Raw genomic sequence first — 57,671 nt, 5'->3', positions numbered from 1 at the left:
AAAAAAGCTAAATCTGTCTTCTATATATTGTAGTTTATTCTCGAAAAATGATGCAGGGTCATCTTCAGAATCTAAAAATGCGGTGTATTCAGCTCTACCTTCTTCCGTATTTTCAAAACGATCATCTGCTAAGTCATCTACGTTAGCTTGCCAGAAATACCAAAAGTTCATGGCCTTCCACATGAAATCCTGTACTTCTACATTTGCAGAGCCATCTGGGTCTACCGTATTGGGTAATGAAAGATCATCATCTTTTGAGCATGAAAATGCTAGTACGGCAGCAAACACTATTATTATCTTCTTCATACTAAGTGTAACTAAAATGTTTTGATTTTATTTCTTTTCAGATACAGGTATTTTAGCAACAGGAACACTGTTGTTCAATAATAGTGTTGTATTTCTCGGGTTATATAGTTTTGAACTAGAAACAACATTGGCTGGTAAAATCACATCAAAATTTCTTCTAGCTCCATTACCGTTGATTTCCTGTATGGCTCTTGCCAATAGAGGTTCATTTGCATCACCCAAAACTCCTAAGTTGGTAACATCTTCTGAAAGTTCAATATCAGGAATTAATCCATCCACATAGTCAGAAAAGCCAGCACTATTTTCAACCCTACTTATTATTGGCTGAAGTCCCCACTGTACATTAGGATTAATATTGTCAACTCTTTCAGGGTCATAGACATTACCACCTTCTGGATCATCAACAAATAGTACAGAGCCTTGATTTTTACCAACGGTAGTACCACCTATATGTACTACATCAATATAAGGTTCCAAACCAACCATCACTAATTCACTAGCAGATGCAGAAGCTTCTGTAGCTATGATATACACTTTATTTAAATTTAATGTATTCAGTGCCGCACCTGAATTACCATCTGCAGTACCGGTGGTGCTAACAAAATAATTATCCGTTAAACTACTATCAAATTCTGCTTGTAATTTGGCATTATAGATTGTTTTAAATAAAAGGTCGTTGGTGTTGGTGCCTTTGATTAAACTGGCTAAAACAGCGGCAGTAGATCCTCTACCACCTGGGTTATAACGTAAATCCAATACCAGTTCATTTACACCTTGTGCTATGAAATCCGCAAAAACTGAATTAAGGTTATCTTCAGATCCAGATACGAATTGGTTGTACATTAAGTATCCAATTTTTTTGTCTCCAGATGTAATAACGGTATTTACATGGATAGGATTTTCAATTAATCCTTCAGTTTTGGTTAGGGTTACTTTTTTATCACTAGGGCTTATGCCACCATCAACAATATCAGCCATGTTAAGTGTGTAGGTATCATTATTCCCAAAAAGTAATTCTATATAATTATCAAGGTTTAATGTTTGACCATCAACCCCAATAAATAAATCGCCTCTTTTAATGTCTTTGCCCGAAGCATCAGAATCCTTTACAATGTACTCTACAAAACCAAATACGTCTTCGGTACCAGAGATAAGACCTAAACCAAATTGTAGACCATTACTTTTAGAAATACCTGCAGAACTGTTTACCAATTCGGTATAATCATCGCTATAAAAGGTAAATCTATCTTCGGAAAACAACAATTTGTTTTCTAATAAAGCAACCGGATCATCATTTTCTGCTAGATATTCTTCGTAAGCAGTCTGTGTATCAAATCGATCATCTGCTAAATCTGGTACATCTCCTTGCCAGAAATAATAAAGGTTCAGTGTTTGCCAAAAAAAGTTTTGGACTTCAATGTCAACTTCTACCGTTTCTTCTTCCTCTTCAGGATTTTCAATTTCTTCTTCTTCAACTACGGGGTCGTTATCATCATTACTACATGACATTGTAATAAGACCTAGACAAAGGAGGGACAAGAAAAATTTTTTCATAGTTATTTTTAATTTTAATTAAAGTGTACTGCTTTAGCCAATTTATAAGCCATCATAAACTATACCGAAAACAGAAGTTTAAATAAGTACGTATATAATTAGTAATAGGATGTTAAATTTACTTACAAGTCAAGGAAATAAAAATTAATTGTAACAAAAATCGTTCAGCGTCGTCTTCTTTTTGTAAACCTGTAAGAAAGGTTACAGACAGCCAAACCAAAATGAAACAAACGGAGTTTTTAAATATTGTATTACCATTTAAGGATAAGTTGTTCCGTATGGCCAAAAGGTTGTTGGTGTCTACAGAAGAGGCAGAAGATGCAACTCAAGAGATACTGATTAAGCTTTGGTCAAAAAAGAATAAAATGGAAAGTTATAATAATATAGAGGCATTTGCCATGACCATGACCAAGAACTTTTGCTTAGATCGTTTAAAATCTAAACAAGCGGGAAATTTAAAATTGGTACATAGTAATTATACCGATGCCAGTACATCTTTGCAAAGCGAATTAGAGGCAAAAGATAGTATTGATTGGGTTGAGAGAATTATGGCAGAATTACCTGAGCAGCAGAAAATGGTATTACAATTACGAGATGTTGAACAATATGAATATGAAGAGATAGAAAAATTATTGGATATGAAACCTACGGCCATACGGGTAGCTTTGTCCAGAGCAAGAAAAACCGTAAGGGAAAAATTAATGGAAAAGCATAATTATGGAATTGCATAACATAGAAAAATTAATAGAAAAGTATTTTGATGCGACCTCAACGATTGCAGAAGAAGAAATACTTAGGAAGTACTTTTCAGAGGGTAACATTGCTCCGCATTTAGAGCAGCATGCACCTTTGTTCAATTACTTCACAAAAGCAAAAGAAGAGCGCTTTACAAAGCAGGTGCCATTAAAACCTAGAAAAAATTATTTGAAATGGGCATCCGTTGCTGCAATTGCAATCTTTATGGTAGGGCTATATTTTTATGAACCTACACCACCTCCGGTTACTTTGGCAGATGAGTACACCCCAGAGGAAATAGCATCTGCAAAAGAGGCCTTGGCCTTATTGGCAATGAATTTTAATAAGGGTACAGAGCAACTGAACCATTTAAATGAATTTGAAAAGACAACGAATAAATTTTTAACGAAAAGTAATTAAAATGAAAAAGATACTAGTATTAACACTGTTGGTGTTAGCCCCGGTAATAATTAACGCTCAAGATATTTTTGAAAAATATGAGGATAATGATAAGGTAACCTTTGTTGCCATGCAGCCCAAAATGTTTCAAATGTTGGGTAAAATGAGTGTAAGTTCAGACGATCCGGAGGCAAAGGAATTTTTTGAGTTAGTAAATTCCATAACCAGTTTTAAGGTAATCACAACTGAAGATGCGGCAATTTCCAAAGACGTGGATAGTTGGGTAACCAATAGACTTAAGAGTTCTTCTTTTGAAGAGTTGATGAGAGTACGTGACGGTAGCTCTAATGTAAAGTTTTATGTAAAAGAAGGTAAGGACAGTGATCACGTTAAAGAACTATTGATGTTCGTAACAGGGTTAAAAGACATGGATATAGATGTAAATGGTAAGAAATTGGAAACAGTCCTGTTATCCTTGACCGGAGATATCAATTTAAGGTCAGTATCTAAGTTGACCGATAAAATGGATTTGCCGGGTGGTGACCAACTGGGTAAAGCAGCTAAAAACGGAAATTAAAAATTAATTAATCGTGTTATATTTTACAGGGCACGCTTAATTATAAGTCAATAATTCATCAATCACCAGATCCTGTAACGGGTGAAGGTATTTAAAATCAACAATCATGAAAAAAGTAGCAGTAGTATTTTTAATGGCAATTTTACCCGCGTTGGGTTTTTCACAATCCGTATTCGATAAATATGAAAATATGGATAACGTAGGGTCCGTAATAGTAAATAAAGGTATGATAGACCTTGTATCTAAATTTGGAAATCTTAGTGATGACAAAGAGGCTCAAGAGTTTATGGAAATAGCCAGCGGATTAAAAAATGTGAAGGTCTTTATGACTGAAGATGCAAGCGTATCTGCGGACATGTCATCTACGGTAAAGAAGTACCTGAAATCTTCTAAACTAGAAGAATTAATGCGGGTCAAGGATAAAGATGTAAATGTAAAGTTCTATATAAAAGACGGCAAAAAGAAAGACCATGTCTCAGAATTGTTAATGTTCGTTAGTGGTTTGGAAAATGTAGATGTTGGTCATAACGGTAGAAAACTTGAAACCGTACTTGTAAGTCTTACAGGAGATATAGATTTAAATAAAATAGGAACATTGACTAGTAAAATGGATCTGCCAAAGGATTTGAACAAAGCATCTGGAAAGTAAAAGTTTAATGAAAAGGTCTTCTATATATTTAGGGGACCTTTTTCCTAAAAAAAAACATAGTATGAAATATGTATATTGGATGATGGTTGTAATTTTTGGTTTAACCATGTCATCGTGTTCATCTGAACAGAGTTTACAAGAATATTATATTGCCAATGCAGAGAATCCGAATTTTATGTCTTTTGATTTGCCTTCCAGCTTATTGAATTTGGAAAAGGCAAATTTGAGTGCATCTGAAAAAGAAGCGGCTTCTTCCCTTAAGAAGTTGAATATTTTGGCATTTCAAAAAAAACCTGATAACGAAGCAGATTATCTGGTACAAAAAAAGACTATTAAATCAATACTGAAAGGTTCAGATTATAGTGAGCTGATGAAAATGAATACCCCTTTTGGTAAGGCGACTCTACAGCTAAAGGAAGATGGAGACACTATTGATGAGGTTATTATTTACGGTGATAACGATGAGAAAGGACTTGTTTTGGTTCGTGTTTTAGGAGATGACATGAATCCGACCAGTTTTGTTCAATTAATTCAGGCAATGGAGAAATCTAATTTTGAAGGTAAAGGTTTAGAACAACTTGGCGATTTAATAAAAGGTTAAGAGCAAGTTTTATTTTGTTTAAGAACAGCCCGTTACGTTTACGTAACGGGTTTTTATTTGCTGTAAAATTGAGCATCAGTTATTTTTAATGTGACCATTCAATAAAATTGGTGTCATAATATATGAGAACAATTAAATAACAACCTAAACAAACATTAAAAATGGAAAAAACACAAGTATGGATTGACAAAGGGATTGAATTAGCTATGGAATACGGTCCTAAAATTATATTAGCTCTTTTAATATATATTATTGGTTCCTGGATAATCAAGAAATTGATAGGAGTTGTAAATAAAGGAATGACCAAGCAACAGTATGATGAGTCGCTTAGAAAGTTCTTACTGAATTTGGCGAAATGGGCACTTACCGTATTTTTGATAATTACCGTTATTTCAACGTTAGGAGTAGAGACAACAAGTTTTGCAGCGGTTATTGCGGCGGCTGGTCTTGCAATTGGTCTAGCGTTACAAGGGTCACTTTCTAATTTTGCGGGCGGTGTATTGCTTATCATCTTTAAACCTTATAAAATAGGTGATTTAATTGAAGCTCAGGGTGTATTGGGTAGTGTAAAGGAAATAGAGATTTTTACCACCAAACTAATAACCCCGGAAAATAAATTGGCAATTGTACCTAATGGTGCAATGGCAAACGGAAACATTGTAAACTATACGGCAGAAGGTAAAATTAGAGTAGATACAACAGTAGGTGTAGATTATGGTTCTGATTTACAGAAAACAAAAGAAGTGTTACAGGCAATGTTAGAAGCTAATCCAAAAGTGCTTAAAGATCCGGCTCCATCTGTAAATGTATCTGAATTGGCAGATAGTTCAGTAAACTTGGCCGTACGCCCTTTCTGTAAGCCAGAAGATTACTGGGATGTTTACTTTGCCACTATTGAAGGTACTAAGAAAGCATTAGATGGTGCAGGTATAGAAATACCTTACCCACATGAAGTTCAAATTAATAAATAATATAGTCTAGTTAGTTAATAAAAAGCCCGTTGAACTTGCTCAACGGGCTTTTTTAATTTTATTCGATAGTCTCATATAAAATACTTTGAGCCTTATCTTAATTCATTTAATCTTTTGCAATTTGTAGATTATTTTTTCCAAAATCCAAGGTTCTGATCGGGAACGGAATGTTGATGTCGCGTTCGTCAAAATGTTTCTTAATTATTTTAATGGCTTTGTGTCTTGCTGCATGTTCCTGTTTTACATTTACACAGTCTGCCCAAAAGCGCACCATAAAATTGATGGAACTATCTCCAAATTCCGTAAAAAAGAATTCTACATCTTCACCGTCGTTTTGTTGAAAGTTGTCGCTGATAATTTTTACGGTTAGGTCTTCTACCATTTGTAAGTCGCTTTCATAGCCAACACCACAGTTTACAAATATTCTATTTCTATTGTTCATAGAATAATTGGTGAACGATCCATCTATAAATTTGGAATTTGGTATCACTACTACATTATTGTCGGGTTTTTTTAGAATAATGTTTCGTAAGCTAATTTCCGTAACAAAACCAGATACACCATCTGCCGTAATAAAGTCATTTATTTTTAGCTGTGGCATGAACGAGAGTATGAGTCCGCCAAAGGTATTGCTCAAGGTACCTTGTAGAGCTAAACCAATTGCTAAACCAACTACACCTGCACCTGCTAAAATACTTGTTAAAACCTTATCTAAGTCCAAAACCCCAAGGGCTATAAAGAAACCTATTAAAATAATGACAACAAAAACTACTTTGGCTATAATTTCTTGAATAGAAACTTGTGATATTTTTCTTAGTATGGTCTTCTTAAGTAATTTCCGTATTCCTCTTGCTAGAAAATAAAATAAGAACATTACCAAAACAGCCATGGCGAAATTTGGTAATTTTAAAATGATGGATTCTAGCCATCCATCTAATTTATCCCATAAATTACTTATGGATTCTTCAACTGAGAAATTTGTTTGCATACAATTTTAGATTTGTGTTCGTAAGAAATATATAGGATACGAATCACAATCTAAAATGCAAATCGCCCAAAACGGGCGATATGAAGTCTTTGAATTAAAGAAAAATTTTAATGCATTAAAATTGGCTTAAATGCCGGTATAATTACTGGGTGAAATTTGCTTTAATTCATTCTTAATACTGTCAGAAACCTCTAAAGTGTCTATAAAATTTGCAATGGAATCTCTATTTATTTTTTCATTGGTACGTGTTAGACCCTTTAAGGCTTCGTACGGATTAGGGTAATTTTCACGTCTTAAAATCGTTTGAATGGCCTCAGCAACTACCGCCCAATTGTTCTCTAAATCCTGTTCAAATTTTTCCTTATTCAAAAGTAATTTGTTCAAGCCTTTTAAAGTAGATTGAAAAGCGATGATTGTATGCGCAAAAGGAACGCCTACGTTTCTTAATACGGTACTATCGGTTAAATCTCTTTGAAGTCTAGATACTGGTAGTTTAGCCGATAAATGCTCAAATAGGGCATTGGCAATACCAAGATTACCTTCGGAGTTTTCAAAATCTATAGGGTTTACTTTATGTGGCATAGCAGAGGAGCCCACTTCGCCCGCTTTAATTTTCTGTTTAAAGTAATCCATGGAGACATAGGTCCAAAAATCTCTATCTAAGTCTAAAATAATAGTATTAATGCGCTTTAGGGTATCGAACAAGGCGGCCATATGGTCATAATGTTCTATCTGTGTTGTAGGGAACGAATGTTGTAATCCTAATTTCTCTTGAACGAATTTTTGACCGAATGCTTTCCAGTCAATAGAAGGATATGCCACTAAATGTGCATTGAAATTACCGGTAGCACCTCCAAATTTGGCGGCACTAGGTATATCGTTCAATAAATTAAACTGTTCTTTTAAACGGGTTACAAAAACCATTATTTCTTTCCCTAAACGAGTAGGGGATGCTGGCTGCCCATGTGTTCTTGCAAGCATTGGTATATCTGACCATTCTTTGGTCAATTCTTCCAATTTTTCTACAAGTTGAAAGTATTGAGGAACAAAAACATTGTTCATTGCTTCTTTAATGGAAAGCGGTATTGCAGTATTGTTTATGTCTTGCGAAGTCAGTCCAAAGTGAATGAATTCTTTAAATTCTGATATCCCTAAATTGTCAAAGGCTTTTTTGATAAAGTACTCAACCGCCTTTACATCATGATTTGTTGTTTTCTCTATTTCTTTTATTTCCTGCGCATCGGCAGTTGTAAAATCCGTATATATTTTTCTAAGTGTTTTAAACTTTGAAGAATCAAAGGAAGATAGTTGCGGAAGTGGAATTTCACATAGAGCGATAAAATACTCTATTTCAACTCTTACCCTATATTTTATCAACGCTTCTTCTGAAAAATATGCAGATAAAGAATTGGTTTTAGAACTATAACGACCGTCAATTGGAGAAATGGCACTTAATGCGTTGAGAGACATAAACAATGGTTAAATTATTAAGGGGCAAATATACCTATTCGAATTAAAGTTTAAAACCATAAATGCTAATAGTTATAGATGTATCGGCATCATTTTTAAGGTTTGTAACTTAATCTTTGTTAGAAGACTTTTTTTCCAGAATTTTAAGTGTTTGCCTGGCCCTTGCTTTATAAGCGGCACTTCCATCTTCGTAATTCTGTTTTAAAATGGGAATTAACTCAGGGTGAATCCAATCAATTTTAAAACCAAGCCATAAAAGAATGGTGATGGAATAAGCCTTAGGAGCAATTTTATGTTCTCCCATCAGCCAATCAAATGCAGCTTCCGTGATGGCATTTAAATGTTCATTATTTAATTTTGGATCACATATTTTATTTTTTTCTGAAAATTCGTTCAATACTAACAGTTCACAAATTTTAGCGGCAGGTCTTATTGATGATTCCAGTGAAATACTGTTAAGTATAGTAATGAAATCATTGATGTAAATTAAAATTGGTTTTATGTCTTTGTTGGCGACGTATTCTAAAATCCAGCTGGCTTTACAGGATACCGGGTTGATGTCATCTTTTATGATTGAAATCAGAATAGGAACTAATTTAGGGTCTGCTAGTATAATAGAAGCCATTTTACTCCGTTTTTCCCTTAAAGCGGTAACATAATTCAGTGCTTCACACAGCTCTATCTTATTCATAAAATTGTATCTTTATTACTTATTTCCCCCAAATATGAAATTACTAAAAAGAATTAGCTTACTTGTAGTGGTCGTATTTATAGCCATGCAATTTTTTAGTCCTACCAAAAATGTATCTCCAGGCAACCATACCAAAATTTTTATAACGGAAACGAACCCAACGCCAGAACTTCAGAATATTTTTGAGAACTCTTGTTATGACTGTCATAGTAATAACACGGAATACCCTTGGTACAATAATATAGCGCCAATTTCATATTGGATGGCAAACCATGTTAATGAAGGTAAGGAACATTTAAATTTTTCTGAATGGGAGAAATATTCCTTGGATAAAAAAGATCATTTATTAGAAGAGATAGAAGAGGAAGTAGTAGAAGGTAAAATGCCGTTATTGGAATACACTTACACTCATGGCGATGCAAAACTAACCGAAGGTCAAGTCAATGATCTTGTTGAGTGGGTAAAGCAAACAAGAATTATCTATCAATTAGGGAAGCAACCAAAGTAGGAACACCATTAACAGCGGTATCCGCAATTGTCGTAACATTGTTTTTAGTCGCCAATGCGGGTTTTGGGTCTATAAAAAATACAGGAGTGCTTGGTCTTACAAAGTCAATTAGACTGGCTGCAGGATAAACTTGCATTGAAGTTCCTATAATTATTAAATAATCTGCATTTTTGGTAATTTCAATTGCCTTATCTAAAAGTGGTACAGCTTCGCCAAACCAAACAATGTGTGGTCTAAGCTGATAACCATTTATACAAGTGTCTCCCAATAAAATATCATTCTTGCAATCTAAAATTTCATTTTCAAAATTTACACTTCTAGCCTTTAAAAGTTCGCCATGTAGGTGAAGTACATTTGAGCTACCTGCGCGCTCATGAAGGTCATCTACATTTTGAGTAACTATATTGACGTTAAAGTGAGACTCTAAATCAGCCAATGCTTTATGCGCACTATTAGGTTCAACGGTCAACAGTTGTCTTCTTCGTTGGTTATAAAATTCTAAAACCAATTCAGGGTTTCTTTGAAAGCCTTCTGGGGTAGCAACTTCCATAACATCATGACCTTCCCATAGACCATTGGAATCTCTAAAAGTTTTCAATCCGCTTTCTGCTGAAATTCCTGCACCTGTTAAAACCACTATATTTTTCATGATCATTTGAAATTAAGCTTAAAAATATACTTTTCTTATCTTGGTTGCATGATAGATATGGAGCTTTTAAACTATTTAGAAGAGTTTATTTCAGAAAACAGAAAAGAAAGGTTTACAGAAATTCTGAGGCAACGTACCAATTATATCACTGTTGCTGTTGAAGATGTATATCAAATGCACAACACAAGTGCGGTTGTTAGAAGTTGTGAGTCTTTTGGTGTACAAACCGCTCATTTGATAGAAGGCAAATATGGTAAGAGATTAGATGAGGAAATTGCCATGGGGGCACAAAAATGGGTAGATATCAAAAGATATCAGAACTCAAAAGAAGCTATTGATACATTAAAAAATAAAGGTTACAAGATTGTAGCCACTAGTCCGCATGCAGATAGCTCATTGTTACAAGATTTTAAATTAAATGGCAAAACAGCATTGTTTTTTGGAACCGAAAAAAATGGTCTTAGTGATTATGTTCTTGAGAATTCAGACGCTTCTTTAAAAATACCGATGGTTGGTTTTACTGAAAGCTTAAATATATCAGTATCGGCCGCAATTATTTTGCAACATGTAACTACGCAGCTAAAATCTTCTAATATAGATTGGCAACTGACGGAAGATGAGTTGTGGGAAAGACGATTAGATTGGACAAAAAAATCAATCAAAAGTATAGATGAAATTTTAAAAAGGTACAAGTCAGATAATAAAAAAAAAGATTAACTTGTTGGTCAACAACAATTTAAAAAAATATGTATACCGCATTAATTATTCTTGGAGTGTTAGTGGCTTTGGTTATTCTACTAGCCTTGATTGCCCCTAAAACCTATCATGTTTCTAGAAGTATAATTTTAGACCATGACCCTGTTAAAGTTTGGCCGCACTTAAAATTTTTAAAAAAACAACAAGAATGGTCACCTTGGGCCAAAAAAGACCCAAATATGGAACTGACATTTACTGGAGTAGATGGTGAAATAGGTGCAATTAGCCACTGGAACGGTAATAAAGATGTAGGCGAAGGTGAGCAAGAGATTACAAAAATAAAGGAAGGGGAAAGAATAGAGCAGGATCTACGCTTTTTTAAACCATATAAATCACAATCTGATTGCTATATGAATTTAGATGCTGTAGATGGAACTAAAAGTAAGGTTACCTGGGGCTTTTCAGGTAAAAACAAATTTCCCATGAGTATTATGATGCTCTTCATGTCCATGGATAAAATGGTAGGTAAAGATTTTGAGCAAGGACTGCAAAATTTAAAGAACAACTTAAATAGTGATATATGATTTCTTGGTTTGAAATTCCAGTGCAGCGTATGCAGAGAGCACAAAAGTTTTACGAAGACATATTTGGAATTACAATTACGGTGAACGAATTTGGCGAATTTGTAATGGGGTTGTTCCCAGATAAGCAAAGTATGGGGCAATCTAGTGGTGCTTTGGTAGAACATGAACAATATGTACCTAGTATGACACACGGTGCCATGGTTTACTTTGCATGTGATGATTTAGCCGTTGTGCTAGATAAAGTTGAAAAATCAGGCGGACAAGTATTACAGCCCAAAACCGAAATTGGTGAAGGGCATGGATTTATGGGTCTTTTAAGGGATACCGAAGGTAATAGAATAGCGTTGCACTCTAATAGCTAAATTAAGCTTACTTGAGCAGCTCCAGTAATACTACATCATTTTCATTATTTAGAATTACCTTGTTGTTTTCTACAACAACTTCTGTTTCAGAATAGCGATCGTACAATTTTGTGCCGTCGCCAAAAATACCTTTGACCGATATTTCTTTTTTGCCTTTAGGAGCATCTAAGGCGATCACAACCTTATCCACAAATTCTTCTTTAGCAAAGTATCTGCTAAAAACATAGGGAGATTTTGTAATTCTTTTATGAATACCTGCACCAATTGAGGGGTGGTCATTTCGGAACGTTCCTAATTTTTGCCAGTGCGCCAAAATTTCTTTGGTTTTGGGTAAACTATCTAACTCGTTCCAATTCATGAAAGAACGTAAGGTAGCGTCGCCTTCCGTGCCTTCTATGGTTAAGCTACGGGCTGTTTCATCTCCGTAGTATATTTGTGAAGCGCCAGGGGTAAGTAACAGCACGTTTGCAGCTCTTTTTGAGTCTTTTCTATCTTTATCAAATGGCTGACCATCATCATGAGAGGTTAAGTAGTTTAATACACTCTTTTCTTTAAACTTGGTGTGTAGTAATTTGCTGTATTTCGTAAAAATGGTTTCATAATCTTTTTCGGCATCGGTCTTTAATTCAAAATTGATAAGACTTTTGAATCCGTTTTCAAAGTAATTGACTTTTTTATCGCCTAAATCAAATTCTTGTCCGCCAGAAACGCCATAGTTGTACACTTCGCCAACCATATAAAAAGGATTGTTGTCCAATACCTTATCTTGGTTTTTCTTTTTCCATAGTTCAAAAGCGGCAGCAGCTTCTTTATATAGTTCTGCCCAAGAATTTTCATTGGCATGCTTAACCGTGTCTACCCTGAATCCATCTACTCCGTATTTGTTAACGTAGTCCGTAAGCCATTTAATAATATAAAAACGAGGGGCTCTTGGGTAGCCTGTCCGATCAAAAAACAATTCAAGTTCATCAAGTTCTTCGCTTAATCTTCCTTCTGATTTCCATTTGGCAAGTAAGGCATCAGGTAAATTTACGGCAGCATCAGATTCCGTTCGTATGTCAGTAAGGTTTGCAACCAAGGTACAAGCGGTAGTATTCTCATAGGTAGTAAATTCGCAAGTGGGCGAGGTGCGTACCCATTCTTCTGGCCATACTGGATCTTCATTGGTAACAGGACCAGTGTGATTTAAAACAACATCCAACAAAATTCTAATTCCGTTTTCGTGGGCGGTCTTTATTAAGGTCTCTAAGTCTTTATCGGTTCCAAAGTTAGGGTCTAGCGCCGTCCAGTCTTTTGCCCAATAACCATGGTAGCCATAGGTATTACCGGTACCTTCGTCCGTAGCGCCATGAATTTGTTCCACAACAGGAGTAAACCATATGGCATTGACCCCTAGGTCTGAAAAATAACCTTCATTAATTTTCTGGGTAATACCTTGTATGTCGCCACCTAGAAAACCTCTCAGTTTTCCGGTTTCCTCATCACGGTCAAAATTGATATCGTTGTTAGGGTTCCCATTATTAAACCTATCTGTCAATAGAAAATAAACGGTGGCAGCTTCCCATTGAAAATTTGGGTTCTTCTTAGGTTGGTGTACAACATCTTGGATATTGGTACTGCTTTCTAACTTTTGTTTGTTGTTAGATTGGCAAGAAATTAAGATAAGTGTGAATAGTCCTAGAAAGAATACGTTTTTCATTTTCCTGTTATTTGCATTAAAGCTATAACAAGGATTTCGTATTAAAAAATATTATTTCTTTCTGTTAAGAACTTTATACTCCTCGTAACAGCTGCTAATGGCGTCAAGTATCTGAAGGTCATTGGCTGTGGTAATAAATGATTTGGAATAATTACAATTGTTAAGGATATCCTGAATATCTACTTTTTCCAGTTGAAGAAATTCTGTAAGTGTTTCTCTATCAAATTTTGAAGCTAATAGATTACGTATGTCATCATCTTCACGCATTTGTCTAAGCTTTCGCATTTGCGCAGGTTTTTTCCCGAATAAATTCCGTAGAAGATCTGCAGGGTTTAGTATTGCCCCCAAAACTTTTGTAACGGCACTAGGGTTTTTGTTACCACCTTCATAACTTACCCCTAAACCAGATATGCTGTATTGGTAGGCATTATTGATAGGAAGGTTTTTAACGTCAATTTCTAAATACCCGGTAAGCTGATAAGGTCTAACAATGACCTCTTCCAATGCATAGGCCAGCTCTGTTAAGGCAATTTCTGTATTCTCAAATTTGAACATATCGTTCGTTACCCTAATTTTTTGAGATTTAAAACCAAGAAAAGAAAAATATAAAGTATCGTTTACAGCGGCAGTAATTGAAAATTCACCTTTGTCATTGGTTATTGTGCCAAATACTTGATTTAGATTAACAACGTGAACACTTTCAAGAAGTTCATCTGTTTGGGCATTTTTTACGACAGCACTAAGACGTTGGCTTTCATTGGTATCTTGCGAATAACCCAAAAATGAAATGACAATAAGTGCGATCGATAAAAAATATTTCATTGTACTAAAGCGTAATTTAAGTTGCAAACAAAATAAAAAAAATACGCCGAAGCGTATTTTTAATATACAATTAACTAAAAGAAATTACCTTTTCTTTTGTTGCTTCTTCGTTTTCCGGAGTTTGGAGCGCTAGATTCACTTCTGTCTCTTCTTCTTCCTTTAGACTGGGAACCACCATCTTTTCTAGCATTTCTCTTGCCTTTGAAGCCGCCACCGCCGCCGCTTCTGCGTCGGCCGCCACCGCCACCGCCTGGGTTTTTGGATACCTCTACGTTAACAAAACGTCCGTCAACTTTAAAGTCTGTAAACTTGTCTAAAATTTGTTGAGTAACTTCTGCTTCAGTGTTGAAGAAAGAAAAACTCTCCTTAACATCAACCTTAAATACATCTTCTTGACCTAGACCAACGGTATCTCTAATGAAGTCTTTTAAAGACATCCAATCGTAACCATCTCTTTCACCAACGTTCACGAAATAACGAACAGAACCACTAGTTGGTATTTCTGCTTTGCCGTTATCACGATCTCTACCACTGTCAGAAGAGTTTAAATCTTTAGATTTGTTATAGTAATTGAAGAATCTTGTGAATTCTACAGATACAATTTTCTTGATCAATTCTTCACGGTCTATACCTTCAAGAACATCGTTAATTGCGGGCAAGTAGGTGTCTACTTCGTCATTAACTTTAGTGTCCTTAATTTTATTTGCTAAGTGATATAATTGAATCTCACAGATTTCCATTCCCGTAGGAATTTTTTTGGATATGAATTTCTGGTTGATCTTATTTTCAATAGCACGGATCTTACGTTGCTCGCTACGTGTAACAATAACCATAGAGATACCGGATTTACCTGCTCTACCGGTTCTACCGCTACGGTGCGTATACGTTTCAATTTCGTCTGGTAATTGGTAATTGATAACATGTGTAATGTCATCAACATCTATACCACGGGCAGCAACGTCTGTAGCTACCAACATCTGAATTTGTTTTTTACGGAAAGAGTTCATTACCAAATCTCTTTGGTTTTGGCTTAGATCTCCGTGTAGTGCACCTGCATTGTAACCATCTTCGATTAATTTCTCAGCTACTTTTTGAGTATCACGTTTTGTTCTACAGAAAACAACCGAAAATATATCAGGATTCGTATCTGCCAATCTTTTAAGTGCAGGGTAACGATCTCTACCGCCAACAACATAATATTCATGTTGTACCGTTGAAGCACCAGAATTTTTAGCACCTACCGTAATCTCTTGAGGAGAGTGCATAAATTTTTTGGCAATGGTTGCCACTTCTCTTGGCATTGTTGCAGAGAACAACCAAGTAGATTTGTCGTTAGGTGTACCGGAAAGAATATCTTTGATATCTTCCATAAAGCCCATGTTCAACATTTCATCTGCCTCATCAAGTACACAGTAGTCAATTTTAGATATGTCAACAAGGCGTCTGCTGATCATATCTTTCATTCTACCGGGTGTAGCTACGATAATTTGAGCACCCCTTTTTATTTGTCTTGCTTGTTCTGTAATGCTAGCACCACCATAAATGGCAACTACATTAATATTGCGCTCGTATTTAGAATACGCTTGCATTTCTTTGGTGATCTGTAAGCAAAGCTCACGAGTAGGTGAAAGTATTAAACCTTGTGTGGTTCTACTGTCACTATCTATTTTTTGAATTAATGGAAAACCAAAAGCGGCTGTTTTACCGGTACCTGTTTGCGCAAGGGCAACTAGGTCGGTTTCACTTTCCAATAAAATTGGGATTGCTTTTTCTTGTACTTCTGATGGGGTTTCAAAACCCATATCAGTAATAGCATCTAATAAGGACTTTTCTAGTCCCAGTGCTTCAAACTTTGTCATAAATATGTTATACTAAATCGCAAATATGAATGTTGCATAGAGCGATTATCGTTTATAACCTATTTAGACTCAGCGCAACACATGCTATACCAGCGGCGTTAATTAAGCGGCAAAGGTACTGCTAATATTTGGTTCAGTATAATTTAATTGAAAAGTTATGTTATGGAGCCAAAGTATACCCATAAATGGAAAGAAAAGTGCCAATTATACCGAAGATGATCATAAGTACAATTAACCCTTTTTGCAGTGCGGGGCTATCATAAATGATGATACATACGGCGCCAAGTACTATACATATTTGAAAGAATAGAAGGGCATAATCAAATTTCTTGGTAGCGTAGTCATAGGTTTGGGTCAATTGTTCCCATTCTTTTACTCCGGTTATTTTACCCATTTCACCTTCAATGTCCTGTACCCAATTTTCTTTTCCTACTTGTGATGAACCTAAAAGAATCTCAGTTTTTTCAGCGTCATACTTTTCTATTTTTTTTTCGACTACAGAAATTTTTTGTTCAATTAAGTTGGTTTTGTCACCAGAAACAATGCCACTTTCAATTAGGGCATGCAAATAATCTAGCTCACTTTCTTTTAAACTTTCTTTAATGCTTTTAGATTGATACCAGCTAGAATAGCTCACTACATTGTTATGGGCGATCATCATTTCTTCCTCTAGCTCGCCGTTCACCATTTGTGATATGGCCATTAGGGCAGCAAACAAAGCAATTAGTACACCACCAATAGCTTCTGCACGTTCAGATGCAACCGATACTTCTACTGTTTCTTTATTGTTTTTACCCTGTAACATGTGTAGTGTTTAAATAATCTATCAATTTTTTAAATGCCTTTGCTCTATGGCTTATGTTGTTCTTAATGGATAAAGGCAATTCTGCAAAGGTTTTATCATATCCATTGGGTTGAAAAATGGGGTCATAGCCAAAACCGTTATGACCTCGTTTGTTTTCTGTAATTACACCTTCTATTTTGCCTTCAAATATATGGGTTTTACCATTTAGGTTTAAAGCTATTACCGTCTTGAAATGGGCGGTACGGTTTTGTTCATTTTTCAAATTATCTAGTAATTTGTTCATGTTGGCATCAGCATCATTTTGTTCGCTGGCATAGCGAGCGGAATAAACACCTGGTTCACCGTTAAGGGCCTCTACAAGTAGTCCCGTATCATCTGCAAAACAAAATAATTGGTACGTATTGGTTACAAAGTCTGCTTTGATTTTTGCATTACCTTCTAATGTATTGGCGGTTTCTAGTATGTTGGTCGTACAACCTATGGTTTCTAAATTAATGAGTTCAATATGATCGGGCACCATCTGTTGAACTTCTTTTAATTTGTTAGGGTTGTGGGTGGCAAAAACAAGCTTCATGGGAACAATTTGAAATCTAGTATGATAATTTTCAGTATCAAAAGTAGTAATTTTATAAAATGGAATTAAAAGTGCCGCCGGTAATTGTTTTTTTATGTTTTGGTTCAATAATGTATTTGTTGGATTTAGTATTGCCTATTGGCTATTTTGATTTCTTTGGTAGACTAATGTTGGCTAAGTTTTTAGTGGGTATAGGTATGGTAATTGCCCTTTTGGCACTGATACAATTTAGATTGGCAATAACCACGGTAGACCCAACAAAACCTGATAAGGCACAAAGTTTGGTAATTAGCGGAGTATTTAAATTTTCTAGAAATCCAATGTATTTGGCCTTGTTACTGATTTTATTGGCATTGGGTATATTTTTGGGCAATGCTTTTAATACGTTGGTTGCTGCTGGTTTTGTAGCCTATATGAATCGTTTTCAAATTATTCCCGAAGAACAAATTCTCTTGAACAAATTTGGGCATTCCTTCAAAGATTATTGTATCTTAACAAGGCGTTGGTTATGAGGGAGTTATTCCTGTATTTGGATTACTGAATTACCTAATAACAGCAAATATTAATTAATTAGCTTATAATTTAATATATTAGCATTTTAACTAATAATCATGATAGCTATAATTACTGGCGATATAATTAATTCTGAAAATCATCCTAGTTCTGAATGGATTGGTATGTTGAAGAATTATTTCAACCAATTTGGCGAATCGCCAATGAATTGGGAGATTTATCGCGGAGACGAATTTCAGCTAAAGGTCACTGAAAAGAATGCTTTATTCACGGCAATACGTATTAAATCTATGCTTAAAACCATAAAAGGTTTAGATGTAAGAATGGGTATAGGTATTGGCCTAGAAACATATATTGGTACAGGAGTAACGGAATCTAACGGTCCGGCATACCAAAGATCGGGAAGAAATTTTGAAACACTTAAAGAAAGTAAGGTAAACCTAAGCATAGCTACCGGTGATGCTAAAAATGATAGAACGTTAAATTTAATGTTGCGCTTGGCCTTAGACTTTATGGATGATTGGAGTGTGGTTTCCGCAGAAATTGTCACCTTAGTACTCGATAATCCGCATTCTTCACAAAAAGAGGTGGCACAAATGTTAGGTATAAAGCAATCGGCAGTAAGCCAAAGGTTAAAAAGGGCAAGGTTAGACTTGGTTTTAGAAGTCTTGGCATATTACAAAGAATTAATTACCACTGAATAAATATGTTGATTTTTATTAAATTACTACTGGCCCACTTGGTCGGAGACTTTATTTTACAGCCTACAAGATGGGTACTCCATAAACAATCCAATAAAATAACATCTAAGTTTTTGTATTTGCATGTGCTTTTACATTTTGTTTTGTATATGCTGGTGTTGTGGAATTTGTCACTTTGGAAAATAGCGGCTACGGTAGCGGTACTACATTTTATAATCGACTTGTTGAAGTTATATGCCAATGACATGTTCAAGAATAAAAGTATTCCATTTTTTATAGACCAGGCATTACATATTATAGTGCTTTACTGTTGTGCTTTTTATGCTGATCTGTATGCGCATACCTTGGCTCTTTTTGAAAATTTAGATTGGTATTTAATTACGGCAATAGTATTTGTGACATTTCCGGCTTCAATAATAATGGGAAAGATTTTAGAAGGCATGTCCAACCAAATTGAAACTGATCATAAATCTTTACCAAATGCCGGTAAGTATATTGGAATTATTGAAAGACTGTTTGTGTTGATCTTTATAGTAATTGGTAGGTGGGAAGTTATCGGCTTATTAATAGCCGCTAAATCTGTTTTTAGGTTTAATGATTTAAAGGAGCGAAACAATAGAAAGCTAACGGAATATATTTTAATAGGGACATTAGTAAGTTTTGGTCTAGCAATTTTAGCTGGCTTACTATACGTTTCTTAACTAAACACCGATGTTTAAAAAGCATTTAATAAGCTGTCTTCTTGTCATTGCGTTTATGCAAAAAACAACGGCTCAAGTAAACACATTTGAATCTTTTGATGGAGTTAAAATTGCCTATACAGATGAAGGTTATGGTGAACCGATATTGCTGCTACATGGATTTTTAAATTCTAGAAAATCATGGGACAATACTGTACTTAAACAACAATTGATCAATACGGGGTACAGGGTGATCATTCCAGATTTAAGAGGTAACGGAGATTCTGATAAACCTAAAGATGAAGGGGCATATGGGAATGGGGCAGAGATTAAGGATTTGGTGTTATTAATGAATCACCTAAAAGTTGAAAAATACAAGGCAGTAGGCTATTCAAGAGGAAGTATTGTTTTAGCGAAACTATTAACAGAGGATGATCGTATTGAAAAAGCGGTTTTAGGTGGCATGGGCATAGATTTTACAAATCCTGAATGGGATAGAAAAATTATGTTCGCTAACGCTTTCAAGGGTGAAGTGAACCAACTCACCAAAGGCGCGGTAGATTATGCAAAGTCCATAAATGCTGATTTTCGTTCACTCTATTTACAACAAAAATATCAACCTGTAACTTCTGTAAAAGAGCTAAATGAATTGGTCATTGAAATTTTGGTGATATCCGGCACGGACGATTTGGATAACGGAAGTGCAGAAGACTTAAAAAATAGCTTTGTTAAAGGTAAATTGGAGAAAGTCCCCGGTGATCATAATGGCACATATAAGACTACAGCGTTTTCAAATTTCATAATTCGGTTTTTGGAATAAATGGGGGTATATTGTTAATTTACATCATAACATATCCTTTTTGTTTTATTTACAAAATATCACATATCAGGATAAATTAAATTTTTACTTTTGCTTCTTATTTTTAGAAACTAATATTCCTATCTAACCAAAAGAAAATGATGGTAGAAGTAAGTAGAAAATATGTTTTTGATTTCGATAGTACATTAACAAGGGTAGAGGCTCTAGATGTACTTGCAGAAATGACTTTAGAGGGAAGATCAAATAAAGAGGAGGTTATTCAAGAAATTCAGAAAATCACCAATTTAGGTATAGATGGTGATATTTCGTTTACTGAGTCTTTAGAGCGTCGAATTAAGTTGTTACATGCCAAAAAGGAAGACTTAGATGGTTTGGTAGAAAACCTTAGAAATAAAATTTCTAAATCTATTGCGGCCAATAAGGAGTTTTTTGAAAAATATGCAGATGATATTTATGTAATATCTTGTGGTTTTAAAGAGTTTATAGTCCCCATTGTAAAAGAATATAATATACCTTCTGAGCGTGTTTATGCAAATACGTTTAAATTTGATGAAGAAGGTAATATCATAGGTTTTGATGAAAAAAATGTACTGTCTCAGCATAATGGTAAAATTGATTGCCTAAAACAGATGAATTTGGACGGAGAAGTTCAGGTTATTGGAGATGGTTATAGTGATTATGTAATGCGCGAAGCGGGTATAGCAGATAAGTTTTTTGCTTATACCGAAAATGTGCATAGAGAAAAAGCCGCTAACAATGCGGATTATGTTACACCAAGTTTAGATGAATTTTTATTTGTGAACAAGTTGCCAAGAAATATCTCGTACCCAAAGAATAGGATTAAGGTCCTTTTATTAGAAAATGTGCACACAGCTGCATTTGATAATTTGTCAGAAGACGGTTTCTCCGTTGAGCTGATCAAGCATAGCTTGCCAGAAGAAGAGCTGATAGAAAAGATAAAGGGCGTTCACGTTCTTGGTATCCGTTCTAAGACCCAAGTAACAAAAGCTGTTTTAGACGCAGCCGATAAGTTATTGGTGGTTGGTGCTTTTTGTATAGGTACTACGCAAATAGATCTTGAAACTGCCAAGAAAAAAGGTGTTGTTGCATTTAATGCGCCTTATAGCAATACCAGATCTGTAGTAGAATTGGCTATAGGTGAAATTATCATGTTGATGAGAAGTGTTTTTGACCGTAGCAGGGAAATACATGAAGGTCAATGGCAGAAGACGGCTGCTGGTTCTCGCGAGGTTCGTGGTAAGAACTTAGGTATTGTAGGTTACGGTAACATTGGTAAGCAATTATCTGTATTGGCCGAGGCAATGGGAATGCGCGTTTATTACTATGATGTAGATGATAAGTTGGCTCTAGGTAATGCGGTTAAGTGTAATTCATTAGAGGATTTATTAAGTGTTTCTGATGTTGTTACTTTGCATATAGACGACAATAAGGCAAACAAGAACTTCATTGGTGAGCGTGAATTGAACCAAATGAAAAAAGGAGCCATGCTAATCAACCTTTCCCGTGGGTTTGTTGTTGATATTGATGCGTTGGCAGAAAGCTTAAAATCTGGTCAAGTAGGTGGTGCGGCTATAGATGTTTATCCAGACGAGCCAAGAAGTAACGGAGACTTTAAGACCAAATTACAAGGTTTTCCCAATGTAATTCTTACTCCTCATGTAGGTGGTAGTACAGAAGAAGCCCAAAGGGATATTGCGGATTTTGTACCTAATAAGATCATGGATTACATTAATTCTGGTAATACTGTAGATGCAGTAAACTTCCCTAATATTCGTTTGCCAAAGCAAAACAAATCGCACAGATTCTTGCATATTCATAAAAATGTGCCGGGTATCATGGCGAAGATTAATAAGGTTTTGGCGCAGTACGAACTGAATATCAATAGTCAATACCTTTCTACGGATAATGAGGTAGGTTACGTAATTACCGATCTGGACAAGGAGTATAATAAAGAAGTGATCAAAGAATTAAAGAAAGTAGAGAACACTATTAAATTTAGGGTGTTGTACTAGTATTCGCTAGAGAAAGCTTCATACATTTAAAAAGTATATAAAAAAGTGCAGGTTTAACTACTTGCGCTTTTTTTGTTTGTGTTATTCAAATTTTTTACAACATTATTTACATAAAATAGTTATGGTATAGATACATGTTATTTTGTAGGAAATATCTTTAGTTATGTTTGAAAAGATTTTGTCGAAACTAAAATCTAATAAAAATTTTAATAATTATTATCTACTGGTCTTTACAGTGATAATATTAACAATATTAATACAGTCAATTATTCAATATTCTTTGTCAAGACAACGTCAAGACTCTCTTAGGATCAATGAGGCGGGTAGGCAAAGAATGTTATCGCAATCAATAATGAAACATGTTTACGAATGTAAGTATGGCACATGTGATTATAGTAAGTTGCGTTTAGCAATGAATAAATTGGCCAATGCAAATATTGCTTTGCAAATTGGGAATGAGGCTACAGGCATTCCTGAATTGAACAATGAGGAAATTCAGAAAAATTTTGATCTTCTGCAGCCGCATTTAAACTATATCATTGAAACTTTAGACGATTTCAATCAACTGCAGACTGTAGATATGGAAAAACTGTCTGCTGAAACGGATAAGTTTTTGGTTTTGATGGATACCATTGTTGGTCAATTTCAGAAAGCATCCGAAGAAGATATAAAGACGTTGATGATCATTGAATTGGAGTTGGCGGTTTTTTCTTTGATCATATTAATTATTGAAATATTTTTCTTTATCAATCCGTCCATAAAGAAAATGGCTATTCAAAATCAGAAGTTAAAAGAAATTAATTGGCACCAAACACATGCCTTTCAATCGCACATGAAGAATATCAAAAATTACAACCATGTGCTAAAAATTGAAAAGAATACGGCGCATAAAGAAGAGCTAATTTCATATTTAATGGAAGAGCTTACGGATTTAGAGGGAGTTTCAGATAATATGGTGAAATCCCTTGAAAAACAAGCTTGATTAATGGCGATTCACAATTATCTGTGATGATATGGTTCATTTTTTAGAATGGTAAATGCCCTATATACTTGCTCGGTAATGAACAGGCGAACCATTTGGTGAGAAAAGGTCATTTTTGATAGACTAATTTTACCGGATGCCTTGGCGTACACAGCATTGCTAAATCCATATGGCCCTCCAATTAAAAAGACCAACTGTTTTATACCAGAGTTCATTTTTTTCTGTAGATATTGAGAAAACTCAACAGAGCTGAATTGTTTTCCTTTTTCATCAAAAAGAACAAGAACATCGGTAGGTGCTAATTTTTTCAGAATAAGCTCACCTTCTTTTTCTTTTTGTTGGTCTTCAGACAAGTTTTTGGTTTTCTTAAGATCGGGTATAATGTCTATTTCAAAATTTACATAATGCTGTAATCGCTTTTCATATACTTCAATAAGCTCTTGTAATTGACCGCTGTCGGTCTTGCCAATGGCTAAAAGTTTTATAGTCATATGTCAAAAGTAAATCAATTTCGCAAATGGATTTGTAAATTAGCAATACAATAGATTTTAAATATATGATTTCAGAAGACCAGTTTAAAGAAGAGATAATATTAATCATAGCAAATGCCATTCGTGAAGATGTTGGTGATGGCGACCACAGTTCACTGGCCTGTATACCGGATAGTGCAACTGGCAAGGCAAAATTGCTGGTTAAAGATGAAGGTATTATTGCCGGAGTAGATTTTGCTGAACTTGTTTTTTATTTTGTAGATCCCAATTTAAAGATAGAAGTATTGATCAAAGATGGTTCTCCGGTAAAACATGGTGATATTGTGTTTTATGTAGAAGGAAGCTCGCAAAGCATTTTAAAGGCTGAGCGTCTTGTGCTTAATGCCATGCAAAGAATGAGCGCTATTGCTACCAAAACCAATATGTTCGTCAATTTATTAAAGGGTACGGGCACAAAAATTCTTGATACCAGAAAAACAACACCGGGTATACGGGCTTTAGAAAAATGGGCAGTGAAAATAGGTGGTGGTGAAAATCATAGGTTTGCTTTATATGATATGATCATGTTGAAAGATAATCATATTGATTTTGCTGGTGGCATTACAAAGGCAATAGAAAAAACCAAAAATTACTTAAAAGAAACGGGTCGCGATTTAAAAATTATTGTTGAGGCGAGAGATTTAGGGGAAATTGAAGAGATTCTACAGTCAGAAGGTGTATATCGTATTTTGATAGATAATTTTAATTATGAAGATACCCGTAAAGCGGTCCAATTGATTGGTGATACTTGTTTGACCGAGTCTTCTGGAGGTATTAATGAAAAGACCATACGTGAATATGCGGAATGTGGTGTAGATTTTATTTCGTCAGGAGCGTTAACACATTCCGTTTATAACTTAGATTTGAGCTTAAAAGCCGTGTAGATGTCTTTAGAGGTCGAAGAGAAACTTGAAAAAATACCTGTTGTAAATTGGGTGGTCAGATTTTTAAAACAAATCAGGTTACCAGGATTTGAAGGGCTTTCTATTTACGACCTTTTAGAAATGTATGTTTTGGGGGTTTTAAAAGGTACACTCTCTACAAGAGCCAGTGCAATTGCCTTCAGTTTATTTATGGCATTGTTTCCATTGATTATATTTATGGTAACATTGGTGCCGTTTTTAGTGTCGTACATTAGTATTGAGCATGGTGATTTCGATGTTCAGTTTCAATTGTTCTTAGAGTCGTTTTTACCAAGTGCAACAGGTGATTATTTTGGAGAAGTGTTTACTCAGATTAAAGATCAAAAGCGTGGAGGTCTATTGTCTTCGGCATTTTTGTTATCCATTTTTTTAATAGCAAATGGGGTGAATTCTATTTTTGGAGGGTTTGAAACTTCATATCATATAGAACTTACGCGCCATTTTTTTAGACAATATCTATATGCTTTAATGGTAGGGTTAATATTGGCTATCCTAATTATTGTAGGTTTTGTAGCTTTCATTTATTTTGAATTCTACGTGCTTGGCTACCTATCTGAGTTTGCGGCAAAGCAAGGAGGCTATATTTTAGGCGAAGAAGAGGTAATAGGGGTGCAGATCGCCAAAGTGCTTTTCTTTATCATTCTATCATATTTTACAACGGCTATTCTGTATTATTTTGGAACCAGAGAGGGTAAGCAGGCAAAATTTTTCTCTGTAGGGGCATTAATGACCACTATATTATTTTTAATTACATCATATCTCTTTGGTATTTATGTTGAAAAATTCGCTAGATACAATGAATTGTATGGGGCATTAGGAGGATTATTGATTTTAATGGTATACATCTGGTTAAATTCTAATATATTGCTACTTGGGTTTGAGTTGAATGCATCACTCAATACATTACGTAAAATCACAAAAAAAGAATGATAGACAAAACCGTACAATTAAGCATTTTCTTTACATTATTTATTTCTATGAGTATTTCTGCACAATCTGTATTTGGAACGTGGAAAACCATAGATGATCGTACGGGTAAACCAAAAGGCCTTATTGAAATCTATGAAAAAGATGGATTAATGTATGGTAAGGTGGTTGATATTCTAGAAGAGGGAAAAGAAAATAAGGTTTGTGATAAATGTGATGGGGATTTAAAGGATAAGCCTGTAAAAGGAATGGAGATTATTACTGGTGGCGAAAAAAATAATGATGGTGAATGGAAGGGAAAAAGATTGTTTGATCCAGAACAAGCAATGACCTTTCGTTTTAAAATATGGTTGAACCCAGATAATCCAGATGAATTAAAGGTCAGAGGGTATTTGGCTTTTATCTATAGAACCCAAACATGGTTACGGGTGCAAGGATAGTGATGTTGAACTTTGTTAATGTAATATTGCCAATACCTTTTGAGCGTAGTTTTACTTATGCTATTTCTGATGAAGAAGCATTGGTTTTACAGCCAGGTATGCGTGTGGCGGTTCCCTTTGGGAAGTCTAAGATTTATACCGCAATCATCTATAGCGTACACCAGAATCCACCAGAGGCATATGAAGCAAAGGAAATTCATGAAATATTAGATGATTATCCAATTGTTAGCCCTGTTCAACTAAAACATTGGGAGTGGATAGCTTCCTACTATATGTGTACGTTAGGAGAAGTAGTACGCAGTGCTTTGCCGGGAGCTTTTCTATTGGAAAGTGAGACTTTGATACTGAGGAATACCGCATATGAAATTGATGAAAATGAACTTTTAGATGATGAGTTTTTGGTTTTCGAGGCACTTCAGCATCAATCTATTTTAAAGGTTCAAGAAGTATCGGCAATCATAGAGCGTAAAAATGTATTGCCCATATTGCAAAGGTTACTAGATAAAAACTTAATCGTACTGAAAGAAGAGGTGTATGAGCAATATAAACCTAAATTAGTCAGGTACGTTAAATTAGGAGCTGAGCATACATCCGATCAAAAATTAGAAGAACTTTTAAATTTATTGACCAGGGCGCCAAAACAAAGCCAGGTAGTTTTGTCATTGTTTCAATTGCAAGGCAAAAGTCAAAAACCTATTAAGGTTTCTGAGTTAGAGAAAGCTAGCAATTCTTCAAAAGCGGTAATTAAATCATTAGTTGATAAGGGGATTTTAGAAGAGTACTTTATTAAGACCGACCGAGTAAATTATGAAGGGGAAAATGACAATTCTGAGTCTAAAGATTTAAATGAATATCAAGAAGCGGCTTTAGCTGATATCAAATCTTCTTTTGAGGCGGGTAAGGTTACGTTGTTAAAAGGTGTGACTTCCTCTGGTAAGACTGAAGTTTATGTGAAATTGATTGAAGAATGTCTGGAAAAAGGCTTGCAAGCATTGTATCTGTTACCGGAAATAGCGTTAACTACTCAACTAATTAGTAGACTCCAAGAATATTTTGGTGAGAAAATAGCCATATATCATTCAAAATATAATGTACAGGAAAGGGTAGAGGTTTGGCAAAATGTATTACAGTCTAAACCCAAAGCGCAGCTTGTAATTGGCGCAAGATCGGCAATGTATCTGCCCTTTGGTAAGTTGGGGCTTATAATAGTTGATGAGGAGCATGAGAGTTCATTTAAGCAATTTGATCCGGCACCAAGATATCATGCAAGAGATGCGGCTATTGTTTTAGGGCATTTTCATAAAGCGAATATTTTATTGGGTTCTGCAACGCCCAGTGTAGAGAGTTATTACAATACCCAAACCGGTAAATATGGTTATGCTGAAATTACCAGGCGTTATGGCAATGTGCTTATGCCAGATATGGAATTGGTTGATATAAAAGAAGCGCAAAGGAAAAGAAAAATGAAAGGACATTTTTCTGAACGTCTTTTTTTGGAGATGGAAGAAACCCTAAAGGAGGGTTCTCAAATCATACTTTTTCAAAATAGAAGGGGGTTTGCACCATTGATGGAGTGTTTAACATGTGGTCATTCTCCCCAATGTCCAAATTGTGATGTAAGTTTAACCTATCATCAATATAGGAACCAATTACGCTGTCATTATTGCGGTCATCATACGGCATTACCAGAAGCTTGCTTTGCTTGTGGTAGTCCAGAATTGGATACCAAAGGATTTGGCACCGAACAAATAGAAAAGGAAGTTAAGGAGTTATTTCCAGAGGCCAGGGTAGGGAGAATGGATTTGGATACTACTCGTGGCAAACATGGTTATGAAAAGATAATTAATGCCTTTGAGCAACAAGAGCTGGATATTTTGGTGGGTACCCAAATGCTGACCAAAGGCCTGGATTTTAGAAATGTGAATTTGGTTGGGGTAATGAATGCAGATTCATTATTGAATTTCCCCGATTATAGAGCGCATGAAAAAACCTATCAATTGTTAACTCAAGTATCGGGTAGGGCAGGGCGAACCAAGAAAAGGGGAAAGGTTTTAATACAAACCTATAATCCGTACCATCAAATATTAAAACAGGTGACAACGGGTGATTACGTGAATATGTATAAAGAACAGCTATATGAGCGAGAACAGTTTAAATACCCGCCCGTAAATAGAATTATAAAAGTAACGTTCAAGCATAAAAACTACAATGTGCTTAATGAGGCTGCAGATTGGTTTACAAGTGCATTGCGTACCAATTTTGGCGGTACGGTATTAGGACCGGAATACCCACCGGTAGCAAGAATTAGAAATCAGTACTTAAAGCATATAGTAGTAAAGGTTCAAAAGGCAAATTCTTTGGTGCAGACAAAAGCGAATATTAGAAGAATAGAGAAGTCATTTAAATCTGTTGCTATGTATAGAAGTGTTCGGGTTATTTATAATGTAGACCATATATAAAAAAAAACCGCTGATCAGCGGTCTTTTTTTGAGAGTAAAATTATACCATATATTATACGTTACTAAGCGCTTCGGCAAGTTCTGTTTTCTTATTTCTACTTAACGGAATTGATCTACCGCTAACTTCAACATTTTTACTGTTGAATTTTTCAACCTTTTCTAGGTTAATGATATATGATTTGTGAATTCTTAAAAACTTATCTTCTGGCAATTGCTTTTCAAAAGACTTCATTGTTGATAAGATTACAATATTAGCTTCGTCTGTTACCAACTTAATATAGTCACCAAGAGCTTCGATCCACTTAATATCATTTAAAATGACCTTTCTCTTCTTGAGGTTACTTTTTACAAAAATATGCTCTTCGTCTTCATTGACTCTATGCATTTGTTCGTAATTGGCAACGGCTCTTTTTACAGAAGCATCAAAACGTGCCATGGTAATCGGTTTATGTAAATAATCCGTTACATCATAATCAAATGCTTTAAGGGCATAATCAGGTTTACCGGTAATTAAAATTACCTGAGGACTGTTTTCTAGTGACTCGAGTAGGTCGAATCCTGTAATAATTGGCATTTCAACATCAAGGAATATAAGATCTATCTCATGGTTCTTGATTCCATTTTTAGCTTCGATAGCATTACTATATTCAGCTACCATAGTTAAATTTGGATGATTGTTTACCAACTTGGCAACGGCCATCCTTTGCATAGATGAGTCGTCAACGATGATACTTCTTAACTTCATAAGGGTTGATTTGTGGGGTTAAATCATCGACAAAGAACCGAAAAAACATGCTGAACTGCAACAAAAGATGTGAACAATGCGCTGTTGATCGTGTAATTGGTAATGATGATATATTTAAGATTTGGTTTAATTTTTAAATGTTAATACCATTCAATAACGAAGAATATTTGCATTTCTTATATTTATTTTAAAAAAATATCTATTTTTGCACTCCTTAAAAACAAATATAATATGAACCATTACGAAACTGTTTTCATTTTGAATCCCGTTCTATCTGATGTTCAGATAGAGGAAACAGTTAAGAAATTTGAAGATTTCTTAATTAACAATGGCGCCAAAATGGTAGCTAAAGAGAATTGGGGGCTAAAGAAATTAGCTTATCCTATTCAAAACAAAAAGAGTGGCTTTTACCACTTGTTTGAATTCACTAGCGATGGTGAGGTAGTATCACCTTACGAGCAGGAATTTAGAAGAGATGAACGTGTTATGCGTTTCTTGACCGTTAAATTGGACAAGCACGCAATTGCATGGGCAGAAAAAAGAAGAACAAGAAACAAAACCGCTAAAGCTTAAGTATTATGGCAACATTACAACAACAGGCAAAAGGAAAGAAAGATGGAGAGATCAGGTATCTAACTCCATTGAACATTGAGACCAACACTAAGAAAAAGTATTGTCGTTTTAAAAAATCTGGTATTAAATACGTAGATTATAAAGATGCTGATTTTTTATTGAAGTTGGTAAACGAGCAAGGTAAATTGTTACCTAGAAGACTTACAGGAACTTCATTGAAGTATCAAAGAAAAGTGGCACAAGCCGTAAAAAGAGCTCGTCATTTGGCTTTAATGCCATATGTTGCTGATTTATTAAAATAATAAGACAAAGAATCATGGAGCTTATATTAAAAGAAGACGTACAAAATTTAGGTTTTAAAGACGACGTAGTAAATGTTAAGAACGGTTACGGAAGAAATTTCCTTATACCACAAGGCTTGGCTACTATGGCTACGGTTTCAGCTAAAAAAGTTTTAGCTGAAAATTTAAAACAAAGAGCACATAAAGAGAAAAAAGTAATTGATGCAGCTAAGAAAACTGAAGAGGCATTAAAAGCTTTAGAATTAAAAATTACCGCTAAAACAGGTGCTGCCGACAAATTGTTCGGTTCTGTTACAAATGGTGATTTAGCTGGTGCTCTTGAAAAAGAAGGTCACGCAATTGACAAGAAATATATTAGCATACAAGGTGGTGCCGTTAAAAGAACCGGTCCTTATAATGCTCAAATCAGATTACACCGCGAGGTAATTGTTGATTTTGGTTTCGAAGTTGTTGCCGAGCAGAAATAATTAACTCTCTAAGTTAATAACTTTAAAGAGCTATGCGTGCATAGCTCTTTTTTTTTGGTATTTTTGTTAAAGAACTCATAAATAACTCTAAACCAAAAATTCCATGAAAAACAACTTGTTTTTTCAATTGTTGTTGTTGCTTTTTGTAAGCGCAACTTACGGTCAGGTTACCACCTCTAACATTAGAGGTTTGGTAATGGATGACCAAAATCAACCACTATTTGGAGCAAATATTGTAGCCATACATACCCCTACAGGTACTAAGTATGGTTCTATTTCTAACGAAGATGGTAGATTTAACCTACTTAACCTTCGTGTTGGTGGTCCTTACACGGTAGAAATCTCTTATGTAGGATTTAAACCTTATTTACTTACAGATGTTAATTTATCATTAGGCCAAACATTTAATGTTGATGTCAAATTGGCAAGTGAAAGTCAAGCATTGGACGAGGTCACGGTAGTATCTGATCGTTCTGGTACTTTTAGCAGTGATAGAACTGGTGCAGAAACTAGTGTGGGTAGAAGAGAGTTGACGCGTTTACCTACAATTTCACGTTCTGCTGCAGACTTCACACGTTTAGAGCCAACAGCAAGCGGAAATTCGTTTGGTGGTAGAAATGACCAATTCAATAATTTTTCTCTAGATGGAGCAATTTTCAATAACCCATTTGGGTTAGATGCAGCTACACCAGGAGGTCAGACAGATTCTCAACCAATTTCATTGGATGCTATTGAACAAATTCAAGTATCAACAGCACCTTATGATGTAACTCAGTCCGGTTTTACGGGGGCTTCAGTTAATGCCGTAACCAAGAGTGGATCTAACGAATTTCACGGTACTGTTTACGGTTTTTTCAGAAATGAAGATATGACCGGGGGAAAAATCAAAGGTGATGACATTGTAAAACCAAAATTAGACCAAAGTCAATACGGTGTAAGTATTGGTGGTCCGGTAGTGAAGAACAAACTATTCTTTTTCGCTAATTTCGAAAGAGATGAGAGAACAGATTTAGGAACTAATGGCTGGGTACCAAACACAGGTTCGGGAGCTATCAATGAATCTAGAGTATTGGAAAGTGATTTAATAGCTGTTAGGGATCAATTACTGGCAGTAGGATACGATCCAGGTGCTTATGAAGGTTTTACCCATGATGCGGAATCTACAAAAGGGCTTTTTAAATTAGACTGGAACATAAACGATAATAATCGTTTAGCGGTGATTTATAACTTTTTGAATGCATCCAAGCAAAAACCGGCACACCCTACGGCAATACAGTTTAGAGGTCCTAATGCAAATACGCTACAGTTTCAAAATTCTGGTTATGAGCAAAATAACGAGCTTAAATCTGTTCAGGTAGAATTAAATTCATCATTATCCGAAACAGCATCTAACAAGCTTCAAGTGGGGTATACTCATTTTAATGACTATAGAAATCCATTTTCGTCTCCTGCTCCATCAATCAATATTGCTAAAGATGGGTCTAATTACATTATTGCTGGTCATGAGCCATTTTCTGCTCACAATAGATTGGATCAAAAGGTATTTCAAATTACGAACAACCTAAATTTTTACAAAGGAGATCATACGTATACAGTAGGGTTTTCTCTTGAGAAATTCATGTTCGATAATTCATTTAACCTTACGGCATATGGTTTTTCAAAATTTGGAAGCGTAGATATAGCCGATTTCGATGCAACTACGTATGACTTTGCAGGACCGCAAGCAACATTTAATGCCAATAACGCTGTACCTGATGGCGAAGGTTGGGCATTGGCAGAAACAAATGTAGGTCAATTGGCTTTTTATGTACAAGATGAATGGAACGTAAACGAGAAATTTAAATTAACCTATGGTGTACGTTTTGATAAGCCTTTGTTTTTTGATTCCGCACAGAAAGCACAAGATGTTATTGATAGAGGTTTTGTAATTGCTGATCAACCTTATGAAAACCCTAATACAGGCGAAACGGTTTTTATTGATAATACACAAATGCCAACTAATGATTGGCTAATTTCCCCAAGAGTAGGTTTTAACTATGATGTAAATGGGGATAAGTCGCTACAGCTTCGTGGTGGATCAGGTTTGTTTACAGGACGTTTTCCATTTGTATGGTTAGGAAACCAAATTGCTAATCCAGATGTATTTTTCTTGCAGGCAGTTGATCCAGATTACAAATTTCCACAAGTATGGAGAACTAATTTAGGTGTTGATAAGCGTTTAGATGATGGTATGGTGCTTACTGCAGACCTTTCTTATACAAAAGATATCAATGGTCCACACGTTCAAAACTGGGCATTGACATCACCATCTGGTAATTTATCAGGTGTAGATACAAGAGCAACCTATACTGCTGATGATTTATTGAACAGCTTTGGTTTAGGTGCTGGTCCATATGTATTTACCAACTCAAATAAAGGAAGAATTTGGAATGCATCTTTGAAGGCCCAGAAAAACTTTAATAATGGTCTGTATACAATGTTGGCTTATAGTTATTTAGATGCCAAGGATGTAAACTCCATTGAAGCAGAAATTACTTCAGATGCTTTTGCAGGTAACCCAATTATTAATGACGCCAACGCAGATATATTAGCACCATCAAAATATGGTGATAAACATAGGTTTATTGGTGTAGCTAGCAAAAACTGGGAGTATGGTAATGGTAAATGGGCATCTACACTTTCCACATTCTTTGAATATGCTCAAGGCGGTAGGTTCAATTATACGTACGGTGGTGATATCAATGGAGATGGATCTGGTATTAATGACCTTATTTATGTTCCTACCTCAGCTGAAATTGGTCAAATGCAATTTTCCGGTGCAGGTCAAGGAGCGGCTTTTGATGCCTATATTGCACAAGATGATTACTTAAGTGACCGTAGAGGTCAGTATGCAGAGCGTTACGGAGCTTTAGCACCATGGAGAGGAAGATGGGATGTGAAATTCTTGCAAGATTACAAAATCACCGTATCCGAAGGAAAAACCAATACTATACAATTTAGTGTAGATGTATTGAATATAGGTAATTTGATCAGTTCTGATTGGGGCTTGGTACAACAGCCAAATAATGTTCAACCTGTTGGTGTAACTGTAGATCCGGATACTAATGTGCCTACCTACACATTTAATCCTGAATTGACAGAGACATTTGGGTACGATGCAAGTCTGTTGTCTAGATGGCAAGCACAAGTAGGATTGAGATATATCTTTTAAGTTTATAAAATTAAGTTGTAAAAGCCCTAGCAAATATGTTAGGGCTTTTTATTTTTGCAAAATGAAATATACGCGGCTAACAAAAGAGCAACTGGAAGAATTGCATCCAGAATTTATCAATTTTCTTGCGACACAATCAATCACAGGCGATGAATGGGATGATATTAAAAAGAACAAGCCCAAGGTTGCTGAGGAAGAATTAGATGTGTTTAGCGATTTGGTATGGGAAGGTGTTTTAGCAAAAGTGACCTACTTGGAGAATATTTCCAACAATCAAATGCACTTATTTCATTTAACGGATAAAGAAATGAAATTGATTTCCGTAAAGGTGATGAATCCTGAAATTGATTTAACCACAACTGTTGGTTTCGATTGGTTCAAGAGAAACTGGCAATCGGATTTTGTAGAGTATTTAACTGCATCTAAAGCCTACACTGATGATAAAAACGTAGATAAGTTTTTATTGATAAAGCAAGGAGCGGTAATTACCAAGGGAGAATTATACCAATGGTTCGAGAAAGTTATCGTTACCAAATAGAACAATAAAAATCTAAAATCCATACTATTAAAATGTAGCCTTATTTTATGGAAGGTTATATTTGCAATACAATATAAATTTAATGGCACAGAAACCATCTATACCTAAAGGCACCAGAGATTTTAATCCTTCTGAAATAGCAAAACGTAATTACATTTTTGATACTATCAAAAAGAACTTTCAAACTTATGGATTTCAACCTATTGAAACTCCTTCTTTTGAGAATTCAGATACGTTGTTGGGTAAATATGGTGAAGAGGGTGATCGTTTGATTTTCAAAATATTGAATTCCGGTGATTTTCTTAGAAAGGTTGATGATGCTACGTATGCGGAAAAGAATTCTAACAATATAGCTCCTAAAATTACTGAGAAAGCATTACGCTACGATCTAACTGTACCTTTTGCACGTTACGTGGTTATGCATCAAAATGAGTTGGATTTTCCTTTTAAACGCTATCAAATTCAACCAGTTTGGAGAGCTGATAGACCACAAAAGGGTAGATTTAGAGAGTTTTTTCAATGTGATGCCGATGTTGTTGGCTCAGATTCATTGCTTCAAGAAGTAGAGCTGGTTCAGTTGTATGATGCCGTATTTTCCGATTTAAAATTGGAAGGTGCAACTATAAAAATGAACAATAGAAAAATCTTGGCAGGTATTGCAGAAGTAATTGGAGCTAAGGATTTATTGATAGATTTTACCGTTGCATTGGATAAGCTAGATAAAATAGGGGAGGACGGAGTCAAAAAAGAAATGCTCGCTAAGGGTATTACCGAAAAAGCAATTGAAAAAGCATCACCATTATTTTTACCACAAGGCAGTAACAACGAACAATTAGAACGCTTGGATGGTCTTTTAAAAGATTCTGAAGAAGGTAAAAAAGGATTGGACGAGCTGCGTTTTATTCTAGAGACTATTTCAGCCCTGGGTCTACAATCTGCTAAATTGTCAATAGATGTCACCCTGGCACGCGGATTAAACTATTATACCGGCGCTATATTTGAAGTTGCGGCGCCTAAGGGAGTTAAAATGGGATCTATAGGAGGTGGTGGCCGCTATGATGACCTTACGGGAATTTTTGGTCTAAAGAATGTAAGTGGTGTGGGAATTTCCTTTGGTCTGGATCGTATTTATTTAGTACTAGAGGAACTTGATCTTTTTCCTGAAGCAATTGATCGCTCGCTACAAGTACTTTGTGTCAACTTTGGGGAAAAGGAAGCTATGGCGGCCTTAAAATTGGTTACTCAGTTGCGAAAAGCCGGCATAAAGGCAGATATGTATCCTTCAAGTGCCAAAATGCAAAAGCAGATGAAGTATGCCAATAATCGCAATGTACCTTATGTTATATTAATTGGGGAGCAGGAGTTGAGTAAAAATTCATTTGTTGTAAAGAACATGAATGAAGGCTCTCAACTAGAATATAGCTTAAACAACGTTGGTGCTTTTATAAATTATTTGAGTTAAGTACCTTAAAATCAAATATAAGCTTACTGAGTCATTTTTGATTATATTTGGTTAACCAATTTGGTTGTGCAGTTTTCAATTGACGATCAAAATGGTTTAGAACCAAAATACAATCAAGTTTTATAATTAAAAGAATCATGACGAATAGCAACAAATTATTTGGTAAAAATGTATTGATTACCGCCGGTGCACAAGGAATAGGAGAGTCTATCACCAAACATTTCATTGATAGTGGCGCAAATGTTTCCATTCATTATTTCTCAAGTGCAGATACCGCAGATAAGCTTGTGGCTTATGCTAAGGATAAAGGTGTAAAAGCAATTGCGGTAAGTGGTGATCTCACAAAGGAAAGCGATGCAAATGCATTGGTAGAAAAGACAGTTGAAGCATTGGGCGGACTTCATATTTTAATCAATAATGCAGGTTCTTTAGTTGCCCGTAAAATGCTAAGTGAAATGGAAACGGATTTTTGGCACAAGGTGATGGATATTAATATGACTTCAATGATGTTCGTTACACGGGCAGCAGCACCATATTTGGCAAAGAATGAGAATAGTAGTATGGTCAATTTAGCATCATTGGCAGGTCGTAAAGGCGGTCACCCGGGATCATTGGTATATTCAACCAGTAAAGGAGCTATTTTAACGTATACAAGGGCACTTGCATCAGAATTGGGACCACAGGGAATAAGAGTTAATGCTGTTGCGCCAGGGCTCATCTTAGGTACTTCATTTCACAATACGCATACAACAAAGGAATCAGCTGCAGAAACTACAAAAGGTATTCCTATTCAAAGAGCAGGTAACGCTGATGATGTAGCTAGAGCTGTATTATATCTGGCATCTGAATACGATGGCTTTATTACTGGAGCTACGTTAGACATCAATGGTGGCGTCTACAATATGTAAAAAATCGATTAAAAATAAAACACTGGTTGCCATTTGGTAGCTAGTGTTTTATTCTCATATTTCTTTTAAAAATATAATTATGCTTAAGACTCCGGTTATTCATCCTACTATAATGGAGGTTCTTGCACGTTCTGGGCATTTTGCCCAAGTTGTTATTGCAGATGGTAATCTACCTGTTGCCGCAATGAACGGTCCAAATTCCACAACAGTACATTTAAATTTTAAACCAGGCTTGCTAGATGCATTGACTGTTCTTAAAGGTATACTTGAGGTTTGTCCAATACAAGGAGCAATTGTAATGGAAAAACCACCTGAAGCAAATGCTGAAATACATTTGGCATATAAAGAATTGCTGGGAGATGTTAGTTGGAGTGAAATGGAAAGGAGGGCATTTTACGACCAAATCCGTGATAAGACCACTACACTAATCATACAGACAGGTGAACAACGACGTTTTGCCAATTTGATTTTAACGGTTGGGGTAGTTAAAATGGCTGAGGAAAGCAGTTTTTAAACTATAAGAGGTAACATTGAAATCTTGGCTTTTAATTGCTTGTTGCCATACATTTAGAAATTTCCTTGGTGATTGTATTATAGTACGATATTTCATGTGGTACGTATTTAAACTTTGAAATATCACCTAATTCTTTAGTGAATTGATCCATTGGAATCAATTTTAAGTTTTCTACTTCACTTTCTTGCTTTCGTAAATCATGTAATGATAAATGTAAGGGAGCCAAAAATGTATGATGAAACTCATAATCCATCAAATTTTTGGAATGATTGTGTACAGATTTAAAAACTCCAATTTTTTGCAATTTGTCAGGTTGAATGGTTAAACCGATTTCTTCTTCTATTTCACGTAGTGCAGAGGTAATTATATTTTCGCCAGCACCAATATGACCTGCAACGCTAACATCCCAAAGTAGGGGGTAAACATCTTTGTTCTTACCTCGTTGCTGTAAAAGAACTTTGCCATCTAAGGTGTAAAACCAAATATGAACCGTTTGGTGAAACCATCCGTTTTTATGGGCTTCACTTTTCATTGCCGTTCTATTGGTCATTCTTCCATCGGCATCTAAAATATCAATTAGTTCATCCATAGCGTAAAAAAAAATCCCTCCAAATTGGTGGAGGGATTAAATAAGATTATTCGAAATAGCTAAAAGTTTCGCCATCCTTTATCGTTAACAATGTTTCGTAGATCAGACGAATTACATTTTCAACATCATCTTTATGAACCGTTTCTACGGTAGTGTGCATGTAACGTAACGGTAAAGAAATTAAAGCAGAAGCAACACCGCCATTACTGTAGGCAAATGCATCTGTATCTGTACCGGTAGATCTAGATGCAGCCATTCGTTGAAATGGTATGTTTTTCTTTTCGGCGGTCTCAATGATACGTTCACGTAATTTGTTCTGTACCGCTGGAGCATAAGAAATTACAGGTCCGGCTCCAATTTCGGTATGTCCCTGAACCTCTTTTTTGATCATTGGAGTTGTCGTATCGTGACAAACATCTGTAACAATAGCAATGTTTGGCTGAATAGTTTGTGTAATCATTTCCGCACCGCGCAATCCAATCTCTTCTTGAACAGAGTTTGTAATGTAAAGTCCAAAAGGTAATTCTACTTTATTCTCATGCAATAGACGTGCAACTTCGGCAATCATAAAACCACCAGCTCTATTATCTATAGCTCTACAAACATATTTGTTCTTATTAAGAATTTGAAATTCGTCTGGGTATGTAATTACACAACCTACATGTACACCAAGTTTTTCAACTTCTTCTTTGGTGGTTGCACCAACATCAACGGTAATATTCTCAATTTTTGGAGTTTCCTCTTTATCCCCTTTACGGGTATGAATAGCTGGCCAGCCAAAAATACCTTTTACAATTCCGTTTTTAGTATGTATGTTTACCCATTTAGAAGGAGCAATTAGGTGATCGCTTCCACCATTTCTTATAACGTGAATAAGTCCGTTATCCGTAATATAATTAACGTACCATGAGATTTCGTCTGAATGCCCTTCAATGACCACTTTATATTTAGCATCAGGATTTATAACTCCTACCGCAGTACCATAAGTATCTGTTATAAATGTATCTACATAAGGCTTTAGGTAGTCCATCCAAATTTTTTGCCCTTCCCACTCATAACCTGTAGGAGCGGCATTGTTCAAGTATTTTTCAAAAAAGTCTTCAGACTTTTTGGTAATTATTTTTTTCTCAGCCATCAATGTTAATTTAAGATACAAACTTAAGAATATTAGCGTTGTATTAATAATAACCTTCTTTAATATTCGTTAATTTTGGCAGGACTTTTGTTAAGCCTATGGTAATGAAATATAACTTTTTAATACTTTATCTACTGGTCTCCGGTGTTTTTATCTGTACAGCTCAGGTTGAGGAACAAGAGCTTGATTCTGTTGCGGAAAAAATGATTATCGTAACAGGGGACTCATTGCTGCAAAGTTCTATAGCATTAGAGGAAGCGTATGTTTTTGGTAAACTTAAGTTCTCGTCTTATGATGAAAAATTACGCTACTATATTTTAAGGAGAAAAACGCAAAAAGTATATCCATACGCTAAAATGGCTGCGGAGCGTTTGGTTGAGCTAAACGATAGTTTGGCGAATATGAAGAACAACCGTAAACGCAAAAAGTATACTAAAAAAGTACAGAAATTTATTGAAGAAGAATTTTCTGAAGAGTTGAAAAAATTAACTAGAACCGAAGGTCAAATTTTGGTGAAACTAATTTATAGGCAAACGGGTACTACCGCTTTTGATTTGGTCAAGGATCTTAGAAATGGTTGGAGAGCTTTTTGGTATAATACCACGGCCAAATTGTTCAATATAAGCATTAAGGAAGAGTTTCATCCAGACCTTGTAGAAGAAGACTATTTGATAGAAGATATTTTGCAACGCGCTTTTTCAAAAGGTAAATTAGAACGACAAGAAACGGTTTTAGACTACGATTACGATAAGCTTTATAATAAGTGGAAGAAAAAGACCAAAATACCAAAAGGCTAAAGTTTTTATTTTTTACCGAACATTGAATCCATTATTGTCATAATGCCCTTAAACCCCATATAAACGGCATATGCGGCAAGAACCAATCCTAAAATACAAACCGGCCAGAACATAGAGTGGTCTTGGTTCTTGAAAGCCTGCCATAGTACAAAGGGGGCAGTGAACATTAATAAAACGGTGAATGCCAATCTTTTTAAACCTGTTACAAGTAAATCTTTATCAGTTCTCCTCATTGTTTGTAATTGTTATGCTATCTGTATATTCTTCTACAATGGCGAAATAACCCAATGCAAAATTATCTGAACGTTCAACATTGTCAACAACCTCGTCGTTATCAATTCCGGTAACATTTATTATATTACCACGAACAGTAGCTGCCGGGGTTTGAAACGGACCTTGATCGCCACCGGACTGAACAATGATTTGGTTCATGTAATTGTAAAATTGTTCATCTACACCCAGTAAACTTATATTTACTACAGAGCTTGTATTTATTGCTAATTCATTATCGTAAAAATATGAGAATACAAAAGTCTGTCCTTGATAAAACTCATCCTCTGTTACTAAAAACTCTCCAAAATCCAAGTCGAGCAAATAAAAATCGTTGCTTTCCCCCGGGTCTGTAAATGTTACTATTACTTCTGTTTCATCACCTGAAAATAGGGTTTCGTCACCTTGCTCTAAAGAATCTATAGGCACAGATTTCACATAGGTAGTCGTAGCAAAAAATTGCTCATTTTCTGTTTCTAGAATAAGTTGAAAAACATCTCCTTCTTCAATACTGCTAACTCTAATTCTTTGATCACTATCAAAACTAGGGTCAGGTACCCAAATACCGCTACCTGGTTCTACTTCAGCTAAATTGGAAATACCACCTCCTTCTAAAATTTCCGGGGCATCGGGGTTAGGGGTACCATAATAGATAATGGCACTTTTTAATGATGCTACCGTGTTTTCGTTAAAAAAAGAGCTGCTTTCAGAAACAGCTATTTCAATGGGTAGAAATTCTTGATTTTCATCTACGCGTATTACACCGTTAACAACTAGTCTGGTGTCATTTTCCGGTAATTCAACCTCTATGACATCTTCACATGAGATAAAAAGAATAAAGCCTAATATGATTAATATAAAGCGTTTCATTTCCTAAAGATTAAAATTGTAAGTTACTGCCGGCACTATGCCAAATATAGAGGTTCTTACAGCCTCATTTACTCCGGTGTCATCATTCTGTCTAAAATTAATAGAAGCTGCATTTCGTCTATTATAAACATTATATAAGCTAAAGACCCATTCACCTTTTAATTTTCGGTTCTTATTTTTTTTAGGTTTCAAAGTAGCCGATAGGTCAAGGCGATTGTATGCCGGTAATCGTTGAGAATTTCTTAAACCATAATAAGGCACGGTTAAATCTTGAAATTCAAATTGACCGACGGGGTAATTGGTAGGTTGCCCGGTTTGGTATGTGAAATTTCCACTAAAACTCCATTTATCTGTTAGATCATAACTTATGAACAAAGAAATGTCATGCGTTTTATCGTAAGGCGTATTGTACCAATTCCCAAAATTAATTCCGGTTTCAACATTGCTACGACCATTGTCTATAACAGGCGCTCTACCAGGTGTGCGTTGTTCGGATTTGGACAGGGTATAGGCTAGCCAACCCTGTAGTTTTCCCTCATTTTTCCGCAAAAGAAACTCCAGCCCATAAGCACGCGCTTCGCCATTTAGAATTACTTGTTCAATGGCATTATTGGCAATAAGATTAGCACCGTCTATATAATCTATTCTATTTTGGACATCTTTATAGAAGACTTCAGTTTCTAAGGAGAAATTTCCATCATTAATATTTTTAAAGTAACCAAAAGCATATTGATACAATAGCTGTGGCTTTGTAAATGGTCCACTTGGTGTCCAAACGTCTAAAGGGGTAGGCGAGCTGGTATTTGAAAGTAGATGTAGGTATTGAGCTAATCTAGTGTAACTCGCTTTAATAGAGCTAGATTGATTTAAGGTATATGAAAGGGAAACTCTTGGTTCAAAATTGCTAAAATGAGACAGCGTAGTTCCTCTACCGGGATTTATAACATCTATAGGGTCTGCTTCTTGATAGATGAGTAAAAAGGGATCATAAGTAACCGGATTGTTATTGGCATAGACATTTAATTCATCTTGCCCTAGTCTCATAAAGTGACTAAAACGCAGCCCGTAACCTACACTCAAATTTTCGCTTAATCTGTGTTCAAAATCAACATAAGCGGCAAATTCATTAGCATATTTTTCAATTAGTTGTTCTTCAATAATGCCAGACTCTGAATTGCTTGGTTCAATTTTACCTGGGTTAAACTGGTAGTAGACGTTGTTAATGCCGTAATTGATCTGCAATTTGTCTGTGGCGTAATGTTTAAGGTCATATTTAAGATTAAAGTTTCTTATGCCTGAGTTCCAATTAAACCCTACAAAATCTAGTTTTAACCCGTAATAGTAATCAGAGTAAATTAAAGATAGGTTGGAGAAAAGTTTGTCAGAGAATAAATGGTTCCATCTAAAATTACCCACAGCATTACCATAGGTGTTTACAAAACTATCGTTGATACCAAAGACATCTCTACCAAAATATCCAGAAAGAAAAATGTTATTTTTCTCATTTAATCTATAGTTGAATTTGGTGTTTAGGTCATAGAAATATGCTGTGTTATCAACATCGAACAACGGAAGGAACAAATGGGCGTAAGAAGCTCTACCGCCAATTAAAAAAGCTGCTTTGTCTTTTTTAATGGGACCTTCTAGCAAAAATCTACTGGCAACTGCACCAATACCGCCATTCATTTTAAACTCTTTGCTATTGCCTTCTTTTTGAAATATATCTAGCACAGATGAAACTCGACCGCCATAGCGGGCAGGTATGCCACCTTTATATAGTTTTACATCTTTAATGGCATCTGGATTAAATACAGAGAAGAATCCAAAAAGGTGAGAAGAGTTAAAGATGATGGCTTCATCTAATAGAATAAGGTTTTGATCAGCTGCTCCACCTCTCACGTTAAAACCCGAGGCACCTTCACCGGCATTGGTTACACCGGGTAGTAGTAATATGGATTTTATGACATCTGCTTCACCTAAAATCACCGGTATTTTTTTAATAGTACCTACTGAAAGGGTGTTAACGCTCATTTGTGGCTTTCTGATATCCATTTTTTCCACATTTTCCGTAACCACTACTTCCTCTAATTGTTCAGCTTCTTCGCTTAACAAAAAATCTTTACGTCTATTTTCTGTCAATGTTATTTGTTGAGTGATATCCTCAAAACCTAAATAACTTATTAGTACCGTATAAGTACCTTGTGGAAGGGTGATGGAATAAAAACCGTATTCATTAGTGGTGACACCGGTTTTTAACTCTGGTATTGCCACTGTAACGCCAATTAATGTTTCGTTACTGCATACTTCAGATATAGTACCGCTTAGTGTATATTTTTGTTGGCCCTTAATATTATGGGGTAAGCTTAAAAATAAGATGATAAGAATCGGTAAAAGTACTTTCATCAATTTTTTAGTGTAAAAATACTTAGAATAGATCTATACTCCTAAAAGTAATTAAAGGTCAAAAAAAATACCCTTAAATTTAATTAAGGGTATTCATAGAAGTTAAAGTTGAATTAAATGGATTCTAATATTCCATTTAAAGTAGTACTTGGTCTCATTGCTTTTTGAACCAAAGCGGTGTCTGGCTTATAATAACCACCCACATCTTGTGCTGATCCTTGTGCATCTATCAATTCTGAAAGGATATCATTTTCCTTGTTATTGATTTCTGAACTTACTTTAGAGAAAATAGCTTTTAATTCAGCGTTATCATCTTGTAGCGCCAATGCTTCTGCCCAGTATTTTGCCAAGAAAAAATGACTACCTCTCGTATCCAGTTCTTTTACTTTTCTTGAAGGAGACTTGTCGTTCAATAAAAATTTCTCGGTAGCGCTATCCAAGGTGTCACCAAGAACCTTTGCTGCTGCATTTCCATTCTTTTCTCCATAGAACTCCAAAGAAACGCCTAATGCTAAGAATTCACCCAAAGAATCCCATCTTAAATGACCTTCCTCTAGGAATTGTTCTACGTGCTTTGGTGCTGAGCCACCTGCTCCTGTTTCAAAAAGTCCACCGCCGTTCATTAAAGGAACAATCGATAACATTTTGGCACTTGTTCCTACTTCCAAAATAGGGAAGAGGTCAGTAAGGTAATCTCTTAATACATTTCCGGAAACAGATATAGTATCCTTGCCATCTTTCATTCTTTTTAATGTGAAAGCTGTGGCTTTAATTGGAGACATAATTTGGATGTCCAAACCATTAGTGTCCTCTTGTGCTAAATATGTATTTACCTTCTTAATTAACTCGGCATCATGTGATCTGTTCTCGTCTAACCAGAAAACAGCAGGCACATCGGTAGCTCTTGCTCTAGAAACTGCCAATTTTACCCAGTCTTGAATAGGAGCGTCCTTAACCTGGCACATACGCCAAATATCGCCACTGCTTACGGTATGCTCAAGTAATACTTTACCACTAGTGGTGTCAACTACCTGTACAGTTCCGCTTTGGCTAATTTCAAAGGTTTTGTCATGTGAGCCATACTCCTCTGCCTTTTGTGCCATTAGACCAACATTTGGTACGGTACCCATAGTAGTAGGGTCAAACGCACCATGTTCTTTACAGAAATCAATGGTAGCCGTATAAATACCTGCATAGCTACTATCTGGTATTACAGCTTTGGTGTCTTGAGATTTACCTTCCGCATTCCACATTTGTCCAGAGTTTCTGATCATAGCTGGCATAGATGCATCAATAATAATATCACTTGGAACGTGTAGGTTGGTAATTCCTTTGTCTGAATTTACCATTGCTAGATCTGGTCCTTTAGCCAAAGCTTCATCTAAATCTTTAGTAATGGCATCTTTTTCACTGGTGGGTAATTTTTCAATCTTCTGGTACAAACTGGCAAGTCCGTCATTAGGGCTAATACCTAATTCATCGAAAGTATCTGCATATTTTACAAATACGGGTTTAAAGAAAGTTTCAACAACATGACCAAAAATAATAGGGTCGGAAACTTTCATCATTGTAGCCTTTAAATGCACTGAAAAAAGGATGCCTTTATCTTTTGCATCTTTAATTTCTGCTTGAAGAAAATCTAGCAAGGCTGTTTTGTTCATTACCGTTGCATCGATAATTTCCCCCTTAAGCAGGCTTAAATTATCTTTTAGAACAGTTTCTGAGCCTTCGGAAACCAATTTTATCTGTACCGTAGTGGCATTGGCTAATGTTGTTGATTTCTCATTGGCCTGAAAATCGCCATCGCCCATTGTTGCTACATGAGTTTTAGAGCTAGAACTCCATGCGCCCATGCTATGAGGATTTTGCTTTGCGTAATTCTTTACAGCTCTAGGAGCTCTACGGTCAGAGTTACCTTCCCTTAAAACAGGGTTTACGGCACTACCTTTAATTTTATCGTACTTCGCCTTTATTTGCTTTTCCTCATCAGTTTTAGGCTCGTCTGGGTAGTTTGGTATGTTGTAACCCTTAGCTTGCAATTCTGCGATAGCCTCGTTCAATTGGGGAACCGATGCACTTATGTTAGGTAATTTTATAATGTTTGCTTCTGGCTGTTTTGCCATGTTGCCCAATTCTTCCAAATCATTGGACACCTGTTGTTCTTTCGATAAAAACTCTGGAAAGGTAGCAGCAATTCTGCCGGCTAAAGAAATATCTTTAGTTTCGATTTCAATTCCTGATGATTTTGTGAAAGCTTTTACAATAGGTAAAAAAGACTCTGTAGCCAATGCAGGCGCCTCGTCTGTTTTGGTATAAAAAATTTTGGACATTTGCAGTTTGTTTTAATTTAAGCGGAACAAATATACAATTTTCTAAAGGTATGAAAGTGTTGAAAATGGCTTAATATTTCAGGCAGGAGGGAAGTTTTGTTAAATAACAAAAGCCATATCAATGTACGCATACAATGATATGGCTTTTTAGAAAAAGTTTACGGACAGTTTGTTTTGATTTTTCATCAAAACGGCAACCCTTGATTGCATCCGCTTTACTGATTCAACGTTTAAAATGTTTTTCGATTCCCAGGTTAGGCAACCCGGCATCTACACAGCATTTCTTTTTTATTGTCATCATTGAATAATAAAAACCTAATATATAGTCTCTTTACTATTCAACTAATCTTAAATTTAATTAGCGACAGCCAATAAATTTAAAATTTACCACATTTAATAATCATTAAATGTTTTGGTCAAACAATAATACGATAGAACGCAAACTTCGTAATGATTTTAAAATAGGCATTTTTCTAAATCTCTATTTCGTAACCATGTTCTAATTTACAAAAAATAATAATACAAAGCTTAAAAATGTAATCTTTTATTAATCAACATGTTATAAACAGGTGTTATTCACTTTTGTTCATAAAAAAAGCACTGTTCTAAAATAAAACAGTGCTTTATATTTATTTGGATATAAAATTTATCCTCTTACTTCTTTAATTCTAGCTTTCTTACCAGTTAATTCACGGAAGTAGTAAATTCTAGATCTACGTACTTTACCACGTTTGTTAACTTCAATTTTTTGAAGTGCAGGTAAGTTAATTGGGAAGATACGCTCAACACCAACTGTTCCAGACATTTTACGAATAGTAAATGTTTCTGTAGAACCGGTACCTCTACGTTGTATTACAACACCTTTAAAGAACTGTGTTCTTGTTTTTTCACCTTCCTTAATTTCGTAGTAAACAGTGATTGTATCACCAGCAGAAAATTTTGGAAATTCTTTTTTAGTTACGAATTCGTCTTGTACAAATTTTATTAATGATTCCATTGTATAGTTAAAATTGGAATTAAATCAGAGCAACGTTCACGATTATCGTCAGAGGTTGTTCTAACAGGCTGCAAAATTAGTATTTAAATTTAATCACGCAAGTATTTATTTGCTTTTTCTTTAATTCTCAAAATTATGTTACTCTAGCAAATCTGGACGTAATTTTTCGGTACGTTCGTATGCTTTGTTTTCTCTCCATTCTTCAATCTTGCCAAAGTTACCGCTTAATAGTACGTCTGGCACAGTCATTCCTTTATACTCCGCAGGTCTAGTGTATACGGGTGGGGCAAGCAGACCATCTTGAAAGGTGTCAGTTAGTGCTGATGTTTCATCATTAAGTACGCCTGGCAATAATCTAATGACTGCATCGCATAAAACTGCGGCACCCAATTCTCCACCTGAAAGTACATAGTCGCCAATGGATATTTCTTTGGTTATAAAAAGATCGCGTACACGTTGGTCAACGCCTTTATAATGACCGCAAAGAATTATTATATTTTTTGCCAACGAAAGTGTGTTGGCGGTTTTTTGATTTAGGGTTGCGCCATCTGGAGTCATATAAATGATTTCATCGTATGCTCTTTCAGACTTTAAGCTAGAGATACATTTGTCAATGGGCTCTATCATAAGTACCATACCGGCTCCTCCTCCAAACTGATAATCATCTACATTTCTATATTTTGTATCGGTATAATCCCTGAGGTTATGAAAATGGACTTCAACCAAATCTTTTTCTATAGCTCTTTTTAAAATGGAAGCTTCAAATGGGCTAGTGAGTAGTTCGGGCAATACTGTAATTATGTCTATTCTCATTTTTTGATGTGCATCTTCATTTAACCTGCCAAAAGTAATGAAAACAGTGGGAATCTTTCTCCCAGCCAAGCTTTTCATATAATTTTTGAGCTGGGTTGTCAATAGCGGTCTCCAGGGCAAGGCCTTTATAACCATTTATTTTACAGAATTCTTGGGATTTTAGTAGTAATTGTAGTCCTACGGATTTACCTCTATGTTCGGCTGCAACATACAAATCGTTTAATATTATCGATTTCTCTATGCTTACCGAGGAAAAGGTGAAATAGAGCTGAACAAAGCCAATGGCGTTTTTTCCTTCATAAGCAGCGAATATTACGGATTCGTTATTTGTCACTCTGTCCTGCAGAAATATTCTTGCGGCATCTAAATCAGATTTCATTTTATAAAAAACCCTATATCCATCAAAAAGAGGTATAATGTCGTTAATTTCTGATGTCGTTACTTGTTCTATTTTGACCATATAAAAAAAAAGCTCCAAAATGGAGCTTTAAAAATTTACTTAGTTTTTTTCTGTTTGTTAATCTCGTCTTGTAGCTGTCTACTTATTTTTTGTTCACGCTCTAATGCCCTTCTTCTGTGATCTTCGTATTCAACTTCTAATTCAGATAAGTTTTGTTTGGCTTCTTGAGTCAGTATATTACTATTTCTAAATTTATAAATAAATAAACCAAGGGTAAGAAACAATGCGCCTATAATAGTCCATAGTACAAAATTATATGTTCCCTTGGAAACTGGTAAGCCAAGAAAAGACATACTATCTTTTTCTTCGGTAACCAGACCCAAATTAGTGGTGGTCTCCTCCAATTTTTTATTTAAAGATGTAATTGTAGTTTCGTGTTCTGCAATTGTAGCCTTTAACTCACCTGTTTTTTTATTCATGGCGGCAATGGAGTCAAGAACATTTTTTCTAATTTTAAATAAATTAGATTCTTTTACCACTTCATATCTAACACCATCTGCTCTATAGTTTCCTGATCGCTTGGCTATATAATCGAATTGATTACTGATCGGTCCTTCATCTAATGATAACTTATCTTCCTCTTCTTCGGCATTTTGTGCAAATTGTACATTACTAGCTAATAATAAGGCTAGTAATAATAGTATTCTATAGAAATTCATGTAATAGATTCTTAGGTTAATTTGAATAATTTAGAGTTGACTAAAGTACTTTATAAATATTGAATTATGAAAAAAATATAAAGCTTAAACATTCTTTATTTACCTACGTTCTTAATTAACAAATAGATCTTTTCTTTTTAAAAATTAATAATAGGTAAAACGTCTTACTTTGGCAATGTATTTGGCTAAACGAATTACTTGATGAGAATAACCATACTCATTGTCATACCATATATATAATATAACACTCTTTCCTGTACCGGAAACTATTGTAGCCATGCTATCGTAAATAGATGGGGCAGAGGTTCCTATAATATCGGAAGAAACCAATTCTTTATCAAGTGAGTATTTTATTTGTTCAACTAAATCTCCTTCTAATGCATATTTCTTGATCATGGAGTTTACACCTTCTAGTGATGTTTTTTGATTGATTTCCAAATTAAGAATAGCTAATGATCCGTTGGGTACAGGAACTCTAATGGCGTTAGAGGTAAGTTTGCCTTCCAAAGAAGGTAAGGCTTTTGTTACTGCTTTGCCTGCACCGGTTTCAGTAATAACCATGTTGAGTGCCGCAGCACGGCCCCTTCTGTATTTACCATGCATATTGTCTACCAAATTTTGGTCATTGGTATAGGCGTGTATGGTTTCTAAATGTCCTTTCTCAATGCCAAAAGTTTCTTCTATTGCCTTTAAAATAGGAGTTATGGCGTTTGTGGTACATGATGCTGCAGAAAATATATCTGTGTCATCAGGTGAATATTCTAAATGGTTTACACCATGTACTATATTGGCAACTTCTTTGCCTGGAGCGGTTAATAAAACTTTGGCGGCTCCGTTGGCTTGTAAATGCCTTTCTAATTGTTCTTTAGTTCTAAAAGCTCCTGTATTGTCTATCACCAAAGCTTCGTTTATACCGTACTCCGTATAGTCAATTTCTTCTGGCATATTGGCATATATAACATGTACAGTTGTGCCATTGATGATCAATTTTAGGTTTGAGTAGTCTACTTTTACGGTGCCATTAAAAATACCGTGTACAGAATCTGTTCTAAGTAGGCTGGCTCTTTTTTCAAGGTTTTCAATACTAGGTTTGCCTCTTACTACAATAGCTCTAAGTCTTAATTGATTGCCTTTTCCTGTTTTGGACATAAGCTCTCTTGCAACTAATCTACCTATTCTTCCAAAACCATATAGTACTACATCTTTAGGTTCTATACTTTTGAAGTCTTGAGCAGATTGTAATTTATCTATCACAAAAGATTTTACATTGTTAAGAATGTTGGTGTCAGAATGGTATTCGTAGGTTAATTTACCAATATCTAACTTAGAAGGTGGCAACGCCATGTCTGAAATTGACCTTAGTATTTCTACAGAATCAAAAATAGAAATGGGTTTTTGTACAAATTCACCAGCATACTCATGCAAGTGCATTATATCGCTTACATTTTTGTCAATAACCTGATTTTTAAAAAGGACAATTTCAATGGATTTGTCATACCAAAGATCACTTACGATTTTGATAAATTCCGTTGTAGCTTTTCTACGATCCGCTTGAAATGCCAGCTCTTTTTCAAAAGTGGTTTGTGGAGCCATAATTAGTTGATTAATTTTATAATTCGCACAAAACTAGAAAAATTAAGCACTTTAAATAAATATTTTTCAAAAAAAAGCCTTCGTTTTTGCGAAGGCTGTATTTTATTGGGTTTTGTTATTGAAATATGAGGCGGTCTCTTTGGCCATTGGATCCTAACATGGTAATCACGGTTTTTCCATATTTTGAAATGCCGCCAAATGCTGTATATGCATCGTCAATATTTCCTATTTCTTGATCATCGATTTTGACGATTACTTTTTCTGATAGGCCGTAACCTCTGTAACGTTCCGGTACTCCAATAATTTTTACACCCGTTTTGGTTTTGTATACCTTCTTATCTTGTTCCGTTAGGTTTTTAACTTCTAAGCCCATCTCCGGAACCACTAAGGTTTGTCTCTCCTTAAGGGTTAATGGTAATATTAGCTGCTCGTCTTTTCTATCTATTACAATTTCTAAAGTGTCACCTGGTCTTTTTGTGGATAAGTATCCTGTTAGATCAGGGTATTTGTGCACATCGATTTCATCAACTTTTTTGATAATATCACCGACTACGATTCCGGCCTCCTGGGCTGCAGATTCTTCTTCAATAAATTCAATGTACACCCCATCAATATTGTTTATGCCTTTTTCTATAGCATCTCTTGTGTTTACAGGTGCAGGTCTAATGCCCATAAATCCCTTTTGAACATTGCCGTATTCTAAAATATCCTGAATTACTTTTTTTGCAATATTGCTGGGTACCGCAAATGAATAACCTACATAAGATCCCGTTTGCGAGGTTATTGCTGTATTGATACCTACGAGGTCCCCATTAGTGTTTACCAATGCACCACCTGAGTTTCCGGGGTTTACGGCGGCATCTGTTTGAATGAAAGATTGGTTTTTCCCAAGATTTCTAGCTTTTGCACTGACAATACCCGCAGTTACGGTAGAAGTCAGGTTAAAAGGATTTCCAACAGCTAATACCCATTCGCCAATTTTGGTTTGGTCGGAATCACCAAATGCCAAGTAAGGCAATTTTTCATTTGGGTCTATTTTTATAAGGGCAATATCAGAATTTGGATCAGTTCCTATCAACTCGGCATTGTATGTTCTGTTATTGTTCAAAGTAACCTGTAGTTGATTTGCTCTACTAATTACATGATTATTGGTGACAATATATCCATCAGAAGAAATTATTACTCCAGATCCCGTACCTACTTGCGGTACTACTTTTCCACTGGTACCGTAAAAAAAGTCGAATATATTGGTAGGGGCCTTATTAATGGTTATGTTCTTTACGTGGACAACGGCATTCACGGTATTCTCGGCGGCATTAGTGAAATCCACCTCATTGATACCCGCACCTCTAGCGGAAGTAGGTGTATAACTTGCGTTTACTATTCCGTTATTATTATCTTGGGTAATAATGGTAAAATTTTCCTTTTCGAAAAATAGTTTATAAGCACCCAATGTAATCGCACCTGCAAAAACGGATACAAATAGGAGACTAGCTATTCTTTTCATATTCATTAATATTTTAACGTATTCTACACAAAATTACTTGATTTTATGCTATTATATAAGCGTTTAACTACTTTTTAACTACACTTTAAAAAGTAATAATGTACTATCTTTGGAGCTTTGTTAAAGCATGGAAAATACATTTTATAAATATCAAGGTACAGGTAATGATTTTGTAATGGTAGATAATCGTAATGGACAGTTTCCAAAAGACGATTATCCATTGATTGCAAAAATCTGTAATAGACGATTTGGCGTAGGTGCAGACGGTTTAATTTTATTGGAAAATGATGCAGAAACCGATTTTAGAATGGTCTATTTCAATGCGGATGGCAAAGAAGGGAGTATGTGTGGTAATGGTGGTAGATGTATTGTTGCTTTTGCACATTTTTTAAAGGTTATTGAAAAGGAAACTGTATTTATAGCGGTTGATGGTTTACATGAAGCTACAATAACAGATGATGTGGTAAGTCTTAAAATGTTGGACGTTAAAGAAATAAAGGAAAAAACCAATGCTCTTTTTATGGATACGGGATCACCGCACCATGTACAATTGGTCAATGGGTTAAAATCGTTTAATGTTGTAAAGGAAGGTGCGCGCATGCGCTATGGTGTGTATGGTGAAAAGGGCAGTAATATTAATTTTGTTGAAAAGAATGACGAAGGTGGTTTTGATATTAGGACTTATGAACGTGGGGTAGAAGATGAAACCTTGTCTTGTGGAACTGGAGTAACTGCGGTGGCTCTTGGAATGTATCACCTAGGGAATACAAAAGAAAATACGATCGGTATCAAAGCCCTTGGTGGTAATTTGGAAGTTTCATTCAAAGAACAGAACGGTTCTTATTCGGATATTTACCTAAAAGGGGAAGCTAAACAGGTTTTTAAAGGTGAACTAACGTGGTAACATTGAAAGGAAAACAGATTTATCTAAGGGCTTTGGAAAAAAAAGACCTTGATTTTCTGTATCTATTGGAGAATGATACCAGCGTATGGGAAGTTAGTGGAACGGTAACTCCATATTCAAAAGACGTGCTTAGATTTTATTTGGAGAATGCGCATAGGGATATCTTTGATGTTAAACAGTTACGTTTGGTCATTTGTACACATGAGCATAACACATTGGGGTTGATAGATGTCTTTGATTTTGAGCCAAATCACAAAAGAGCTGGTATTGGTATTGTGATATTGAACCAGGCAGAAAGAAATAAGGGGATTGGGGCAGAAGCAATTACCTTACTTACGGAGTATTTGTTCGAAGCCTTAGGATTACGACAGGTATATGTCAATATATTAGAAGATAATTTGGCTAGCCTTCATTTGTTCCACAAGTTAGGATTTCAACAAGTTGGGGTCAAGAAAGATTGGGTGCGCTTTAAAAATACCTTTAAGAACGAAATATTATTACAAAAAATAAATAATTGATGTATATCAAACGTATTTTATTGGGTGTGGTGCTCATAGGGTTGATAGGTGGTGGAATTTTTGCCTTTATGGTTTATGGTACATTTTTTACCCCAAATACCAGCTTTAATAATGATGAGGCCATTGTATTTGTACCGACCGATGCTACTTTGATGGATTTGGAAGAGCGTCTTTCTCCTGTTTTAGAAGACTTTAGTTCATTTGAATCTGCGGCCGATCGAAAAGGTTACTTGGGTAATATAAAGGCCGGTCGATATAAGATAAAGAAGGGTATGAATAATAATGAGATTGTAAACTCATTAAGAAGTGGCAATTTGCCTGTAAAGGTATCTTTCAATAATCAAGAAAATATTAATGATTTGGCAGGAAGAATTGCAGGGCAAATTGAGGCTGATAGCGTTTCTTTAGTTGCGGCATTTAGCGATAATGAGTTTTTAAAGGCGAACGGATTTGATGATGCCAATAAAATATCATTGTACATTCCTAATAGCTATGAATTTTTCTGGAATACATCGGCTGAAGGGTTTAGGAGTAGAATGTTAAAGGAGTATAATAGATTTTGGACGGATACACGTAAGGATAAAGCTAAAGCACTTGGCTTGAAACCAAATGAAGTTATTGCTTTGGCATCCATAGTACATAAAGAAACGGCAAAAGTTGATGAGCGTCCTACGGTTGCCGGGGTGTATTTGAATAGGTTAAGAAAAAGGATGTTGCTTCAAGCCGATCCTACCGTTATATATGCGATAAAGAAAGAAACGGGTAATTTTGATACCATTATTAAAAGGGTCTTGTATAAGGATTTGGAAATGGATTCACCTTATAATACCTATAAGTATGCAGGATTGCCGCCAGGGCCAATTGCAATGCCGGATATAACCGCAATTGATGCGGTTTTAAATCCTAAAAAACACAATTATTACTATTTTGTAGCCAATGTTGAAAAGTTCGGTTATCATATGTTTGCAGAGAATTTAACGCAACACAACCGAAATAAAGAGCAGTACATCCGATGGATTAACGCTCAGAAAATCAACAGGTAAGCTTTCATCCGAATTTTAGAACTTGTTAACTAATTCTGTATTCTTTTAACAGAACCTTCTAAAACTCTTAAAATTTCAGACCTACCTTTGCCTCAGAAATTTAAGCAGGCAAATAGTAGTCGCCATAAGTCTTAAGAAACTATATGTATGAGAAGATGGATATTAGCAAGTTGTCCTCTAATTGTTACGTTTATAATTTCTGGTTATGGGTTTAAACCCTTTAAGGTAGATGTGCCTAATCAGTTAAAAGTAAACAAGCCAGAGCTGGTTTCTTTTCCGGAAGATGAAGCTCTATTGTCAAATTATCAAATAGCTCCCCCTTTTCTTGGTCGCCAATTTATAGGTTTCAAAGAAGCTTTAGCTTTTAAGGAGTCTCAAGGAAACTATTTTGTAACCAATACTTTTGGTTACTTAGGTAAGTATCAATTTGGGTTGGGCACTTTAGAGTTGGTCGGTGTTTACAATGGAAATGAATTCTTGAATAATCCTGAATTACAGGAAAAAGTTTTTCATGTTAACACGTCACGTAACAAGTGGATTTTAAGAAGGGATATTAAACGCTATGTAGGTGTTCGCATGAACGGTGTTGAAATTACCGAGTCGGGTATTTTGGCAGCAGCGCACCTTGCAGGACCGGGTAATGTGAAATTATATTTAAGGTCTCATGGTCGTATGGAAATCACCGACGGGTACGGTACAAGTATTTCTAACTATATGAAAAAGTTTGCAGGTTATGATGTCTCAATGATTGAAGCAAAACGTAACCCAAGAATCTAAGAGTTTAAGTAGATATGAAAATGTGAAACCTTGGCACTAGTTTGTCAAGGTTTTTTTATGCTTGGATTATAAATATAGCCGGTCTTTTGTGTAGATCTACATTTTCTTTTTTCCAGTTAATTGCTGTTTTGGTCTTAATGTATTCGGTAGGTAATGTAATATCGACAGCAACACATATATTTGTGCTTGGTGCAAGGGTTTTAATCAACTCTTCAAGCATTTTATTGTTTCTGTAAGGTGTTTCTATAAATACTTGAGATTGGTTTTCTTCTTTTGATCTACGCTCTAAATTTTTAATATATTTTTTTCGGTCAGAACTGTCAATAGGGAGGTACCCGTTGAATGCAAAATTTTGACCGTTCATGCCACTTGCCATTAAAGCTAATAAAATGGAAGAGGGACCTACTAATGGAATAACTTGAATGTTTTTGCTATGGGCTATTTTTACCACGGCGGCACCAGGATCGGCTATACCTGGGCAACCAGCTTCAGATAGTATGCCTACATCGTTACCTTGCAAGCAAGGGTTTAGAAAAGTGGGAATTTCTTCTGGTTCAGTGAACTTGTTAAGAACAAAAAGTTTTAAGCCAGGTTGGGATTTTCTGGGACTTATTTTTTTTATAAAATGTCGAGCGGTTTTTTCGTTCTCCACCACATAATGATCAAGTCTCTCTATGGTTTGTTTTATAGAAATGGGTAATACTTCTAACGGTGGCATATCGCCAAGCGTAGAAGGAATCAAATAAACTTTTCCAATTTTACCGTTTTGTGTGCTCATTTATTAATGGTCTAATCTGGCTGCAATTATATTACAAGCTTTATCTATCATTTGAAAAACGGTTTCAAATCCGTCGTCTGCATCATAATAGGGGTCTGGCACTTCTTGGTCCATGGGGTCAATTTCATTCAACAAAAGCTTTACCTTTTCGGCATCTGCTCTATTTCTGGCCATACCAATTATATTGCCATAATTGCTTTTGTCCATGGCATATATCACATCAAAAGTGTCAAAATCAGATACCAAAAATTTTCTACAAACTTGTGAGCTAATGTCGATGTTATGGTTTTGTGCTACTTTTATAGATCTTGGATCAGGTGCATTTCCAATGTGATATCCTGCTGTACCTGCTGAGTCTACGTGTACTTTTGTTGTGTCAACTTTACTTTTAAGAATACCCTCTGCCAATGGAGACCTGCAAATATTACCTAGGCAAACCATTAACACCTTCATTTAGTATAGAATTTAAGAGAATTTCTTAGTTAGGTCATCAATATACTTGCGAAACTGCTTGTCTGTTTCGGCTAAGTTATCCACTGTTTTGCATGCATGAAGTACCGTAGCGTGATCACGCTTTCCAATTTGTGAACCAATACTTGCCAATGAGGCTTTAGTGAACTTCTTGGCAAAGAACATGGCTAATTGTCTAGCTTGTACAATATGTCTCTTTCTTGTTTTGGACTGTAATGTTGCAACATCCATCTCAAAATAATCGGAAACAACTTTTTGTATGTAGTCAATAGAAACTTCACGTTTAGTGTTCTTTACAAATTTTTCAACTACTTGTTGTGCAAGCTCAATGGTAACCTCTCTTTTGTTTAGGGTTGATTGTGCAATAAGTGAAATTATGGCACCTTCAAGTTCTCTAATATTGGTTTTAATGTGTTTAGCAACATATTCAATAATATCTTCTGGTATCTCTACACCATCTCTATATAACTTGTTTTTTAAGATAGAGATTCTTGTTTCGTAATCCGGACTTTGTAATTCTGCGGATAATCCCCATTTAAAACGAGATAACAACCGTTGCTCAATATCCTGCATATCTACAGGAGCTTTGTCAGATGTAAGAATTACTTGTTTTCCGTTTTGATGTAAGTGGTTGAAAATATGGAAGAAAACATCTTGCGTACCAGACTTACCTGATAAGAATTGTACATCATCAATAATCAGAACATCTATTAACTGGTAGAAATGGATAAAATCATTTCTAGTGTTTTTCTTTACGGATTCAATATACTGTTGGGTAAATTTTTCTGCAGAAATATAAAGCACTGTACGCTCAGGGTACTTGTCTTTTATTTCAACACCAATGGCGTGTGCCAAGTGTGTTTTTCCTAATCCGACACCACCAAAAACCAATAACGGGTTGAAAGATGTACCTCCCGGTTTGTTGGCTACGGCCATACCGGCAGAACGTGCCAAACGGTTAGAATCTCCCTCAAGGAAATTATCAAAATTATAATTAGGATTTAATTGAGATTCTATCTTTATGTTTCTAATCCCTGGAATAACAAACGGATTGCGTAGTTCAGGGTTTTTAGATTTAATGGGTACATCCATTTCCTGGGCGGCCATTGCACCTCTATTTGAACTAGGAATTTTTTCTGTAAAAGGCTCTTTATTGCCATACGTATTTTCCATACGTATGATATATACTAATTTCGCAGTCTCTCCTAATTCTTTAGTTAATGCAACCTTTAGCAGTTTAACGTAATGCTCTTCTAGCCACTCGTAAAAGAATTTACTTGGTACTTGAATGCTTAAGGCATTTTCTGTAAGCTTTATAGGTTTAATGGGTTCAAACCATGTTTTGAATGCCTGCGGTTGGATATTATCCTTAATAAACACCAAACAGTTTTTCCATACGGAATTAGCAGTAACATTCATAATAATCTATACTCTTTTAATGGTTAGCTTTTAGCTAAAAGAGATTGAATTTTTTCAATCTAAGTTCTCGTTCAACTTGGGCAAATATGTGAACAAATTATTTAAAAAAAA

The 57,671-nt window shown here is 35.5% G+C and carries 61 protein-coding genes (1 of these 61 running past the window's edge); 33 read left to right on the top strand and 28 right to left on the bottom strand.

The window, feature by feature from the left end; all coding sequences use genetic code 11:
• Positions 1-306, bottom strand: partial view of a S41 family peptidase gene (locus YQ22_RS00305; RefSeq protein ID WP_071339600.1) — the start only. It extends 1,164 nt beyond the left edge of the window; 306 of the gene's 1,470 nt are visible here — the first part of the coding sequence; it begins with the start codon at positions 304-306; its stop codon lies off the left edge, out of view.
• 27 nt (positions 307-333) lie between these two features.
• On the bottom strand, positions 334-1,860 hold the full coding sequence (locus YQ22_RS00300; RefSeq protein ID WP_071339599.1) for a S41 family peptidase: 1,527 nt from the start codon (positions 1,858-1,860) through the stop codon (positions 334-336).
• A 221-nt stretch (positions 1,861-2,081) separates the two neighbouring features.
• Between YQ22_RS00300 and YQ22_RS00295 the strand changes: the two genes are divergently transcribed.
• The 6 genes from YQ22_RS00295 (at position 2,082) to YQ22_RS00270 (ending at position 5,792) form a co-directional block, all read left to right on the top strand.
• Entirely contained in the window at positions 2,082-2,591 is a 510-nt protein-coding gene (locus YQ22_RS00295; protein WP_071339598.1) for an RNA polymerase sigma factor, read from the top strand.
• Positions 2,578-3,015, top strand: a complete 438-nt coding sequence (locus YQ22_RS00290; protein ID WP_071339597.1) for a hypothetical protein — start codon at positions 2,578-2,580, stop codon at positions 3,013-3,015. Before YQ22_RS00295 ends, YQ22_RS00290 begins: the two co-directional genes overlap by 14 nt.
• A 1-nt stretch (position 3,016) precedes the next feature.
• Positions 3,017-3,571, top strand: coding sequence for a DUF4252 domain-containing protein (locus YQ22_RS00285; RefSeq protein ID WP_058103031.1), 555 nt, complete (start codon positions 3,017-3,019; stop codon positions 3,569-3,571).
• A gap of 106 nt (positions 3,572-3,677) precedes the next feature.
• Positions 3,678-4,220, top strand: coding sequence for a DUF4252 domain-containing protein (locus YQ22_RS00280; RefSeq protein ID WP_058103030.1), 543 nt, complete (start codon positions 3,678-3,680; stop codon positions 4,218-4,220).
• Between the two features lie 61 nt (positions 4,221-4,281).
• A complete protein-coding gene (locus YQ22_RS00275) occupies positions 4,282-4,821 on the top strand; it encodes a DUF4252 domain-containing protein (protein WP_071342436.1) in 540 nt (179 codons plus the stop codon).
• Positions 4,822-4,982: 161 nt separating this feature from the next.
• Complete coding sequence (locus tag YQ22_RS00270) at positions 4,983-5,792, top strand: mechanosensitive ion channel family protein (protein WP_058103028.1); 810 nt, start codon at positions 4,983-4,985, stop codon at positions 5,790-5,792.
• Between the two features lie 106 nt (positions 5,793-5,898).
• On the opposite strand, the gene YQ22_RS00265 is transcribed toward YQ22_RS00270, so the two are convergent.
• From YQ22_RS00265 to YQ22_RS00255, 3 genes are all read right to left on the bottom strand, one after another.
• Complete coding sequence (locus YQ22_RS00265) at positions 5,899-6,780, bottom strand: mechanosensitive ion channel family protein (RefSeq protein ID WP_058103027.1); 882 nt, start codon at positions 6,778-6,780, stop codon at positions 5,899-5,901.
• Positions 6,781-6,906: 126 nt separating this feature from the next.
• The gene (gene purB, locus YQ22_RS00260; RefSeq protein ID WP_071339596.1) at positions 6,907-8,250 is read right to left on the bottom strand and encodes an adenylosuccinate lyase; all 1,344 of its coding nucleotides are present in this window, start codon (positions 8,248-8,250) and stop codon (positions 6,907-6,909) included.
• A 109-nt stretch (positions 8,251-8,359) separates the two neighbouring features.
• Positions 8,360-8,941 (bottom strand): hypothetical protein, encoded by a 582-nt coding sequence (locus tag YQ22_RS00255; protein ID WP_071339595.1) that lies wholly within the window; start codon positions 8,939-8,941, stop codon positions 8,360-8,362.
• 34 nt (positions 8,942-8,975) lie between these two features.
• Between YQ22_RS00255 and YQ22_RS00250 the strand changes: the two genes are divergently transcribed.
• A complete protein-coding gene (locus YQ22_RS00250; RefSeq protein WP_071339594.1) occupies positions 8,976-9,449 on the top strand; it encodes a heme-binding domain-containing protein in 474 nt (157 codons plus the stop codon).
• Here the strand turns inward: YQ22_RS00250 and YQ22_RS00245 are convergent.
• On the bottom strand, positions 9,418-10,098 hold the full coding sequence (locus YQ22_RS00245; protein ID WP_071339593.1) for an SIR2 family NAD-dependent protein deacylase: 681 nt from the start codon (positions 10,096-10,098) through the stop codon (positions 9,418-9,420). The genes YQ22_RS00250 and YQ22_RS00245 overlap by 32 nt on opposite strands.
• Before the next feature lie 48 nt (positions 10,099-10,146).
• On the opposite strand from YQ22_RS00245, the gene YQ22_RS00240 reads away from it, so the two are divergent.
• The 3 genes from YQ22_RS00240 to YQ22_RS00230 are packed head-to-tail and all read left to right on the top strand — an operon-like array spanning position 10,147 to position 11,740.
• Entirely contained in the window at positions 10,147-10,815 is a 669-nt protein-coding gene (locus YQ22_RS00240; RefSeq protein WP_071339592.1) for a TrmH family RNA methyltransferase, read from the top strand.
• 29 nt (positions 10,816-10,844) lie between these two features.
• On the top strand, positions 10,845-11,378 hold the full coding sequence (locus tag YQ22_RS00235) for an SRPBCC family protein (protein WP_071339591.1): 534 nt from the start codon (positions 10,845-10,847) through the stop codon (positions 11,376-11,378).
• A complete protein-coding gene (locus YQ22_RS00230) occupies positions 11,375-11,740 on the top strand; it encodes a VOC family protein (RefSeq protein WP_071339590.1) in 366 nt (121 codons plus the stop codon). Before YQ22_RS00235 ends, YQ22_RS00230 begins: the two co-directional genes overlap by 4 nt.
• Positions 11,741-11,747: 7 nt before the next feature.
• Here the strand turns inward: YQ22_RS00230 and YQ22_RS00225 are convergent, their stop codons facing one another.
• From YQ22_RS00225 to YQ22_RS00205, 5 genes are all read right to left on the bottom strand, one after another.
• Positions 11,748-13,439 (bottom strand): alpha-amylase family glycosyl hydrolase, encoded by a 1,692-nt coding sequence (locus YQ22_RS00225; RefSeq protein WP_071339589.1) that lies wholly within the window; start codon positions 13,437-13,439, stop codon positions 11,748-11,750.
• Between the two features lie 51 nt (positions 13,440-13,490).
• Positions 13,491-14,261 (bottom strand): carboxypeptidase-like regulatory domain-containing protein, encoded by a 771-nt coding sequence (locus YQ22_RS00220; protein ID WP_058103019.1) that lies wholly within the window; start codon positions 14,259-14,261, stop codon positions 13,491-13,493.
• A 74-nt stretch (positions 14,262-14,335) separates the two neighbouring features.
• The gene (locus tag YQ22_RS00215; RefSeq protein WP_058103018.1) at positions 14,336-16,120 is read right to left on the bottom strand and encodes a DEAD/DEAH box helicase; all 1,785 of its coding nucleotides are present in this window, start codon (positions 16,118-16,120) and stop codon (positions 14,336-14,338) included.
• A gap of 160 nt (positions 16,121-16,280) precedes the next feature.
• Positions 16,281-16,925 (bottom strand): DUF4337 domain-containing protein, encoded by a 645-nt coding sequence (locus tag YQ22_RS00210; protein ID WP_071339588.1) that lies wholly within the window; start codon positions 16,923-16,925, stop codon positions 16,281-16,283.
• Positions 16,912-17,499 (bottom strand): non-canonical purine NTP diphosphatase, encoded by a 588-nt coding sequence (locus YQ22_RS00205; RefSeq protein WP_071342435.1) that lies wholly within the window; start codon positions 17,497-17,499, stop codon positions 16,912-16,914. The genes YQ22_RS00210 and YQ22_RS00205 overlap by 14 nt, the downstream gene beginning before the upstream one ends.
• Positions 17,500-17,609: 110 nt before the next feature.
• Between YQ22_RS00205 and YQ22_RS00200 the strand changes: the two genes are divergently transcribed.
• From YQ22_RS00200 to YQ22_RS00175, 6 genes are all read left to right on the top strand, one after another.
• Entirely contained in the window at positions 17,610-18,011 is a 402-nt protein-coding gene (locus tag YQ22_RS00200) for a methyltransferase family protein (protein ID WP_232231415.1), read from the top strand.
• Between the two features lie 99 nt (positions 18,012-18,110).
• A complete protein-coding gene (locus tag YQ22_RS00195) occupies positions 18,111-18,716 on the top strand; it encodes a SatD family protein (RefSeq protein WP_058103015.1) in 606 nt (201 codons plus the stop codon).
• A 2-nt stretch (positions 18,717-18,718) separates the two neighbouring features.
• Complete coding sequence (locus YQ22_RS00190; protein WP_071339586.1) at positions 18,719-19,414, top strand: DUF3307 domain-containing protein; 696 nt, start codon at positions 18,719-18,721, stop codon at positions 19,412-19,414.
• Positions 19,415-19,469: 55 nt separating this feature from the next.
• Positions 19,470-20,213, top strand: coding sequence for an alpha/beta fold hydrolase (locus tag YQ22_RS00185; protein ID WP_232231253.1), 744 nt, complete (start codon positions 19,470-19,472; stop codon positions 20,211-20,213).
• 140 nt (positions 20,214-20,353) lie between these two features.
• Positions 20,354-22,246: a phosphoglycerate dehydrogenase gene (serA, locus tag YQ22_RS00180; RefSeq protein ID WP_071342434.1), complete on the top strand. Its 1,893-nt coding sequence runs from the start codon at positions 20,354-20,356 to the stop codon at positions 22,244-22,246.
• 163 nt (positions 22,247-22,409) lie between these two features.
• A complete protein-coding gene (locus YQ22_RS00175) occupies positions 22,410-23,228 on the top strand; it encodes a type IV pili methyl-accepting chemotaxis transducer N-terminal domain-containing protein (protein ID WP_083414151.1) in 819 nt (272 codons plus the stop codon).
• A gap of 17 nt (positions 23,229-23,245) precedes the next feature.
• On the opposite strand, the gene rlmH is transcribed toward YQ22_RS00175, so the two are convergent.
• On the bottom strand, positions 23,246-23,719 hold the full coding sequence (gene rlmH / locus YQ22_RS00170; protein ID WP_058103011.1) for a 23S rRNA (pseudouridine(1915)-N(3))-methyltransferase RlmH: 474 nt from the start codon (positions 23,717-23,719) through the stop codon (positions 23,246-23,248).
• Positions 23,720-23,784: 65 nt separating this feature from the next.
• Between rlmH and nadC the strand changes: the two genes are divergently transcribed.
• The 4 genes from nadC to priA are packed head-to-tail and all read left to right on the top strand — an operon-like array spanning position 23,785 to position 28,507.
• A complete protein-coding gene (nadC, locus tag YQ22_RS00165) occupies positions 23,785-24,642 on the top strand; it encodes a carboxylating nicotinate-nucleotide diphosphorylase (protein ID WP_071339583.1) in 858 nt (285 codons plus the stop codon).
• On the top strand, positions 24,643-25,611 hold the full coding sequence (locus YQ22_RS00160) for a YihY/virulence factor BrkB family protein (RefSeq protein ID WP_071339582.1): 969 nt from the start codon (positions 24,643-24,645) through the stop codon (positions 25,609-25,611).
• Positions 25,608-26,048, top strand: coding sequence for a DUF2147 domain-containing protein (locus YQ22_RS00155; protein WP_058103008.1), 441 nt, complete (start codon positions 25,608-25,610; stop codon positions 26,046-26,048). The genes YQ22_RS00160 and YQ22_RS00155 overlap by 4 nt, the downstream gene beginning before the upstream one ends.
• 2 nt (positions 26,049-26,050) lie before the next feature.
• Positions 26,051-28,507, top strand: a complete 2,457-nt coding sequence (priA, locus tag YQ22_RS00150) for a replication restart helicase PriA (protein WP_071342433.1) — start codon at positions 26,051-26,053, stop codon at positions 28,505-28,507.
• Between the two features lie 52 nt (positions 28,508-28,559).
• Here the strand turns inward: priA and YQ22_RS00145 are convergent, their stop codons facing one another.
• The gene (locus YQ22_RS00145; protein ID WP_058103007.1) at positions 28,560-29,252 is read right to left on the bottom strand and encodes a LytR/AlgR family response regulator transcription factor; all 693 of its coding nucleotides are present in this window, start codon (positions 29,250-29,252) and stop codon (positions 28,560-28,562) included.
• 231 nt (positions 29,253-29,483) lie between these two features.
• Here YQ22_RS00145 and rpsF point away from each other — a divergent pair, with 231 nt between their 5' ends.
• From rpsF to YQ22_RS00105, 8 genes are all read left to right on the top strand, one after another.
• A complete protein-coding gene (gene rpsF, locus YQ22_RS00140; protein ID WP_058103006.1) occupies positions 29,484-29,825 on the top strand; it encodes a 30S ribosomal protein S6 in 342 nt (113 codons plus the stop codon).
• A gap of 5 nt (positions 29,826-29,830) precedes the next feature.
• On the top strand, positions 29,831-30,127 hold the full coding sequence (rpsR, locus tag YQ22_RS00135; RefSeq protein ID WP_027067300.1) for a 30S ribosomal protein S18: 297 nt from the start codon (positions 29,831-29,833) through the stop codon (positions 30,125-30,127).
• Between the two features lie 14 nt (positions 30,128-30,141).
• The gene (gene rplI, locus YQ22_RS00130) at positions 30,142-30,594 is read left to right on the top strand and encodes a 50S ribosomal protein L9 (RefSeq protein ID WP_058103005.1); all 453 of its coding nucleotides are present in this window, start codon (positions 30,142-30,144) and stop codon (positions 30,592-30,594) included.
• A 103-nt stretch (positions 30,595-30,697) separates the two neighbouring features.
• Complete coding sequence (locus YQ22_RS00125; protein WP_071339581.1) at positions 30,698-33,805, top strand: TonB-dependent receptor; 3,108 nt, start codon at positions 30,698-30,700, stop codon at positions 33,803-33,805.
• Between the two features lie 61 nt (positions 33,806-33,866).
• The gene (locus YQ22_RS00120; RefSeq protein WP_058103003.1) at positions 33,867-34,343 is read left to right on the top strand and encodes a DUF6495 family protein; all 477 of its coding nucleotides are present in this window, start codon (positions 33,867-33,869) and stop codon (positions 34,341-34,343) included.
• Between the two features lie 82 nt (positions 34,344-34,425).
• A complete protein-coding gene (gene hisS, locus YQ22_RS00115) occupies positions 34,426-35,805 on the top strand; it encodes a histidine--tRNA ligase (protein ID WP_071339580.1) in 1,380 nt (459 codons plus the stop codon).
• A gap of 137 nt (positions 35,806-35,942) precedes the next feature.
• Positions 35,943-36,713, top strand: a complete 771-nt coding sequence (locus tag YQ22_RS00110) for an SDR family NAD(P)-dependent oxidoreductase (protein ID WP_058103001.1) — start codon at positions 35,943-35,945, stop codon at positions 36,711-36,713.
• Positions 36,714-36,792: 79 nt separating this feature from the next.
• On the top strand, positions 36,793-37,227 hold the full coding sequence (locus YQ22_RS00105) for an RbsD/FucU domain-containing protein (protein WP_071339579.1): 435 nt from the start codon (positions 36,793-36,795) through the stop codon (positions 37,225-37,227).
• A gap of 31 nt (positions 37,228-37,258) precedes the next feature.
• On the opposite strand, the gene YQ22_RS00100 is transcribed toward YQ22_RS00105, so the two are convergent.
• Together YQ22_RS00100 and YQ22_RS00095 are read right to left on the bottom strand one after the other, a co-directional pair.
• Positions 37,259-37,816, bottom strand: a complete 558-nt coding sequence (locus tag YQ22_RS00100) for an NUDIX hydrolase (RefSeq protein WP_071339578.1) — start codon at positions 37,814-37,816, stop codon at positions 37,259-37,261.
• 46 nt (positions 37,817-37,862) lie between these two features.
• Complete coding sequence (locus tag YQ22_RS00095; RefSeq protein WP_058102998.1) at positions 37,863-38,951, bottom strand: M42 family metallopeptidase; 1,089 nt, start codon at positions 38,949-38,951, stop codon at positions 37,863-37,865.
• A 104-nt stretch (positions 38,952-39,055) separates the two neighbouring features.
• On the opposite strand from YQ22_RS00095, the gene YQ22_RS00090 reads away from it, so the two are divergent.
• Positions 39,056-39,748, top strand: coding sequence for a DUF4294 domain-containing protein (locus tag YQ22_RS00090; protein ID WP_071342432.1), 693 nt, complete (start codon positions 39,056-39,058; stop codon positions 39,746-39,748).
• Between the two features lie 5 nt (positions 39,749-39,753).
• Here YQ22_RS00090 and YQ22_RS00085 read toward each other — a convergent pair whose 3' ends face one another.
• The 10 genes from YQ22_RS00085 to YQ22_RS00040 all read right to left on the bottom strand — a co-directional run bounded on the left by YQ22_RS00085 (position 39,754) and on the right by YQ22_RS00040 (position 51,650).
• On the bottom strand, positions 39,754-39,981 hold the full coding sequence (locus tag YQ22_RS00085) for a DUF6095 family protein (RefSeq protein WP_071339577.1): 228 nt from the start codon (positions 39,979-39,981) through the stop codon (positions 39,754-39,756).
• Complete coding sequence (locus YQ22_RS00080; RefSeq protein ID WP_071339576.1) at positions 39,968-40,888, bottom strand: DUF4249 family protein; 921 nt, start codon at positions 40,886-40,888, stop codon at positions 39,968-39,970. The genes YQ22_RS00085 and YQ22_RS00080 overlap by 14 nt, the downstream gene beginning before the upstream one ends.
• 3 nt (positions 40,889-40,891) lie before the next feature.
• On the bottom strand, positions 40,892-43,291 hold the full coding sequence (locus YQ22_RS00075) for a TonB-dependent receptor (protein WP_071339575.1): 2,400 nt from the start codon (positions 43,289-43,291) through the stop codon (positions 40,892-40,894).
• A 113-nt stretch (positions 43,292-43,404) separates the two neighbouring features.
• A complete protein-coding gene (locus YQ22_RS00070; protein WP_071339574.1) occupies positions 43,405-45,621 on the bottom strand; it encodes an NADP-dependent isocitrate dehydrogenase in 2,217 nt (738 codons plus the stop codon).
• 646 nt (positions 45,622-46,267) lie between these two features.
• Positions 46,268-46,618, bottom strand: a complete 351-nt coding sequence (gene rplS / locus YQ22_RS00065; RefSeq protein WP_058102993.1) for a 50S ribosomal protein L19 — start codon at positions 46,616-46,618, stop codon at positions 46,268-46,270.
• Between the two features lie 138 nt (positions 46,619-46,756).
• Positions 46,757-47,431 carry a tRNA (guanosine(37)-N1)-methyltransferase TrmD gene (gene trmD, locus YQ22_RS00060; RefSeq protein ID WP_071339573.1) on the bottom strand — a complete coding sequence of 225 codons (675 nt, stop codon included), beginning with the start codon at positions 47,429-47,431 and terminating at the stop codon, positions 46,757-46,759.
• Between the two features lie 16 nt (positions 47,432-47,447).
• Positions 47,448-47,909, bottom strand: coding sequence for a GNAT family N-acetyltransferase (locus YQ22_RS00055; protein ID WP_232231251.1), 462 nt, complete (start codon positions 47,907-47,909; stop codon positions 47,448-47,450).
• Between the two features lie 17 nt (positions 47,910-47,926).
• Positions 47,927-48,550 carry a hypothetical protein gene (locus tag YQ22_RS00050; protein WP_058102990.1) on the bottom strand — a complete coding sequence of 208 codons (624 nt, stop codon included), beginning with the start codon at positions 48,548-48,550 and terminating at the stop codon, positions 47,927-47,929.
• Positions 48,551-48,694: 144 nt separating this feature from the next.
• Positions 48,695-50,143 (bottom strand): glyceraldehyde-3-phosphate dehydrogenase, encoded by a 1,449-nt coding sequence (locus YQ22_RS00045; protein ID WP_058102989.1) that lies wholly within the window; start codon positions 50,141-50,143, stop codon positions 48,695-48,697.
• Between the two features lie 115 nt (positions 50,144-50,258).
• On the bottom strand, positions 50,259-51,650 hold the full coding sequence (locus YQ22_RS00040) for a S1C family serine protease (RefSeq protein WP_058104254.1): 1,392 nt from the start codon (positions 51,648-51,650) through the stop codon (positions 50,259-50,261).
• A 127-nt stretch (positions 51,651-51,777) separates the two neighbouring features.
• On the opposite strand from YQ22_RS00040, the gene dapF reads away from it, so the two are divergent.
• The 4 genes from dapF to YQ22_RS00020 all read left to right on the top strand — a co-directional run bounded on the left by dapF (position 51,778) and on the right by YQ22_RS00020 (position 54,892).
• Positions 51,778-52,554: a diaminopimelate epimerase gene (gene dapF, locus YQ22_RS00035; RefSeq protein ID WP_058102988.1), complete on the top strand. Its 777-nt coding sequence runs from the start codon at positions 51,778-51,780 to the stop codon at positions 52,552-52,554.
• Positions 52,548-53,072 carry a GNAT family N-acetyltransferase gene (locus tag YQ22_RS00030; protein WP_071339571.1) on the top strand — a complete coding sequence of 175 codons (525 nt, stop codon included), beginning with the start codon at positions 52,548-52,550 and terminating at the stop codon, positions 53,070-53,072. The genes dapF and YQ22_RS00030 overlap by 7 nt, the downstream gene beginning before the upstream one ends.
• Positions 53,072-54,115, top strand: coding sequence for an endolytic transglycosylase MltG (gene mltG / locus YQ22_RS00025; RefSeq protein WP_071339570.1), 1,044 nt, complete (start codon positions 53,072-53,074; stop codon positions 54,113-54,115). The genes YQ22_RS00030 and mltG overlap by 1 nt, the downstream gene beginning before the upstream one ends.
• Positions 54,116-54,262: 147 nt before the next feature.
• A complete protein-coding gene (locus YQ22_RS00020) occupies positions 54,263-54,892 on the top strand; it encodes a hypothetical protein (RefSeq protein WP_058102985.1) in 630 nt (209 codons plus the stop codon).
• Between the two features lie 55 nt (positions 54,893-54,947).
• Here YQ22_RS00020 and YQ22_RS00015 read toward each other — a convergent pair whose 3' ends face one another.
• The 3 genes from YQ22_RS00015 to dnaA are packed head-to-tail and all read right to left on the bottom strand — an operon-like array spanning position 54,948 to position 57,560.
• Entirely contained in the window at positions 54,948-55,670 is a 723-nt protein-coding gene (locus tag YQ22_RS00015; RefSeq protein WP_071339569.1) for an SAM-dependent methyltransferase, read from the bottom strand.
• Between the two features lie 3 nt (positions 55,671-55,673).
• Positions 55,674-56,123 carry a low molecular weight protein-tyrosine-phosphatase gene (locus YQ22_RS00010; protein ID WP_071339568.1) on the bottom strand — a complete coding sequence of 150 codons (450 nt, stop codon included), beginning with the start codon at positions 56,121-56,123 and terminating at the stop codon, positions 55,674-55,676.
• Between the two features lie 12 nt (positions 56,124-56,135).
• Complete coding sequence (gene dnaA / locus YQ22_RS00005; RefSeq protein ID WP_058102982.1) at positions 56,136-57,560, bottom strand: chromosomal replication initiator protein DnaA; 1,425 nt, start codon at positions 57,558-57,560, stop codon at positions 56,136-56,138.
• Positions 57,561-57,671 lie beyond the last annotated feature (111 nt).

This window comes from Maribacter sp. 1_2014MBL_MicDiv, from assembly GCF_001865655.1.
Classification (GTDB): domain Bacteria; phylum Bacteroidota; class Bacteroidia; order Flavobacteriales; family Flavobacteriaceae; genus Maribacter; species Maribacter dokdonensis.
The sequence above is the reverse complement of the archived record's forward strand: the minus strand, read 5'-3'. Positions and strand labels throughout refer to the sequence as shown.

Coding starts and splice junctions, on each gene's coding strand:
- YQ22_RS00300 (WP_071339599.1), bottom strand. CDS start 1,860: ATGAAAAAATTTTTCTTGTCCCTCCTTTGTCTAGGTCTTATTACAATG.
- YQ22_RS00295 (WP_071339598.1), top strand. CDS start 2,082: ATGAAACAAACGGAGTTTTTAAATATTGTATTACCATTTAAGGATAAG.
- YQ22_RS00290 (WP_071339597.1), top strand. CDS start 2,578: ATGGAATTGCATAACATAGAAAAATTAATAGAAAAGTATTTTGATGCG.
- YQ22_RS00285 (WP_058103031.1), top strand. CDS start 3,017: ATGAAAAAGATACTAGTATTAACACTGTTGGTGTTAGCCCCGGTAATA.
- YQ22_RS00280 (WP_058103030.1), top strand. CDS start 3,678: ATGAAAAAAGTAGCAGTAGTATTTTTAATGGCAATTTTACCCGCGTTG.
- YQ22_RS00275 (WP_071342436.1), top strand. CDS start 4,282: ATGAAATATGTATATTGGATGATGGTTGTAATTTTTGGTTTAACCATG.
- YQ22_RS00270 (WP_058103028.1), top strand. CDS start 4,983: ATGGAAAAAACACAAGTATGGATTGACAAAGGGATTGAATTAGCTATG.
- YQ22_RS00265 (WP_058103027.1), bottom strand. CDS start 6,780: ATGCAAACAAATTTCTCAGTTGAAGAATCCATAAGTAATTTATGGGAT.
- purB (WP_071339596.1), bottom strand. CDS start 8,250: ATGTCTCTCAACGCATTAAGTGCCATTTCTCCAATTGACGGTCGTTAT.
- YQ22_RS00255 (WP_071339595.1), bottom strand. CDS start 8,941: ATGAATAAGATAGAGCTGTGTGAAGCACTGAATTATGTTACCGCTTTA.
- YQ22_RS00250 (WP_071339594.1), top strand. CDS start 8,976: ATGAAATTACTAAAAAGAATTAGCTTACTTGTAGTGGTCGTATTTATA.
- YQ22_RS00245 (WP_071339593.1), bottom strand. CDS start 10,098: ATGAAAAATATAGTGGTTTTAACAGGTGCAGGAATTTCAGCAGAAAGC.
- YQ22_RS00240 (WP_071339592.1), top strand. CDS start 10,147: ATGATAGATATGGAGCTTTTAAACTATTTAGAAGAGTTTATTTCAGAA.
- YQ22_RS00235 (WP_071339591.1), top strand. CDS start 10,845: ATGTATACCGCATTAATTATTCTTGGAGTGTTAGTGGCTTTGGTTATT.
- YQ22_RS00230 (WP_071339590.1), top strand. CDS start 11,375: ATGATTTCTTGGTTTGAAATTCCAGTGCAGCGTATGCAGAGAGCACAA.
- YQ22_RS00225 (WP_071339589.1), bottom strand. CDS start 13,439: ATGAAAAACGTATTCTTTCTAGGACTATTCACACTTATCTTAATTTCT.
- YQ22_RS00220 (WP_058103019.1), bottom strand. CDS start 14,261: ATGAAATATTTTTTATCGATCGCACTTATTGTCATTTCATTTTTGGGT.
- YQ22_RS00215 (WP_058103018.1), bottom strand. CDS start 16,120: ATGACAAAGTTTGAAGCACTGGGACTAGAAAAGTCCTTATTAGATGCT.
- YQ22_RS00210 (WP_071339588.1), bottom strand. CDS start 16,925: ATGTTACAGGGTAAAAACAATAAAGAAACAGTAGAAGTATCGGTTGCA.
- YQ22_RS00205 (WP_071342435.1), bottom strand. CDS start 17,499: ATGAAGCTTGTTTTTGCCACCCACAACCCTAACAAATTAAAAGAAGTT.
- YQ22_RS00200 (WP_232231415.1), top strand. CDS start 17,610: ATGTATTTGTTGGATTTAGTATTGCCTATTGGCTATTTTGATTTCTTT.
- YQ22_RS00195 (WP_058103015.1), top strand. CDS start 18,111: ATGATAGCTATAATTACTGGCGATATAATTAATTCTGAAAATCATCCT.
- YQ22_RS00190 (WP_071339586.1), top strand. CDS start 18,719: ATGTTGATTTTTATTAAATTACTACTGGCCCACTTGGTCGGAGACTTT.
- YQ22_RS00185 (WP_232231253.1), top strand. CDS start 19,470: ATGCAAAAAACAACGGCTCAAGTAAACACATTTGAATCTTTTGATGGA.
- serA (WP_071342434.1), top strand. CDS start 20,354: ATGGTAGAAGTAAGTAGAAAATATGTTTTTGATTTCGATAGTACATTA.
- YQ22_RS00175 (WP_083414151.1), top strand. CDS start 22,410: ATGTTTGAAAAGATTTTGTCGAAACTAAAATCTAATAAAAATTTTAAT.
- rlmH (WP_058103011.1), bottom strand. CDS start 23,719: ATGACTATAAAACTTTTAGCCATTGGCAAGACCGACAGCGGTCAATTA.
- nadC (WP_071339583.1), top strand. CDS start 23,785: ATGATTTCAGAAGACCAGTTTAAAGAAGAGATAATATTAATCATAGCA.
- YQ22_RS00160 (WP_071339582.1), top strand. CDS start 24,643: ATGTCTTTAGAGGTCGAAGAGAAACTTGAAAAAATACCTGTTGTAAAT.
- YQ22_RS00155 (WP_058103008.1), top strand. CDS start 25,608: ATGATAGACAAAACCGTACAATTAAGCATTTTCTTTACATTATTTATT.
- priA (WP_071342433.1), top strand. CDS start 26,051: ATGTTGAACTTTGTTAATGTAATATTGCCAATACCTTTTGAGCGTAGT.
- YQ22_RS00145 (WP_058103007.1), bottom strand. CDS start 29,252: ATGAAGTTAAGAAGTATCATCGTTGACGACTCATCTATGCAAAGGATG.
- rpsF (WP_058103006.1), top strand. CDS start 29,484: ATGAACCATTACGAAACTGTTTTCATTTTGAATCCCGTTCTATCTGAT.
- rpsR (WP_027067300.1), top strand. CDS start 29,831: ATGGCAACATTACAACAACAGGCAAAAGGAAAGAAAGATGGAGAGATC.
- rplI (WP_058103005.1), top strand. CDS start 30,142: ATGGAGCTTATATTAAAAGAAGACGTACAAAATTTAGGTTTTAAAGAC.
- YQ22_RS00125 (WP_071339581.1), top strand. CDS start 30,698: ATGAAAAACAACTTGTTTTTTCAATTGTTGTTGTTGCTTTTTGTAAGC.
- YQ22_RS00120 (WP_058103003.1), top strand. CDS start 33,867: ATGAAATATACGCGGCTAACAAAAGAGCAACTGGAAGAATTGCATCCA.
- hisS (WP_071339580.1), top strand. CDS start 34,426: ATGGCACAGAAACCATCTATACCTAAAGGCACCAGAGATTTTAATCCT.
- YQ22_RS00110 (WP_058103001.1), top strand. CDS start 35,943: ATGACGAATAGCAACAAATTATTTGGTAAAAATGTATTGATTACCGCC.
- YQ22_RS00105 (WP_071339579.1), top strand. CDS start 36,793: ATGCTTAAGACTCCGGTTATTCATCCTACTATAATGGAGGTTCTTGCA.
- YQ22_RS00100 (WP_071339578.1), bottom strand. CDS start 37,816: ATGGATGAACTAATTGATATTTTAGATGCCGATGGAAGAATGACCAAT.
- YQ22_RS00095 (WP_058102998.1), bottom strand. CDS start 38,951: ATGGCTGAGAAAAAAATAATTACCAAAAAGTCTGAAGACTTTTTTGAA.
- YQ22_RS00090 (WP_071342432.1), top strand. CDS start 39,056: ATGAAATATAACTTTTTAATACTTTATCTACTGGTCTCCGGTGTTTTT.
- YQ22_RS00085 (WP_071339577.1), bottom strand. CDS start 39,981: ATGAGGAGAACTGATAAAGATTTACTTGTAACAGGTTTAAAAAGATTG.
- YQ22_RS00080 (WP_071339576.1), bottom strand. CDS start 40,888: ATGAAACGCTTTATATTAATCATATTAGGCTTTATTCTTTTTATCTCA.
- YQ22_RS00075 (WP_071339575.1), bottom strand. CDS start 43,291: ATGAAAGTACTTTTACCGATTCTTATCATCTTATTTTTAAGCTTACCC.
- YQ22_RS00070 (WP_071339574.1), bottom strand. CDS start 45,621: ATGTCCAAAATTTTTTATACCAAAACAGACGAGGCGCCTGCATTGGCT.
- rplS (WP_058102993.1), bottom strand. CDS start 46,618: ATGGAATCATTAATAAAATTTGTACAAGACGAATTCGTAACTAAAAAA.
- trmD (WP_071339573.1), bottom strand. CDS start 47,431: ATGAGAATAGACATAATTACAGTATTGCCCGAACTACTCACTAGCCCA.
- YQ22_RS00050 (WP_058102990.1), bottom strand. CDS start 48,550: ATGAATTTCTATAGAATACTATTATTACTAGCCTTATTATTAGCTAGT.
- YQ22_RS00045 (WP_058102989.1), bottom strand. CDS start 50,143: ATGGCTCCACAAACCACTTTTGAAAAAGAGCTGGCATTTCAAGCGGAT.
- YQ22_RS00040 (WP_058104254.1), bottom strand. CDS start 51,650: ATGAAAAGAATAGCTAGTCTCCTATTTGTATCCGTTTTTGCAGGTGCG.
- dapF (WP_058102988.1), top strand. CDS start 51,778: ATGGAAAATACATTTTATAAATATCAAGGTACAGGTAATGATTTTGTA.
- mltG (WP_071339570.1), top strand. CDS start 53,072: ATGTATATCAAACGTATTTTATTGGGTGTGGTGCTCATAGGGTTGATA.
- YQ22_RS00020 (WP_058102985.1), top strand. CDS start 54,263: ATGAGAAGATGGATATTAGCAAGTTGTCCTCTAATTGTTACGTTTATA.
- YQ22_RS00015 (WP_071339569.1), bottom strand. CDS start 55,670: ATGAGCACACAAAACGGTAAAATTGGAAAAGTTTATTTGATTCCTTCT.
- YQ22_RS00010 (WP_071339568.1), bottom strand. CDS start 56,123: ATGAAGGTGTTAATGGTTTGCCTAGGTAATATTTGCAGGTCTCCATTG.
- dnaA (WP_058102982.1), bottom strand. CDS start 57,560: ATGAATGTTACTGCTAATTCCGTATGGAAAAACTGTTTGGTGTTTATT.